Raw genomic sequence first — 57,671 nt, 5'->3', positions numbered from 1 at the left:
TGATCGCATTGCAAAGGAATACCAGGACATAAAGGCAGAACATTATATAGTTGATATTGGAATGGCACGTGTTGCCACAGAACCGGAGAATTTCGATGTTATAGTAACTGAAAATCTATATGGCGACATATTATCAGACATAGTGGCACAAACCTCTGGATCTGTGGGACTCGCTGGAAGTAGCAATATAGGTAATGAATATGCGATGTTTGAAGCGGTTCATGGTTCTGCTCCTGATATTGCAGGAAAAAACATAGCTAATCCTTCTGGTCTTTTAAATGCTGCAGTGCATATGCTAATTTACATAGGTCAAGTGGGTACTGCAAAACTAATCTACGATGCATGGCTGAAGACTTTAGAGGATGGAATACACACTGCCGATTTGTATAAGGAGAAAAGAAGTAAACAGAAAGTTGGTACAAAAGAATTTGCAGAAGCTGTTATAGATAATCTAGGAAAGAAACCTGCAACATTACCTGAGCTTATAATTAGCAGTGGTTCAGATAGTAAAATAAATAAAGTACAAGACAATTACGAACAAGATTACAAAGTTAAAAAGCTAGTGGGTAGTGATATAACGCTTGCTTGGGACAAATCCAGCAATTTTGATCAAATAGTAGGATTAAATAATCTGCAAATGATAGCAATATACTCAAAAGGACTGGCAATTTGGCCAAGAAGCTCAAAATCTTCAAGCGATCAAATAACCTGTAGGTTTATCGCAAATAATGAAAAGAAAACTATTACAAATATTGATGTGAATAACTTGCTAATCAAACTCGAAGAAAATAGCTTTGACGTGGTGAGAATGGATAAGTTGTATTTATATGATGGGAAAGAGGGGTTCTTTTCTTAATTCTTTAAAAGAGGTGTGATAAATGAAATGGATTCAAAAAAAGTAGAATTGATATTTGAAAAGTTTCAACAATCAAATCCTATACCGAAAATAGAGCTAAATTATACCAATCATTTTACGTTATTAGTTGCAATAGTTCTATCAGCGCGGACAACCGATGTCAGTGTTAATAAAATTACAAAGGAGCTATTTAGTATCGCTGATACGCCAGAAAAAATGCTGAGCTTTGGACAAAATGAGCTGAAAAAATGTATAAGCAGTATTGGTTTATATAATTCCAAAGCAAAAAACATAATCGGGCTCAGCAAAATATTGATTGAGCAGTACAATAGCAAAGTGCCTACTGATTTCGATGATTTGGTATCTTTACCAGGGGTTGGGAGAAAGAGCGCTAATGTGTTCTTAAATTCAGGACTTGGTATTCCAACATTGGCAGTTGATACTCATGTTTTTAGAGTAAGCAATAGACTTGGACTTGTGAGAGAAAAAGATGTGTTTAAAACAGAGCAATCTCTTTTAAATGTAGTTCCAAAAGAATACCTGCTTTATGCTCATCACTGGCTAGTTTTGCATGGTAGATATGTTTGCAAAGCGCAAAAGCCTTCGTGTGAAACGTGTATAATTCATGATTTGTGTGAGTTTGAATGCAAAAGGTATAAAGTCTAGCACACTATGATCCCTTTCTTGTCACTCCGATATTCCTTCCTTTTATCATCCGAGTAGCTGACGCTGGGATCCAGGTTGCTCATAAGCAAACTATAGTATTTTCAAAAGCGAATGATAAAGGTATAATATGTTTTTTTAAAGTAGGGAAAGCGATGGTATATAGTGTAGATTTAAGGGAAAAAGCAGTGTCTTTGGTAGAAAAAGGAAAGTCAAAGGTTGAAGTTGCAGAGGTTTTTGAGATAGAAACTATATAGATGGCTAAAAAAGAAAGCTACTGGCCAAGGTCTCAAAGCGGTAAAAAGTACTGGTTTTATTCGGAAAATAGACCCAAAAATACTTGTAGACTATGTTAAAAAACACCCAGATCACACACTAGCAGAAATGAAACAAAACCTTGGCTTTGGAATAAGTGCAATTTGGTATAGGTTAAAACAGCTAAAAATAACCTTAAAAAAAGTCACATTCTATCAAGAGCGCAATCAAGAAGATAGGCAGCAATTTATCGATAAAGTCTCAAAAATAGACCACTGTAGCATTTTATATATAGATGAAGCAGGAGTTGATAATAGACTATACCGAGAATATGCATGAGCTCCAAGAGGAGAAAAAATATATGCTGATGTTCCAGGAAAAAAGTGGGAAAGAGTGAGTATAATAGGTGGATGGATTGAAAAGAAGTTTATTACACCAATGACCTTCACAGGAGGGTGTAATAAAGATGTATTTAATGTATGGTTAGAGCGAACCACAATTGCAGGGAGTGTTAAATAAACTGTGTCAAACCGAAAAAAAAGTAATAAATTGATATAAAAAAATGGAGGTTTGACAATGAGTCAGAAAGTAGTAAACAGAACTACCGGTTTGGTAGATTATAAAGAATTAGAAACAAATATCCTGTCGTCTATACGAGAAGGAAGACCGTTGACAGGGAGAAATGGAGCATTAACACCGTTTATAAAAAAGTTGCTGGAGGTAAGCCTGGAAGGTGAAATAGAAAACCACTTGTCGGCTGAAAGCGAAGAGAATAATCGAAGAAATGGGAGGAATGCAAAGACTTTACGTACAAGCGCAGGGTCATTTGAGCTTTTGACGCCAAGAGATAGGGAAGGAAGTTTCGAACCACAAATAGTCAAAAAAAGGCAAACAAACTTACATCCAGAGCTTGAAACGAAGATTTTGAGCACATTTGCCAGTGGTATGGGCTATAGAGATATAGTGTCACATGTTGAGGAAATTTATGATCACAAAATATCGGCGGCAGAGATATCAAGTATTACTGACAAATTGCTACCAGTAATCAACGAATGGCGTAGTCGCCCGCTGCAGTCTGTATATCCGATAGTTTTCATGGTTTTTTAAAGTCAAAGAGGACGGGCATTGCGTAAGTAAATGCATGTATAACATATTAGGCATAGATCAAAATGGCAAAAAAGAAGTATTAGGTTTTTATTTGGCTGAAAGTGAAGGAGCTAACTTCTGGTTGGGAGTGCTAAATGACCTCAAAGAAAGAGGAGTAGAAGATATCCTTATTGCCTGCGTTGATGGGCTGAAAAGCTTTCCTGCAGCTATAAACAGTGTCTTTCCTAATGCGGAAGTGCAGATGTGTATAGTGCATCAGATACGCAACTCACTGAAGTATGTGGCCAGTAAAGATGCGAAGAGTTTTTTGAGCGATTTAAAGAAGGTATATCAAGCTTCAAGCAAGGAAATTGCCGAGAATTATCTGTTGGAATTGGATGAAAAATGGGGCACAAAGTACCCTATGGTTATAAAATCTTGGCAGAATAATTGGGAAAACTTGTCTGGTTATTTTAAGTATTCTGGTCCAGTTAGGAGGATAATCTACACCACCAATCCCATAGAGGGGCTACATAGGCAAATTAGGAAATTCACTAAGACCAAAGGCTCATTTACCAGCATAAATGCCTTGTATAAGCAGGTATATTGTGCTATAAAGAAGGCAGAGGAAAAGTGGACGATGCCTGTACATGATTGGGCATTAACTATCTCTCAACTTGATGTTTTCTTTCCTGGCAGATTGAAAATTAAGTTGAACTAAAAATGCGGTTTGACACAGTTTATTTAACACTCCCTGCTTAAAGCTTAGTGTATTCTGTTATATCGATTTGGCTGCTTTACAATTGAAGCAATGTGCTGTGAACTACACGCTTCTTTTATATTGCTTCTAGGAGGAGATGATGATGCTTGACCTTGAGGTGTAGTGCTGCTTGCAGGATTCAAGTTTTTATTTTTCTTTTGCTGATGATAGTTCCATGCTTCTTGAACGGTTTGATGTGTAGGTTCTCCATCATTATAGTTTCCTCTCACAGAGTTTGAGTTTATGTCTTTCTTTTGCGGAGGATAATTCGATGCCTCTTCACGAGTCTGGAATATAGGCTCTCCATCATTATAGTTTGAGTTTATATTTTCCTTTTGCAAACCAGCGTTCAATAATTTCGATATCTCTCGCCCTAGCTGATCACCTTTATAATTATTGTTAAGATCTTTGATTTTCTCTTTTTTCTCGATTATTTGAGCTAAGGACTCGACAATAATATCTTTGTTTATTCTTGAAGCATCTATTGGCTTACTTCCTTTGACAGTAATTTCACTACTTCCTTGCTTACTACTTACATTATAGCCCTGCCCTTCAATTTTTGTTGCCACTTCTCTTCTAAATAAATTGCAAATAGCATTTATTACCTCTTGAATACAATCTTTAAAAAAAGCTTTGATTGCTTTAAATTCCTGTGCTAAGGAGATAGTCTCAGTGTATACTTGTTTTTTATTCTCACCATCAGTAACCATACCATCACTTGATTTCCTTTTTTGAGGAAGTGATGGTGATGCACTCTTATGTATAGGCTTTGCTTGCACTTTTAATGCACTCTTAATATCTTCAAAATTTTGGTATAACTTTCCTCTGGCACTATTTTTGATGCCTTAAATCCCTCTATTACTCGATCCGAAGCATCTTTTATTATCTCCTGAACCTTTTGAATATCTATTTGCTTACTCCCTTTGACAACAATTTCTTTTCTGTCCTTATTGCTCACACCATAGCCTTGCTCTTTGAGTGCCCTTATCGCCTCCTCTTTAAACAAGTCTTGAACACTATGTACTTCTTTCCTTAATTTATAACCATTGTTAATAAGAACAGACTTAATTGTCTCCATTTCTTTCTCTAAGGAAACAGTGCTTTTATTAATCTTAGCATATAGCGATTCTTGTTCCCTTGAGTTTTCATAATTTGGTTCTTGTATCAAACTGGTATTGATAAACTTTTGTACCTTTCCTAGATAACCAACATTTTTATCCTCTTTAGGTACTCGCACACCTTCAAATTTGATTTTTTGTATCTCTTCAATACTCAGCCCATTTTTTTCAAGCCATTCCTCTCTTTTACTCATTGATGCAACAAACTCATTAATCTTTTGAATATTTTTTACATCATCATCAACTAGCATGACAGTTTTTGGCAACTCACCATGTTTATCCTTATACTCCACAATTGCCTTACAGATGTGTAAATTTTTTCCAACTTGATTTTTTTGTTCTTTGAGACCTTTTGGAAGCTCATTATCATAATCTCCTGGAAACCCACCAAATACAGAAATACCGCCTGCTTGTTCTTTAGATAAACCCAAATGATTCTCTACAACCCTTCTCACAGCGTCTGAATATCCTGTATACGATGCGATATTAACTTTCACTCCATTTGAAAGTGCAGATTGCAACACAGATTTTAATGTCTCCTTATTTTTTACTCCGCCTGTATTCTTTAGAAAATTTCCTATATCAGTATTGTTCACTGCATATTCTGCACCAGAATTGAAATCACTTTTTTTGAACCCGGAGTGTTTACCGGAGAAAATATTATGCATGTGTCCATTAGTAATAGTGTTATCAAAATCAAATATTAATAGGGTATTATTTCCTTTAGCCATATCTTCACCTCTAATCCTTACAAATCATATGGGTAGAGACTAACATTAATAGATTAATTATTTATTATAACCTTTCTAATTAATAGTGTGATAAATAAAGTAAATATAACAAGAAGTAAAAATCAACGGCATAAAGAAAAGACTTAAAGAGAGGCCAAATCAAAGTGCAATGGTATTTCACTAATCCAATTATTTTTCTCTTGATCTAGCCTATCATCCAATATTGCCTGCCTTATAGATGCCATTAACTTATTCATGAAGAAAACGTTATGAATGGTAACGAGTGTGTAAGCCAGGAGCTCTTTAGCTTTCAGTAAATGGTGTATATAAGCTCTTGAATGCTTTCTGCAGGTAAAACATAAGCAGTCACTTTCAATTGGGTTATTGTCCAGCTCGAATTGTTGATTTCGCAAATTAATATGCTCTTTGCACTTTGAAGAAATAGAATCTCCATTTTTTACTTTAATAAGCGCACCACCATGCCTTGCTAAACGGGTTGGATGCACGCAATCAAACGTATCAATTCCAAGACTAACTCCGCGAAAGATGTCCACAATTCCACCAATACCAAGCAAATGAGTAGGCCTATCTTTTTTCAGATGGTCCATAGTGAAAGAAACTACATCGTACATCTGCTCTTTACTTTGACCAAGTGATCCACCTATTGCTTGACCAAAAAATGGCAAATCGTTAATAAAATTACAACTTTCTCTACGTAAATCTTGATATACTCCGCCTTGACTAATTCCATACAGTGCCTGCTTGCCATTATTGTTTTTTTCAAATTCATTTAAAGAACGTTCAGCCCATTTGTGGCTCATGAGCATTGATTTTGCTGTGTATTCTTTGCTTATGTGAAATGGAGTACATTCATCTAAGACTAAATCTGCACCTAGTTTCTGTTGAATTTGTATAGACTTTTCAGGAGTCAAGCAATAAGTTTTACCATTAATGTAAGAACGAAAAATTGCCCCATCCTCATTAATTTTGATCAGAGTTTTTTGTTTTTTTCTTATTCCTTTTATCTCTTCCGAAACTGATCCGTGCCCTAAGCTAAATATCTGGTATCCACCAGAACCAGTGAGCATTGGTCCACTCCATCCCATCATCTTGTGCAAACCACCAAGTTTTGCTACGGTATCTTCCCCTGGTTGGAGCATTAGGTGATAGGTGTTGGAAAGTATTATCTGAGTACCTGCTTCACTAATTCTCTCGATATCTGCAGCTTTAATTGCAGCTTTTGTTGCACAGAATATAAAAGCTGGTGTTTCTACGCTTCCATTTGGAGTTTTAATTGTTCCAACTTTTGCAGAACCTGATTGCTTGATTATCTTGAATGCAAATTCTTCTTTCATCTATTTGCCTGAAAGTTCTGTTATGATGTTTTCTACTTTCTCAGGAGTAAGATTTTCATAGAAGTCATTATTGATCTGCACAACGGGAGCATTAACGCATGCACCTAGGCATTCAACTTCTTTTAAAGTGAACAAATTATCTTTAGTAGTCTCACCGATATTGATTCCAAGTTTTTTTTTAAAGGTATTTAAAACTTCTTCACTATTGCACAACCAGCAAGGAGTTGTTCTACAAATTTGTATTAGATATTTGCCTACTGGTTTTAAATTATACATGGTGTAAAAATTTGCCACTTCATATACACGAATATGTGGAATATGCAGCATATCAGCAACATAACGCATAGCAGATTCAGAAACCCATCCGCATTGCTCTTGAACCAGGTATAGTAAAGGCATGACAGCACTACCTTCTCTACCTTTGGGATACATCTCTATAAACTTTTCCGCTTTCTTAAGGTTTTCTGATGTAAAACTAAACTGCTCTTTTTTTTCTATCATTCATGAGACTCGTGTAAACTTTACAGATTATACCTGTAGAACCAATGATTGCAATTGTTGGTTTTTTGAGAAATAGCATTTTGCAGTATCATACTACCCATACTGCCCAACTTGTAAATTCTTTTGGCTTGGCCATAGGATCCAGTTAAAAAATCTGATCATGCGCTAACTTCAATTGTTTCATAAGTTTGTTTTAGTAAATCTCAATTATTTTAGCTACAGCTAACTACTTTAAAAAAATGCTTAAGAAATTATAGTATATTATTTATAAATACACTATCTTTGACATTTATTATAAATGTTGTGTATGATAAACTATATTTATTAATATGAGGTTAAACTATGAGTAAACAATTAAATTTATGGATAAAAGAAACTGGTGAAGAGAAATTTAAAAATTTTCTCACATCACTAGATAAAGAAAATCTTCAAAAGCATGCCACAACTATTTACAGAAATTACGAACAAAGTTACAATGAAAAGTATTTCATGTACAACAAAATTGGTTCTGGTGCAGTAGTAATAGGATCTTGTGCTCTCATTCTGCTATCTCGATATTTCGATCTAAGAGAAAAAGTGCAAAAACCACTTGAATACATGGCACTTGCAGCAATTGTTATCTTTGGAGTTGGATTTCTATACTCACTTTATCAAGAACATGAATATAAAGCCTCCAACAAAAAGGGAGAATATGTATCAGATCACGAAAAACATAAGGAGCTTCCTGAGGTTCAAACAATTATAGATGAGCTAAAGGCAGAAGCCCTATTAGGGAGTAAAAAAGAAATTTAGCCAAAACTTAAGATTCCGCTACTTGTTAGCGGAATCTGCATAAGACATAACGAATAAAAATTTACCTTTAAATATAGATTATAGGGTTTTGAGAACTCTACCTTCCTTTCATCTATAAAACTTCTTAGCCATTTTCGAGCCTATACTTACTTTTTAGTATAAAATAAAGACGTTAATTTTTTAATTTTAGTTAAAATTTTCATTGACATTAACACACAGGAGTAATCATAATAGCATTTTATTAATATTTTAAATAAAATTATGTCTATATTAGGAAGATTGCTCGGGATCAACTCAAATACACCGGAAGTTAAAGAAGCGGTAGGTTTTAACCCAGCAAACGTAGGGTTGATTGAAGGAGATGGAGTCGCTTATGGACTTAGCTATCAAGATAATGGTAATGGGAGCAGTAAAGTAAAATTACTTATTAGTCCATTATATCAATCAAAAACATACGAATGGGGTACAAATGTCAGCGTAGTAAATGAATTCAAAGATCAATTGTCTCTCACATTAATAGAAGATTCATCTGAAACAGATAAAGTTGGAGTTATCTTTCCTACAGAAGAAATTAACAAAAAAGAAAAATGCATCAAAGGCTTAACATTCAACACTTACGAAATCAAGCATTCAATTAATGTTCCCTTAGTTGAATACGTAGGAAAAGTAAAATTATACAAGAACATTAATAGAGATAGTCTTGCAAATGAAGACAATAGCTACTTTCAACCAAAAGCAGTAAAAGTTGGTAATGGTAATGTTATTGTAATTGCTCATAACTTAAAGGATCAAACTTTAGTTTCTTGGTATTTACAATCAGACACAAATGGAAAATTTAAGGTTTTGCGTGAAAAAAACGGTCTTATAGAAAGAAAATTATTCAAATTTGATAATCCAGGGCAATTAGTACTAGATGAAAATACGATACTTTATTCGCAAGTGAGAAAAAATAGTATTGAAAATCAAGAAGTAAGAACAAATATTTTTAAGTTCGATATGGCTAAAGTGGTTAAGGATCTAAAAAGTGGCAAGAAAGATGAATGTTTGCTTAGTAAGAGATGTCAGATAGATAATAAAGCACTATCTCTTTCCAGAGAATATGAAATAAGCTTTTTACAGTATGTGAAACGAACTGAAGGCAATGATCTAGTTGCCTTTCTTGCAGAAGACCGGTTGTCTGATAAACAAACGTTACATTTAACAAGTCTTGTTAAGAATGGATCAAAATCGAACTTTACTATTTGCGAATTTGCAGATTCTATAGAGCAATTGTACGTTAAAGACAATGGTCAAGACAGTTTTATTGTAACTGCAATAAGTGAAGAAAACATCGCAATTTTCAATCATCAAAGATTTGAAAAACCTTCTAAGGTAACAATAATACCGGCAAGTAGTATCAAAACTCTCAGTGATTTTGTTGATATCATTAACGGTCGATTGACACCTGATATCATTTCTAGTAGTACCGTGGCTCCTGTAACTATTACAGAAACGGTTGTGACTTCTAAGAAAACGCTGACTGCTGCAATTACTAGCACAACAGAAACCGACACTGTAAAGACTACCAAATTAACAACAGAAGCATCAACTACCGTTGCACCTACTTCTACAATAAGTAAACCTTCAACAGAGTCAACGACTCAAACAAGTACAGTAACAGTGGAGCCAACAACAGAAGCCGTTGCACCTACTTCTACAATGAATAAACCTTCAACGGAGTCAACGACTCAAACAAGTACAGTAACAGTGGAGCCAACAACAGAAGCCGTTACACCTACTTCTACAATGAGTAAACCTTCAACGACTCGAACAAGTACAGTAACAATGGAGCCAACAACAGAAGCCGTTACACCTACTTCTACAATGAATAAACCTTCAACGGAGTCAACGACTCAAACAAGTACAGTAACAGTGAAGCCAACAACAGTAGCAAAAACAACTACTACTTCACAAGTGACCACGGTTGCTACAACGTCAACTAGTGTGCCAATAATAAACTCAGAGAAAACTATACAAACAGTATTTAGTATACCAAGTACTAGAACAAAAGAGTCAACAACTCCTATATTTACCACGACTTTACTTCCTCAACCTACTTCTTCACCACAGCCTACTCAACTTGCTATAGGGTCTAATAGGGCAGGAATGATAGGAGGATCTTTGATTGGAACAATAGGTATTGCTGGAATTATAGGATTTATAGCATATAAATGTATTAAGAAATATCACGGTTATTATAATGCTGCTCATGTGTTAGAATTAGCTGATTTGGAATCGCATTCAAATAGCAGCAATGAAGAAATTTTTTTCACCCATAGCAGAACAAGCAGTGATAATAACATATCTATACAAACTACGTATCAATCTGAAACAATGCTAGACAGTATATCGGTAGAAAGTAGTAGTAGGTCAAGAAGTAGCTCATCGTCTTCAGGCGGTGGACCAAGCTCTTGACTGACTGAAGCGGAGTCTAAAAGTGAAAAAAGCTTATCTTGGGATAGCGATGATGTGCCGGAATATCACCTTTAGCTATTTGTCTGAATGTTTTTAATATGTAGACTGTTAGGAAATTGTCTTTTGCTTTTGTGATTTTCATGTTAAAGTATAATTCCTGGGTGAAATAAGTAGCTGCTGTTGTGTGATAAACATAGCAGAGGAAAGTCCGGGCTCCAAGGAAAAATAGTGACGGGTAACGCCCGCCGGAGGTAACTCCAGTTATAGGGCTACAGAAAATTACCGCCTAAAATATTTTAGGTAAGGGTGAAAAGGTGTGGTAAGAGCACACCATGGCAATGGCAACATTGGTAGTCGAGTAACCAACACTAGGAGCAAGATTAAATAGAAGTAGATTTTATGTTTTTCTCATATCTACTCGGGTAAATCGCATGAGGTAAATGGTAACATTTACTCCAGATAAATAGCTACATAAACAGAACTCGGCTTATATTTCACCTAGGCGTCACATGATACGTGCGATATAAGCCATGCTATATTTAAGTGTAGGCATTTCATGCGTTGTCCTTCACTTGTTCTTCTTGATAGCCATAACTACTTTCGCCTACATTAACATTAGAATATTCTTCATCATCAATATACTCTTTCAGAACATACCCTCTGCCCCAAACGGTTTCTATGTGGCTTTTTCCATCATTTGCACTTTCAAGTTTCTTACGTAATTTGCACATAAAAACATCAACTATCTTGTTATCTGAAGGTTCATCCAAGCCATTGTAAAGATGATTTAAGAACATTTCTTTTGTTAGTACTGTTCCTTTACGCAGTGCTAGCAATTCTATCATAGAATACTCTTTATTAGTAAGGTGAACCGTTTTACCTTTCACCTCAACAATCCTGTGATCAAAATTGATATTTATATTACCAATCTTTATCACCGATTCAGGATGGCCTTTAGTACGACGCACTATGGCCTTAATTCGAGCTAATAACTCGCTTTTATGAAATGGCTTGGTTAAGTAATCATCTGCACCATACCCAAGCCCTTTAGCTTTGTGATTGACAGCGGATATACATGAAAGTATTAAGACAGGAACTTTGATTTTTGCACTTCTTAGTCTTAACAATATATCATATCCGTCAATATCACCAGGCAAGTGTATATCTAAAATAACTAGGTCATAGTAATCTCCGTTTGAGGAAACCATATTATTGTTATAATCTTGTGCAGAAGTAACAACGTCACAGAAGTGTCCATCAGAAGTTAAGGCATTAACCACAGTCTTTGCACTTACTTGATCATCTTCGATTAATAATATACGCATATTTTACACCCCATAAATAATTTATAATTTTAGTAATATATATAACTAAGGAAAGTAATAAATCAAATCTTTATTAACAAATGATCAAAATTACACTTATTAATTAATAATAAATATATTGTTCCAAAGTTATATAAATAGATCTAAAATGTAATAGATATACCATGGTAGTAATAATATTTTTAGTAAATATTGAATTAAAGTTACTATTATTAAAAGAATACTTCGGTTAATAAATATTTAACTATTCTATATGTCTGTGTTATATTTTTAATTTACTTATCCTACTGTTTTAAAGTATAAGTAATACTTTCAGGAATATTGTGTGGCAATATCAATTTTAGGTGCTGGTGCATGGGGTACAGCAATCGCAATTTCACTCAGTAGTAAGAAAGATGTGATTTTGTGGACTCGCAATGAAACTACATTTGAATCAATCAACGGGAAAAGAGAAAGTGACAAGCTACCCGGTTGTCGAATTTCTGATAATGTGTCAGTAAAATTGGCTATTGAAGACACAATTAATGCTTCAGTAACAATCCTCGCTGTTCCCACTCAATCTCTGAGGGAGGTATGTCAGCAATTGCATAATTGTAATCTGAAAAAAGATGTAGCAATAATTTTAGCTTGTAAGGGAATAGAAAAGTCTACATTAAAATTACCTAGTGAAATAGTAAATGAAGTTTTACCTAACAATCCTATTGCTATTTTTTCAGGCCCTAGTTTTGCTGTAGAAGTTGCAAGAAAATTGCCCTATTCAATGGTTCTTGCATGCCGAAATAACATATTGGGTTCAAAGCTAGTATCAGAACTACAGCAAGAAAATGTTAAATTACGCCTTAGTAGCGATGTTATAGGGATACAGGTTTGTGCAGCGTTAAAGAACGTTTTTGCTATAGCGTGTGGGATTGTTCTAGGTAGTAAACTTGGGTTTAATGCTCATGCAGCATTGATTACGAAAAGTGTAAGCGAAATTAAGGCTTTATACTCAGCAAAAGTTGGTAACGGTAATGTGGATATAAATACACTACTTGGACCGGCATGTCTGGGTGACCTAATTATGACATGCACATCCTTGAATTCAAGAAACCTATCTTTTGGGTTTAAAATAGGTAATAGTGACAATGGCTTTAATGTTCAGCAGATTTTGTCAGAAGGCAAGTCAGTGATTGAAGGTTTTAGCACTGCTGAGCCCATATTTAATTTAGCAAGAAAGCTAAAGATAAAAATGCCTATATGTGAAGCGGTCTATAGATTATTGTATGAAAGCGCCTCTATAGAGGATACTATTTCTGTTCTTGTAAATTAGTTTTGTACTTTGGTGTATTGTGAAATTTTTATATAAATTGATATCAACATGGTGGCTGTCTGGCACAGTAAAAAAAATGCCAGGTACCATAGGCAGCTTAGCTTCTTATCCAATTGTTCCTGTGATACTGAGTGACAGAATTTTAGGTGCAGCAATTATTTTTTTTTTATTTTTGATTGGACTATGGTCTATAGGCAATTATATAAAACACTACAAGACTTCATGTGATCCAAAAGAGGTAGTAATTGACGAAGTAGTTGGTCAATTGCTGACAATACTTTTAGTTTCGATATTATTAAGCCAAGAGATGAATTGCTCTTCATTGTTGTTGTGCTTTTTTTCTTTTAGGTTTTTTGATATAATAAAAACGTGGCCTATAAATTTGATCGATAAAAATACCAAAGGTCCTTTAGGTGTTATGCTAGATGACATTATAGCTGCAATTTTAGCCTGTGTTCTTATAGGAGCCTTTTATTGTTTATTGTTGATGTATGCAGGATAAAAAAATTTATTATTCAAGCTTAATTGTTCAAAATTTAAAGGATTATATACTGTACACAGCGAATTTATCTGAGTGGGAAGTACACGATGAATTTGATAACGTTACATTTACAATAAATGGTACTAGGGAGTCATTATTTAATTTTGTGTTCTGTGGAGATCAATGTACCGAGCTTTCTATACAAAAAACTCTAGATTATCTCAGAACAAGAGATATAGAAGCAACATGGGTAATAAATTCACATATGAAAATAAGAGATATTTTAGAAAAGTGTGAAATAAAACACGTTAGCACACCAAAAAAAGCTTTACTTAATATGAAAAATTACTTTTTACCTGCTGATGTTATTCCAAACTTGAGGTTAAATGCTGTAAATGGTAGCGACCTCTTAGAACAGTTAGATTTACACACTTCTAAAATTTTTTATCATGGTGTTGGAATTGTCAGCACATTTTTTCGCGGATTATCAAATTATGATGATAAAAACTCAAGATTAAGATTTTTTCTTGTAACACTAAATAGTGAAATTATTGGGACATGCGGTCTTTATGTTCAAGACAGTGTAGCTGGTTTTTATAGTGATGGAGTTTTACCAATTTACAGGAATCGTGGAATAGGTACCCAAATGGTTTTAGAAAGAATAAAGATAGCTAAACAGCTTGAATGCAAATATATAGTAGCACATTGTATGAAACCTTCTGTAAACCTTTATAAGAGATTGGGCTTTCAGATGTTAGGCAATCTTTACTTATATAACTCTTCAGCATAATTCTGAGCGGTTACAAGTTTTTACATCTGTTTTAGAAGTGCTATGTTTTTTTTGTATGAAGTGGTTTTAATATTGATTCTAATATTATTCTTTCTCTCTTATTCTAAATTAAAAATTAGTAATAAGATTAAGAACTTACAACATCGAAATGTTATCATAAATAATTTAATTGATACTGTGAATGATGGGTTTTATATTTGGGATGCAAAAAAGCGTATAGAAAAGTTCTCTCCCAACTTACTAATTTTGCTTAATACTGTTTTTTACTCATTTAATGAGTTTGTGAATTTTTTTGAGCAATCAGAAAGTTTAATTAAAAATTTTGCTGAGGCAAAGGAAATAAATAAATCTTTTACTCTAGATTTAAAGTCAAAAGACAGTGAGGTTTATTGCATATGTTATGGTAGAAGCATAATAGATGATTCTACCAATGTGATTGGTGTGCTGTTATGGATAAGGAATGTCTCAGACTGTAAAATAAAAGCTCACGGACTTGAGCTAGAAAATAGTAAGCTTACACAAGAAGTGGAGGGCTATAAAAATGTTTTCAACTCTTTACCATTTCCAATACTAAAATATAACAAGAATAGAAAGGTAGAATTTTATAATTTGTTTTATGATAAATATGTAGATGGCTCTAAGAAATTTGCTATTACCAGTAGCGCTCATAGCACAAAACCAGGAAGGCATGTCGTAACTTACAAGAACGAACCTAAGGTTTTCGATTTTGTTAAAATTCCAATACAAGGTTCTGGTAGCATAGTAATGTATGGGAAAGATGTTAGTGATGCAGAGAAATTATATACTGAATTAAACAGTTATTTAGCTACACAGAAAAATTTGCTTGAGAGGTTGCCGGTTGCTATAGTAATATATAGTAAGAATCAAAAGCTAAAATTTTATAATAATGCTTTCATAAAAACCTTTCAATTTGACCCAAAATTTTTGGCATCTTACCCAACTTATCATGAAGTTATGCTTTACCTCTTCGAATCTAAAAAGCTTTTAGAAAAAGAGGATTTTCAAACTATTAGTAACCAAAGACATGAGTTATTCAAAAAATTATTTGCATCGTATGATGATACGATGCATTTCACGAATGGAAAAGCGTTCAGGGTATTAACAATACCCTACGCTTCGGAAGGTTTGCTGTTCTCTTACGAAGAATGCAAAAGATGATACTTAAACTCCTTCTTTCTCTACCATGAGCTGTTTTACTTTCGCTATTGCTCTTGCTGGATTAAGTCCTTTAGGACAAGTTTTTGTGCAATTCATTATTGTATGACAACGATACAACTTGAATGGGTCGTTTAAAACATCAAGTCTTTCACCTGTCTTATTATCACGGCTGTCAGCAATCCATCTGTAGGCTTGTAATAGTATTGCTGGTCCTAAAAATTTATCACTATTCCACCAGTAGCTTGGGCAACCAGTCGAACAGCAAGCACATAATATACAGTCGGACAAGCCATCTAATTTTTTTCTATCTTCAGGAGATTGAGAGTATTCTTTATTTGGTAGGGCAGGCTTATCTGCTTGTAACCAAGGTTTAATTGATTTGTATTGCTCATAAAATTGGCTCAAGTCCGAGACTAGGTCCTTTATCACATACATGTGAGGTAATGGATATATTTTTACATCACCTTTTATATCGTGTATAGATCTAGTACATGCAAGAGTATTGGTTCCGTCAATATTCATGGCACAAGATCCACATATGCCTTCTCTACAAGAACGTCTGAAAGTTAAAGTCGAATCTATTTCATCCTTTATTTTTATTAATGCATCAAGTACCATAGGGCCACAACTATCCATATCAATAAAAAATGTGTCTATTCTAGGGTTTTTCTCGTCATCAGCAGACCAACGGTAAATTTGAAATCTTCTGATGTTTTTTGCTCTAGCAGGAATAGGATAAATTTTGCCCTTTTGATTAATTTTAGAATTCTTTGGCAAAGAAAACTGAACCATATCACTTACCTTTTATTGTTTATAGCTAAAACCCTTTGTAGATAACATATTTTATTATCATCTACTATATTTTTATTAAATTCCTTTTAAATCGCGCACATATTGTAGCCAAGCGAAGCTAAAATTTCTCTTTCTAGATTTTTCATTATAATTTCTTCATCTTTTTTTTGGTGATCATGACCAAGTAAATGCAGTAATCCATGCACTAACATGTGTGCAATGTGAGCAAGAATAGGTATACAATACTCATGCGATTCTCTTTTTATTGTGTCTATTGAAATTGCTATGTCTCCTAAATCGCACTCATTAGACAATTGTTCACACGGAAATGATAGTACGTTAGTTGGCTTATCCATTTCTCTAAATTTTAAATTAAGTTGATGTAGCAAATCATCATCAGCCAGAGCTATTGATATATTTGGTTTATAGTGGTCTATTTTTAATTCTTTTAGAGAAGCATTGATGACACCTAATACAAAATTTTTAGGATTTTCTATAATGCTGCACCATTTCTTGTCAAGAATATTTACTTCTAACATTCACTCATCCTTATTACTTCATTCCATTCAATTTCCGAAACTGGGGCAATTGATAAACGTGGTTGTTTTAATATAGACATATTTTTCAAAAGTGGGTTTTGTTTTATATTATTTAACGTTACTTGGTTATTTAAAGGTTTCAAAAACTTTACATTCACTAATCCGAACTTGGGATCATTAATATGATAATACTCTTTAAATACTTCAACGATTCCAAGTATTGCTTTCTCTTTACCTGTATGATAAAAAAACGCAAGATCGCTTACTTTCATAATTTTCATGTAATTTTGAGCTTGATAATTGCGCACGCCATCCCACTCAACTACCTGCTCCTTTTCCATTTTTTGCCATGAATATTCACTTGGCTCTGACTTGAGTAGCCAAAGTTGCATTATTTTTTTCTTCTTAAATAAGCCGGTATATCATAAACATTGCTGCCCCATTTAGCTCCTTCGCTTACCTGTTCAGTTGGTTTTGTTTCCAGTGTTCTGTCTTGCGTACTTTCACTGTGACTATAGGGCCACTTAAATTTCTCTTTCTCTGAGTCTTCGCTCTGACTTATAGGTGAAGTTTCTGACTTATTATTGCGACCATCAATGCCAGTTGCAAGAACAGAAACTCTAACTCTTCCCTCCATCGCTTGATCAAAAGTAGCACCAAATATTATATTTGCATTTTCATCTACTTCTTCACGCACTCTATTGGCTGCAGCATCAACTTCAAACAGAGTCATATCTCCGCCACCAGTAATGTTAATTAATATTCCTTGCGCACCTTTCATTGATACATTGTCAAGCAATGGATTGGATATTGCAGCTTCCGCAGCACTAATTGCTCTATCTTCTCCTTCTGCCTCTCCGGTGCCGATCATCGCTTTGCCCATCTCGCTCATTACTGTTTCTATATCAGCGAAGTCAAGATTAATAAGCCCTGGCATGACCATCAAGTCAGTTACTCCTCTGATGCCAATATGCAGAACATTATCAGCAAGTTTAAATGCATCAGAAAATGTAGTTTTTTCATTTGCAATTCTAAATAAATTCTGATTTGGAATGACAATAAGTGTATCCACGTATTTTTGCAGTTCTTCAAGTCCAAGCTCTGCAATGCGCATGCGGCGCACACCTTCAAAACCGAACGGTTTAGTTACAACTCCAACAGTCAATATCTTTTTTTCTTTTGGCGCTCTATCCTTAACTGCAGCTCTTGCTTCTCTGGCTGCTTTTGCAATTACCGGTGCTGCACCGGTTCCGGTACCACCGCCCATTCCTGCTGTGATGAAAAGCATATGACTATCTTTTATATGCTCCATAATTTCATCGATTGATTCTTCTGCTGCACCTTTCCCAACATCAGGCAAAGCACCAGCACCAAGACCCTTAGTTAAATTAATGCCAAGCTGAATTTTTTTATCACATAACGACTTTTCTAGTGCTTGAGCGTCGGTATTTGCGACAACAAAATTCACTCCTTGCAAATTAGATTGGATCATGTTATTCACAGCATTTCCACCAGCACCACCCACTCCCACAACGGTAATCCTTGGGTGTAATATAGGTAACTCCGGCAGACTAAGATCAATAGACATTTAAATTACTCAAATTTAGCGAATTCACTTGATAGTAAGTTACCGCTTTTTTAATAATATGCAAATACTTTTCACTTCTATAGGCGTAAACAGTAAACGGGATTTACTTATTCTTAATATTTATACTAATAAGTGCTATTTTATAATTACTAGATTTTTGGATGATATTACTTCAAAAAAATGTTTATAAAAAGGGACAGAGACCTATCCCTTTTTGTTTTGTTGAAGTTATTATACACCTTTTTCTGCTTTGTTCGATGCTTCAACCACAACATCTTTTAATTTTGAGGCAACTTGATATGTTCCATAAAGAACAGCAGCTGCAGCAATTGTCATTATGGCACCTGCAACTATCTGACCAGCAACACCTGTTCCGATAAATCCAGGTAATGAAGCAGCTATTGCTTGATTTGTCCCAACAAAGTAGCTGGCAGTCTTAGCAAGAAACCCAGAAGCTTCTGCTGCACTAATAAAGCCTGCTTTCATATGCATTGCTGTAAAGACAACACTTGCAACTGCAACCGGAAATAATGCTGTTCTTAACTTATTATCCTTAATATACTGACCAAGCCCACCAGCAGCACCTGTAACTCCCCAGTGTCCATTATCAGGGTTTTTATATCCCTCTGAAATAGCGTGAAAAACACTATGTTCTTGTTCGTAATTATATTCTGTTAATGCCATAACTCTACTCCTTAAATAGAATGTTAAAATTTCATTAAGGGCAGTATATAATGAAACAAATTGTCTGTCAAGTAAACTAATTTTTTAATATATCCTTATTCTGTAATTCAGCGCTTCAGCAATGTGTGCTCTTTTTACTTCTTCACTTTTTGCAAGATCTGCAATGGTTCTTGCAACTTTTAATACGCGTGTGTAGCCTCGATTGGAAATGTAATTTTCTTTCAGTACGTATTTTAGCAATTCTAACCCTGCCTGATCTGGTTCAGTAAATTTATTAAATGCTTCACCGCTTACTTCTGCGTTACAACGAACATTCAATTTACTATAACGCTCAGTTTGAACTTTTCTTGCTGCTATCACTCTTTCTCTTATGATTTTAGTACTTTCTCCCTCCACAGAGATTTCAGGAGAGAGTATGCTAACGTTTGGCATTTCAATGCATATGTCTATTCTATCAAGCAATGGTCCTGATATTTTGTTTTTGTAATCTGTGCCACACTTTGGAGCTTTGTTGCACGATCTACTTGCATCTCCCAAGTAACCACATCTGCAGGGGTTCATCGCAGCAATCAGTTGAAAATTTGCAGGGTAGGTTATGTGAGCATTTGCCCTTGCAACGGTAACTTTTCTATCTTCAAGTGGTTGGCGCAGAGAATCAAGCACAAGTCTTGGAAATTCAGGTAGCTCATCAAGGAATAACACGCCATTGTGAGCCATAGTGATTTCTCCAGGTTTTGCATTCTTTCCTCCCCCTATCATTGCTGGCATAGAGCATGAATGATGAGGTTCACGAAAGGGGCGAGTTACTTTGAATATTTCATTACCAGTTTTTGTTATGCTGGAAATAATATTAACATCAATCATCTCCTGTTCGGTCAAATCAGGCAGCAATCCTATAAAGCGCTTAGCAAGCATTGATTTTCCAGTACCAGGAGGGCCAACAAGAAGCATATTATGCCCACCTGCTGCTGCAATTTCAGCTGCTCTTTTTGCAACAACTTGGCCTTTGATATCCTTTATATCGGGAACCAATCTTTTTTCTTTGGGTGCATCACTATAATTAAAAATTACTGGCTGAATTAATTGCTCACCCTTAAAGTGTCTGATAATATCAGTTAATTTCTCTATAGCTAGAATTGAAACATTCTTTACCCATGAAGCCTCTACTCCATTTCCCCTTGGGCAAATCACTCCTTTATTTGCCTTTTTTGCATTAATTGCTGTTGGCAGCACTCCTGAAACTGGAATAACTCTGCCATCAAGAGCCAGTTCACCCATGATTATATAAGACTGAACTTTTTCAACTGGTATCATATTCATTACAACAAGTAGTCCAATAGCGATAGCCAAGTCATAATGACTGCCTTCTTTCAGCAAATCCGCAGGGGAGAGATTAACTGTAATTCTTTTTGGAGGTAGTAGTAGATTGATTGAATTTAACGCTGCTCTGATGCGCTCTTTGGATTCCGCAACAGTTTTATCCGGCAATCCAACAATATTAAAAGCTGGAATACCATTTGCCATATGAATTTGTGCATTGACATTTACTGTGCTAATTCCCTGAAGCGCAACGGTATTTATATTTGCAATCATAATATATTATATAAAATTGTTAATATAATATATTAAAGAAGTGATGAAGTAAAGGCTACAGCAATTAAAGATGGCTTAACTTAGCAAAAAAGTGCATAGTATCCTATCACTTTGCTGATTACAAAATGTTTATAAGGATAATAACTTTTCTTTTGCTATACTCAAGCGCGGTTTTCTGTGGTGATTGTAATTTTAATTTACCATACTGTGGGCTCAGTTGTAATCTGGATCTATCATATAGAAATTTAAGTAATATAAAAAAATTGTTGAATAACGACGATAAGTTTGTTGCGCTTACGTTTGATGATGGGCCTTCCAACAATAGAGTAAACGATATTATTAATGTTCTGGAAAGCTATGAAGCAAAAGCAACGTTTTTTGTGCTTGGTGAACGTATAAATAAAAAAACATATGAGATAGTAAAGAAAATCCATGAAGCAGGTCATGAGTTAGGCAATCACTCTTGGTCGCATAGGAAGTTGACATCACTTTCAAGTGAGGAACAATTGCAAGAATTGGAAAAGACAAATACAGCAATTAAAAATGCAATAAAACAAGATGTAAAATGGTTTCGCCCGCCATATGGATGTCATGACGATAATCTGATTGAAAATACTGATCAATTAAATATGTATTCAATATTATGGACAGTTGATTCGCTAGATTGGCAAGGTGATAAACCAGAAGCTTTAGTTGAAAGAGTTTTAAGTAATGTACATAATGGAGCAGTTATACTGTTTCATGATCACAATAACAGATCAAACACAATTGAAGCTTTACCTCATATTATTAAAATACTAAAAAAATCGGGTTACAAGTTTGTTACCTTAAGTGAGTGGGAGGAAAGGGTTTGTAATACGGTAAAAGCCAGAAGTGTAACAATAAAAGAGGGGGAAAAAGTGCGTTTTGAAGGAATGTTATGTGGACAAAAAACAAAGTCTTTAACCGCAGAGCATTCATATTAGGTGGTATTCAGCTTACCATTTCCGCTATTTTTAGCTATAGGTTATATAATTTACAAATACGAAACAGACAAAAGTACGAAGCACTATCTAATAGTAATAGAATAAGAGTCGCTACTATTATGCCTCAGCGGGGCAAAATTTTAGATAGGAATAGCACTGAACTTGCGGTAAACAAAATTTCGTATGTTGTTCTGTTTGATGGGCAAAAAACTTCTGGTGAGGAGGTCGATTTGCAAACATTATCAGAAGTCGAGTCTAAAATAGCAAGATCGTCAGAAACAAAAGTAACTGCTCTTTATAAACGTTATTACCCGTTTGGTTCAATATGTTCTCATGTAATTGGATATACAAAAAGACAGCAAGGCATAAACGAAGTAGGAATCAGCGGTATTGAATATACATATGATCATATATTGAAAGGCAAGTCAGGAAAATCTGAGCAGGAAATAAATTCTAAAAAACGCGTCATAAAAGAATTATCAAGCATACCACAACAAGACGGACAAGATATACAGCTAACAATTGATATTAATCTGCAAGAGAAAATCGCAAAGGTATTTAAAGATCACCAAGGCTCCGCAGTGGTAATTGATGTAAGTAACGGAGAAATTTTAGCACTATATAATTCACCTTCTTACGATAATAATCTTTTTGCTAGCAGACTATCAAATGAGACTTGGGAAAGCTTGAATACTCCTTCATTACCACTTGTGAATCGTGCATTGTCGTATCAAATTCCACCTGGTTCAATATTTAAAGTAATAGTTGCGCTTGCGGGTTTAAAAGACGGGATAATAATACCAGAAGAGAAATTCTCGTGTAAGGGCTATATGAAAATAGGTGAGCGGAAATTTCGTTGCCTGAAAAGCAAAGTCCATGGGTATGTATCTTTAAATGAGGCAATGGCATTATCATGCAACACTTACTTTTATAACATAGGAAAAAAAATAAGTGTAGACTCTCTGGTGGAAATGGCCAGAAAATTTGGTATTGGCGGTGGGTCGCTGATTGGAACGTTTAAGGAAGAAGCTCCGGGATTGTTGCCCGATAGAGATTGGCGCGCACGAAAACTATATTCGCAGTGGTATTTAGGTGACACTATCAACTTAGTTATAGGACAAGGGTATTTGCTTACAACACCACTGCAGCTTGCAGTTCTTGCAGCGAGGATTGCAACAGGAAAAGAGGTAATTCCCCACATTGAAATGAGTAATACAGTGCAAAATTTCCCTGACATTGATGTAGATTATGAGCATTTTAGCATAATTCGAAAAGCTATGTTTGACGTGGTGAATTCTAACTATAGAAAAGGGCTAAGCAGCATACAAATTGCCGGCAAAACCGGTACACCAGAGATAAACTCTAAGGGTGAAAGTCATAAGTTATTTATCGCTTATGGTCCTTACCATAACCCGCGCTACGCAATCTCTGTGTTTATAGAACACGGCAAAGCCCCGCGCCAAGATGTTGCTATGGCTAATGAGATATTTCAATACATGCTTGAAAAGTAACTATAAATATTATGGCTATTACTTGTCGTGTATTATCTTAATATAAACATTAATTTAGTCATAAACTATTGACGAATGATGATAATCTAGTTATTATTAAATTATCATTAACAAGTGAAGTAAAAAATGCGTACATCAAATCTTGGTCCTTTAATTGCTGTTTTATCATTATCTGCATTTAGTTTCACAGATGGTCAATATCTTCCTTATGTTATTACAGCAATTTCTGGTTCTGGTGCCATTGCAGCAGTTCCTTTAGCAATTTTTGCTGTTTCTACGGTTGTTGCATTGGCTTCAGTGATATATCTTATTAAACGGGCCATTTCTATAGCTGGTAATGAGAAAAAAATAGATCTGAGTGGAAAAGAATTTGATCAGTCTGACCAACAACATACTGAATTTCCAGAACCAACAAAAAAATCTGTGTGTGAAAATGGTACTGATCTGAAGAATAAGTCAAGTACGCCTACTCTTTCACAACATCAGCTAACACTTGGTGTAGCAATTCCTCCATTAACTGGTACTCCACCACCACCTCCTCCTCCTATGCCAACTCCTGAGCAATTGAATCAAGCAAGTGGTGCACCAGCTCCCAAGCTTACGATGCAAACCAAGGATGATGATATGTTCGCAGGGATAAAGAATGTAAAACTAAAGGAAACTGGTGGTCCTAGTATGCCTAAAGCTAATAATGATTTGCTTAAGGCAATAAAAAAAGGAACAAAACTCACGAACAAGAAAGAGTCTGACAAGAGGGAGAAAGAGAGGTTAAATAAACTGGAAGATGTGCAACCAAAAAATCTTATAGATGTTTTGTCCAAAAAGCTTCAGTCTCGATTTAAAGCAAATTATTCGAGTGATAGTGATGACGAAGATGACGATCAAAATCGTACACTTAATAGTGAATGGGAAGATGAACATCAAACACCTCCAAACCACCAATCAGACGATGAAAAAGGAACAAGCACTCCCGAGAGTGGTTATAGATCTGATGATGTGGATCAACAACATCCTAAAATTGCAGCTTTGCCAAGCCACCAACCAAATACAGAAAAGCCACCAATACCTCCTAAGCCTGCTAATTTACAAACAGGACCTCAAGCTCCTCCTGCAACAACAGTGACTGAGGTGAATAGTGAGGTGAAAGATCCATCTACTCTTCCTTTTAAGGATCGCAAGGCACAGTTTGAGGGCAAATGAATTTCTTCCATTTGCCCTCTTCATAAGTAGCTATACAACAAAGCCCACTGGGATCCAGAAAAAAGGATGGTGTCATCCAAGTAGCTGACACTGGTTCCTTTATGACGGCAGTGCCCAGACACTGGTTCACTCTATAATAGTATCATTCCAGTGCCCCTTTCTCCTGTCATCCGAGTAGCTCCTTTCTTGTCATTCCAGTGCTCCTTTTTTTGTCATTCCAGTGCGTGACACTGGAATCCAGCCTTTTCATAATCATCAAAACGTTGTATTTTAACATAAAACGGCTACTTTTATACTCACCAACTTAGCTAGATCCCAATGTCTGGGCACTGGGATGATAAAAAAAGGAGCACTGGAATGACACCTCTCTTGGGCTCTTTTAGCTACAAATATTTAAGAAATTTACCAAATGAAAAAAAAGGCAAAAGAAGCCCCGAGTAGCGAGTTTTGACTCTATATTACTGTAAATGGCGCTGTAATAATGTGCTGACGCTTAGTTTAAGCGCGGTTTGGCTGAATGTAGAAAAAATTTAAAAGACATGCAGCCGCTATAATTTTATGTAATCCGCCAAAAAATACCCTAAGTTTTTTACTGAATTTTGTCATTGAGCCTGCAGGTCAAAAACAAGTTTTGAGTCATAAATACCCTTATTGTCATAATAAGGGGGCTGGAGGAGTTTGTCAAGTGGTTTTTTTGTTTCATCCAATGCGCTGCCAAAAGTTTGTTATGCAAGAATGCATAGTATCCTAGCCATTTCTCACAGATTCATTTAAACTTAATCAAGTAGGAGTATTATTAACGCGAAAAGGGTTCAATTAGAGACTTAAGTGATATGGCGCGTGAGGAAGATATAAACCAATTAGTAGAAAATGGATTTGATATTAACTCAAAAGATGCAAGTGGAATCACTCTCTTGCATAAGTTCACAAAAGAAGGCGATTTAGTTGGAGTAAAATCATTGCTAGAGCACGAAGCTGATTTTAATGTCGTAGACAACGAAAATAGAAACCCACTGCATTACGCCATTATGCATGGACACAAGAAAATTGCTAAACTTTTTGTTAATCAACTGACAATCAATTCCAAGGATAAAAATGGATTCACTCCACTGCACCTTGCTGCACTACAAGATGACACGGAATTAATAGATTTTTTGATAACAAAAGGCGCAAAAATTAATGAAAAAGAGGGCTATACTCCTCTTCATATAGCTTCACTATACGGTTCTAAAAAAAGCGTCCAAATTTTAATTGATAGCGGAGCAAATCTCGAATGTGAAGATAACAATTTTCGCACTCCTTTGTTTTTAACTATCTATCAATGCACTGCACATTATGACAGCAGAGCAGAAATTATAGAATATCTGATAAAGAAAGGTGCAAATATAGAAGCCAAAGATGCAGAAAATAACACTACGCTTTTCCTAGCAGCGTATAACAACAAAATGCAAATAGTTAAACTTATTGCAAAAAGACAGCAAGCAAGTAACGATGAAATTAAACTTAAAGAGTTTTTTTGCACAAAAAACAACCATGGTTTTGATGCATTAGATTGCGCTATTGAGCATAATAATAGAAAAATGGTAACATTTCTTGTATCAAAAGGAATAGATGCAAATGATCAAGATTTTAATGGCAACGCCAGGCTGCATAAAGCTAGCCATAATGGTAACACTAAAACAGTTAAGCTCTTATTGAAGCTTAAGGTAAACATTAATGCTGTTACTAAATGTAACAGAACTCCCTTGCTACTGGCAGTTAAAAAAGGCCATACAAAAATTGTGAAAATGTTATTGGAAGTTAGAGCCAATATGAACATTTGTGAGCAACAAGGTTTTGCACCTCTACATCTTGCTGTTCAAAAGGATTATTTTGATATAGCTCAGCTGTTAACAGAAAAAGGTGCAGACCTTAACATTAAGTGTAATAACGGTCATACCGCAATAGATATATTCATTAGCAAGGCTCATAGCAAAAAAAACATCGAAGAAAATTACAAAAAATTTTGTAGATTTTTGATGCTTTACCTGAAAGAGCTACATAGTAAACACAAAGCCTGTTGTATACTTTCAACCCTAGCTCTAAGCTTAACAATTATAGGCTTACCATTTATTTTTAAGCCTATTATTAAATATAGAGAAAGAAGTAAAATATATAAAAAAACTAAGGCTATGCTGGAAAACTTACTCTACATTTAAGTACAAGAGGGGCGTACAAAAAAACATATATAGCTATACCGCCACGGCGCTAACGAGTAGCGGAATGACGAGTTATAGCTCTTCTCATAATAGTCAGAATAAAAAAGCAGAATCAACAGCTTGACGGAAAGACTTAAAAATAGGGATATTTTTTCTAGCTCTATTCTTTATAGCAAACCAATTATGCTCAATTTCGTTAAAGTCTGGAGAATATGGAGGAAGATAAAGAATTTCAGCACCAACTCCTCTAGCAAGATTATCTATTTTTTTAGATTTATGGAATGTAGCGTTATCAAGAATTACAGTTTGGCCAGACCTTAAAATTGGAGTTAAAAACTGCTCAAACCAAGCCTCGAAAACATCCTTATTGCAGTATCCTTCAAAGGTCAATGGAGCAATGATCTTCCTTTTATTTAGAGCTGCAATCATACTGACACGCTGAGTTTTTTTACCTGATTTTAATGAATGAAACCTCTCTCCTTTTCTGCAATATCCGTATGGGTAGTCTTCTGTATTATCTATTCCAGATTCATCAATATATACAAGATTTTCATGACGTTTTGTTGCTATAACCTTTAAAAATTGAGCTCGCTTTCCTTCATTTCTTTCTTTATATCCGTAGGTCTTTTTTTCTTGTAAATCCAATATTTTTAAGTGCGCGGTGAATCGTTTGTCGACTGATATTACCCCAGAGTTTAGCCATCTCTGACTGAGTTTTGCCACCATGGTTTTTTGCAAATTTGGTAAAAACATTCCAGTCAGTAATTTTATGGTTATATCCTACGCTTCCAGGCTTTTTTGACTGAAAATCTCCCGTTTCCTTACGCCTTTTCTGCCACTCATATAGAGTCGTTTTTCCAATTTTAAATCTCTCTGCAACAGTTGCTCTACTTTCTCCTTCATCCAATGCCTCCATTGCTTTTTTCCTTAAATCGTAACTATACGCTGCTGGCATACAAACCCCACTACCATAAATCCATATCTTAACTTGTTTGGATTATTATGAGAAGAGCTATACTATACCGCCCGCGAACCGTCATACCGTCACGGTATCTCTAGATCCCGCTAACACGTAGCGGGATGACGGTTTTTCAAATCGTCGGTAAATCTAAGTCAGTTTAGCTATAGCCAGTGTAGGTCAAGCTAATATATGACAATTATCTGCTCGATGAAAACGAAATTAAATACATTTTTAATATTTTTATAGAAATCTATTAGTATAGATCTATATGCTGTTCTAATGGCTATTTTTAAATGCTTAATACTCCTCTTCATTATTTCTTGCACACACCTGCCTACTAAGCAACATCTCACTAATATAGGCAACGAAGATCATCATGATATAGGTGAGCACGATTATTCGTTGCAGCAATACAACACCTCTTTGGAGATTAATGAACCGGCAATACCAGAAATTATGCCTTTACCAATAGAGTTTCCCGATCTCACAATCAGTAATCAGCTTATTTCCATTAATGTTAGTGAAGAAGTATCAGTAAAAGATTTGCTGATTGAGATAGGAAAACTTTCTGACGTTAACTTGGATATAGACCCAAAAATATCAGGTAATATTATTTTAAAGCTAAAAGATAAGAATACAAATGAAGTAATTCAGAGTATAGCAAATAGCGCCAAATTGCGTTACTCAACAAGCAATGGTGTAATTAGAATTGAGCAGGACTTGCCATACGCGCAAAATTATTACGCAGACTTCATTAATATTCAACATTCTGCTCAAAGCAGTTTCGTCATTAGTAACAATATTACTAACAGTGATGGAAGTCACACTGATAGGGACTATAACAATGTTATGAAGTCTCAATACAGTAGTGACTTATGGAATTCATTAGAAAAAGGCTTGAATGCAATAATGGATGTTAACGGGGTGGATGATGGCGAATTCCTTTCATCCAACAGAGAAGCTGGTGTTATTATTTTGAATGCTAGAAAAGATATCCATAAAGCTGTTGAAGAATATATTAATAAGGTTAAGAAATTAGCGTCTTCTCAAGTAATGATAGAGGCAAAAATAGTTGAAGTTGTGTTAGATGACAAATATCTTTCTGGTATAAACTTAAATGACTTACGCGATGGAACTAAGTCTATAATAAATCAAGATAACTCCATTATTAACCTAGCAATGAACTTTGGTGCGAGTGATCTAGGAGATTTAGTAAGAAATTTAGACAAATTTGGCACTTCAACTGTAATTTCAAGCCCCAGAGTACATGCTATAAATAATCAGCAAGCGATGATTTCATTTACTAAAAACCATATTTATTTTACTTCCGACATACAAAAAGATACTAGAAATTCTAATCAGACCTTAATTACCAAGATGAATAGTGTTCCAATAGGTGTTGTGCTAATAATCCACCCAAGCATTAACATTGATACTAGTGAAATATTCATGGATATACATCCAACTTTATCAAGAATTAACGGCTACATTAAAGATCCAGATATAGAGTACATCGCACAGCAGAGTAAAATGAAATTAAATAGCGACATTCCAATTGTTGAAATCAGAGAAATGAACTCTATGTTAAAAATTAAGAGCGGTGAAATTATGGTAATCGGCGGGCTTATAGAACATAGGGAAGATAAGCAAAGCTTTAAAGCTACATTACATCAGAAGTCAAAAAGGCTAGCGAATAACATTAGAACAGTAGAAACTGTCATTTTTTTAAAAGCAACAATCGTACCAACATTTGGTTTGTTAGATAGAAAAGATAAGAATTTATATATATATTAAATCACTACTAAAAATTAAATATCAAACCAACTTCAATATTATGAGTGGATATGTCATCTGCAACAGGTATCGGAACGCTAAAGTAACGATAGCCGAGAAAGGTTTTGACTTCTGGGATTATTGAATAGTTAATACCAAGCTTTATTTGATAAGCAAACCAAGGAACATTAAGTGGCATTGAACTTTGGGGTGATCCATTAATTCTTTTTAATCTAAAAACTGTTGGTCCTATACCAAGGCCGATGTATGGAGCAAATTGCGTATCCTGAAAGCTGGGATTATAATATAAGTTTAACAAAAACGCAAATATACTTGCTGATTTATCAAATACCAGAGGAGAATTACTATTTTCAATATTGGCTCTAGAATACATGGCTTCAAAATCAACTCGGCCATTTTCTCCAGCATAGTAACCTAAAGATATGCTGTTAACCCATTGGAAATCAATTTTACCATTAAATTCTTTTATGCTTTTAATTTCATTTGCCACTATATTTTTTATCATAAAACCATAATGACTTTCAACTAAAGTTAGGACTCTCTCCCATATTGCCTTTATACCCTTTACAAATGTTTCTGAATTATCATGGTATATCTTACCACCGTTAGCACTAACATAAAAATCAAGTTTTTTTGATTTTTCTTTTGTAGGCTGCTCATTATCAGCTTGATCTGCAATACGTGACCACATATTTTTCTGATCAGCTACTTGGAGAATAGAAGGTTGTTCAGTAGGACTACTTTCAAGTTCTTGATATTTTAAATCATTTATTAGTATTTTTTTCTCAGTAACCTCTTCAGAATGCATTACATCTTCATTATTGTCCGTTTCTAGTTTTAAGAGTTGTACTTGCTCAATGTGTGTATTACTAATATAAGTAATAAAAAAATAGACACATGGAATGAAAATCAAAAATAAAGTAATAGATATTTTAGTTATCACAAATGAACCCATAATTATCATTTATAGTATAACTACTATATCATATATTTCTTTAATGTACAAAAATTAAGAAAGAATATTTCCAATTAGATAATTATTTTCCACTCCTTTAACATTAACTTTCACAATACTCTTTGCTTGAGCTTTTGATTCAAGCTTTACTAATGCAAAATTTTCTGTTCTACCGACATTATTTTGCTCAACCAGAACACTTTGTTCAGTGCCTATCAAAGATTGATAAAAGCTACTCATCATTTCTCTATTCATTTCTCTTAAATTTTTTACTCGTTCTTTACGCACATTCTCTGGTACTTGTGGCATTCGTGCAGCAGGTGTATTCTTCCGCTCTGAATATGGAAAAGCATGTAGGTAAACTATATTTGTTTTTTTTAGTAAATCAACTGTATCCTGAAACATTTCATCAGTTTCTGTTGGAAATCCAGCAATAATATCAGCGCCAAATGCTATATTAGGCCTCAAGCTCTTCATTTTATGACAAAATTCTATTACTTGTTCTCTGTTGTGACGACGCTTCATTCTCTTTAGTATTAAATTATTACCAGATTGTAGACTCAAATGTAAATGAGGCATAAGTCTTGACTCATTAGCTATTAAATCCATTAATTCGTCGTCAACTTCAGCAACATCGATAGAGGAAAGTCTTAGCCTCTTCAACTCTGGTATATCTTTTAAAACTCTCCTAATCATTGAACCAAGTGATGGCTTGGCAAACAAATCTGTACCAAAGTCAGTAATATCAACACCTGTAAACACTACTTCTTGATATCCATTTTCTACAAAGATCCTAATTTGCTCTATAATACTGTTTATTGGCACAGATTGATTATTCCCTCTTGCCTCAGTAATTGAGCAAAATGTGCAGCTATGATTACAACCATTTTGAATTTCAATAAATGCCCTTGATTTATCTTCAAATCCATTAATTAGAACAGGTTCTGATTTGTTTACTTGGTTATCACTGACTAAGATTTTATCGTCATTTAGTAAGTAATTTTCAGCTTTTAGCTTATCTTGATTACCGAGCACTTTACTTACACCAGGAATGCTACTGTAAACTTCTGGATCCAACTGAACAGCACAACCAACTACGATAATTTCTTTACTTGGGTCGTTTTTATAGATCTTACGTATTTTTTGCTTTACTTGGCGTTCTGCTTCGTTTGTCACTGCACAGCTATGTACCACAACAACATTTTTTCTTTCTGCTTTTTTTAATGCTTCTTTGATTAACTCACTCTCGTAAAAATTTAGACGACAACCAAATGTTATCACTTCATTCATGCTAGTATTTTTTAGACCTTACAATTTAAATTATATCACACATCCAAGCAAAGTCTCTTGCATGACCATTGTTTTGGTAGATAAATGCTATGCAAGCAGCAGACACTGGGATGGCTTTGTTGCATAGCAACGTAAGTTTTTTCCAGAGTAAATAATTTTATGCGACTATTTCAAATTTAGGCATACCAATTACGTTGCAAATATCATTTTATAAACCCGACTGTTTGTCTCAAACCTATTCTGAACAGATGGGTTATTATATGTATCAAAATTACCACTTTGTTGCTGTAAATATTGTTGCCACCCTGCATTTTGGCCCAATTTCATACCAATTTTCTATGGCTTCGTTGATATCATGAAAAATATTTCCTCTTTTTTCTAGAAACTTGTTATATTCGTTTTGGTTACTGACTCTCATTTTTTGTGGCATATTTATCCTTAAATCGTCATTTTATAATGAATTTAGTCAGTAATCACTAGTTTTTCTGAACGCTATGCAACAAAGCCACCCCAGTGTCATGCTACTTGAATGACAAGAAAAAACCCACTGGGATAACAAGATTGAGATAGACTAGAAATTAAACGCTACTCCAGCTTCTGCACCAACAGTGCTGTAAAGAACTTTGAGTTCCCCTTTGCCGTCTTTGTCAGTTTTATCAAAGTTAGCACCATAAGAACCGAAATAGCGAGCTCCAGCGTAAAGTTTGACTTCTGGAGTTACATCGTAACTAACACCAGCTCTTGCTTGACCAGCAAAAGCAAATTTACCATTTTGACTACTCACAGCAGTTGCCAAAGGTGTGCTAATATACGCTGCACCAACACCAAAACCAACATATGGAGTGATAGGCATGTCTTCAATCGCTACATCGTAATAAACGTTAACTAATCCTGAAATTGCTGTTAAGCTTTCTGCAACTGTATCACCTACTACATCTGCATCTTTATTCAACCATGAGTAAAGTCCTTCAACGTCAACCCTGATGTCGTCCATTTTATAACCAAACGCACCACCGCCAGCTATAAAAGATGCTTTTAAGGGACTATTATTGTCTTTGCCTAATTTATGTGCAATACCATCAACTTTTGTGAAAAGAGGTAAAATTTCACCGTTGTATTGCAAACGAACGTAGTAGCTAGTTTCTTCATCACTTATTGGACCAACAGGATCTGAGAAAGCAGAGTTTGATAAACTTAGCAACGTTGCTAAAGCGGCTGCTGAAAAAAACTTTTTATAATGCATAATTGTCCTCGTAAAAAAAAATTAAAATTCCACTTTAGCAGTCTAAGTAACAACTAAAGTTAAGTCAAGTGCTAACTTAATAACACAAAATATTCTACATTTTAACTAATTTTTAGGAGAAGACAAAGATTTTATTAATGAATAAATAGAGTTACACGACTTTTGATTTTTTGGTATAGCTAACATAGGTAAGATTTACTATCGAAAGACCTCGTCATTCCGCTGCTTGTTAGCGGATGAGATACCGTGACGGTATGACGTAGGACTGCTGTCATTCCGCCACGTGTTAGCGGCTGAGATACCGCGAATGAATCGCGGTATGACGGTTCGTGGCAGCAGACGATAACCTCATCATCCCGCTACATGTTAGCGGATGAGATACCGCGAATGAACCGCGGTATGACGTAGGGCTGTGCTAGCTATAGGTGCATTATATGAAGAAGTACTGGCGTTAGAAATATTAAAAAAGAAATACTTACACTAAAAGAAACTTCAGTAGTAAATTCAAAAAGGAAGTTTAAACCCAGGTGGTAAACCCATCATACCTGCAAGATCAGAAGTTGCATTTGCCATATCTTCTTCTGCTTTTTTAACGGCATCATTAAACGCTGCTGTTACTAAATCCTCTACTATATCTTTTTCCTCATTTCTCATAAGTTCTAAGTCTATGTTCACCTTTTTAGCTTTATAGCTACCTATTTTTATGACTTCCACTAATACAGAAACTTTGCCACCACCAGAAATACCTTGAAACTCTTTCCCAACATATTTTTCTTGAGCTTCTGCAAGCTTTTTTTGCATCTCTTGCGCTTGTTTCATTATTTGACTAAAATCCACAACTTACTCCTTATTTTCTATATTAACTACTTTTGCACCTTTAAATGTATCAAGTATATCCTTAACTGCAGGTGCATAATTTAAATTACTCACTTCCCTATTTATATAACCCGTATCAACTGTAATAACCCACTCCTGCTGAGTCACCTGGTTTAAGTAATTTTTTAAATCATTGCAAAAATTACTATCCAACTTAGATACAGCTTTTAATTTTAAATATCCAGGTTCACAATCTATTAATTGTAGATTATTACACAGTTGTTTGTAAAGATAAATTTGGTTACTCCGCCTTAATAGTTGCAAAACTTTGTCAAAATCATAATTTTGTTGCTGTTCATTTCCTATACTATGCGTATTTCCCTGCTGTGCATTCTGCGAAAGAATTTTTTTGACCACTTGTTCCGGAGAAGGCAGATCAGAAAGATAACAGAGGCTAATTAACATCATTTCAGCAGCAACATCGTTGCATGTTGAAGTTTTTATATCTTGAATACCTTTAAGCAACACCTTCCACAATCTCGAAAAAAATATTAAAGACTTCTTTATACTTAAATCTTTTATCCTGTTCTTTTCATACTCTGTAACTGCATTATCAATTTCTTTTGTAATCAAAAAACGGCATACTAACTGAATTGTTTGCAATAGACCTTCAAAAATACTAAGTGGGTTTGCTGTTTTTATCGCCTTGTCAAACACTGATAGAGCTTTCTGTAAATCACCTTCTAATATTGCTCCTAATAGATCGAATATAATATCTTTATCCACTAGGCCAAGTATGTCTATCACATTTTTAGTGGATATTGCACCATCTTTGCTATATAGCACTGCTTGATTCATCAAAAACAAGGCGTTACGCATTGAATTTCCAGAATGTCGTGCAATTAACTCTAATGCCCCCTTTTCAATGGAATAACTCTCTTTTTGTGCAACATCATTTAAACGTTCTACTATTTTAGCTACAGGAATGTTGTGTAAATCAAATCTTTGACAACGTGCAATAATAGTTATTGGTATCTTTTTTATTTCTGTAGTTGCTAAAATGAATTTTACACTAGAGGGTGGCTCTTCTAGGGTTTTAAGTAATGCGTTAAATGCACTGCTGGATAACATGTGTACTTCATCTATAATGTAGACTTTGAATTTAGAGCTTATAGGTGAATAGCAAATATCTCCCAGGATTACTTTAACATCGTCAATGCTAGTGTGACTTGCTGCATCAATTTCAATCACATCTGGATGGCTTGAATTTTTTATTGCTAGACAATTTTCACATGATCCGCAAGGTTCAAAAATTGGCCCCAGGGAACAATTCAAACATAAAGCTATTATCCTTGCAGTGGTGGTTTTACCAACTCCACTACTACCAGAGAGCAGTATAGACTGTGGGATTTTGTTTAAAATAAAAGCATTTTCTAATACACGCACTAATATATCTTGACCTACTAGATCTTTAAAGCTACTAGGACGATGTTTTAATGCTATATTCATAGCCTCTGATAAAACAAATAAGAAATAGGTATGCAACCCAAAAAGGTTCTGATATGGCTGCTTCATTTCTGATCTGACCAAATTACAGAGTTTTTGCCTGCATACCTTATAAAATATTATACTTTTTTTTTTATTTAGCAAGGTATATCCTATATTAGTCTTATAATTTATATGTTAGACCTTTTGCAACATTACTTTGGAGTAAACAACTGTTACCTAAAATACTCTTCTCTTGTCATTCCAACTTGGATCCAGAGAAAAAAGATGTGGATTTCAGTTTCACACACTGGAATAACAACCTATAGGTACTGGGATAACAAAAGAGGAATATTATGATTTTATATCATTTTCCTCTTTGTCCATTTTCACGAAAAGTTAGAACTTTTCTAAAAGAAAAAAAATTAGGCTGCGATCTAGTGTATGAAAATCCGTGGGAAAAACGGAATGAATTTATGGAGATCAATCCAACTGGGCAAGTACCAGTATTAATAGATAATAACTTTGTAATAGCGGATAGTAATGCCATTTGTGAATATATAGAAGAGACTTACAATAGCGACGTCAAATTACTTGGTTCATCCACTATTATTAAGTCTAAAATACGCGCTCTAATCAATTGGTTCGACAACAAATTTTACAATGAAGTTACTAAGTATATTATGAATGAAAAAGTAATTACTAACCGCAGCCCTGACTCTAGATTTCTTCATGCAGCTCAGCATAACCTGCCTTGCCATATGGAATACATCGAACACTTAATTAACAAGAACGTTTGGCTTGCAACTGATAAGTTCACTTTGGCTGATATTGCTTTAGCATCGCATATTTCCGTAATGGATTATGTAAGTAGTTTTCCATGGGAAAAAAGTAAAATTTTAAAAGAATGGTACTCCATTGTTAAATCAAAGCCTTGTTTTCGTGAGATATTATTAGAGAGAGTTTCCGGTTTAACCCCTCCTAAACATTACGCTGACCTTGATTTTTAACTTATGTTAGCTTTAAAGCTACAGTCATTCCTTCATCAGTTGGAATCAATATAGAGAAATATTTCTTTTCATCTGATAATCTATTATTAAACTCCCTCATAGCATGCCATGATTTTTCTGATACTTCTTTTGGAGGCGATTCTAAAAATACTGTATTAAATAATAGAGTGTTATCTGCAACGATTAGCCCATCTTGTTTAATGTATGACTCTGCCCAATCTAAATACTTAGGATAACTACTTTTGTCAGCATCGATGAATATCATGTCAAATGGTGCCTTTGCTGATAATTCATTAATTTTTTCCAGTGCATCACCTTCTATTAGAGTAATTTTATCACTTAGATTAAAAGCACTAAAATTTTTTTTTGCTATTCTTGAGTGTTGAGGATTATTTTCTATTGTATATATATGACCGTCTTTCAGTAGAGCTTTTGCCATGCAAATCGACGAATAACCGTATAACGTGCCAATCTCAACAATACTTTTGATTTTATGGATTTTTATAAATAAACTTAATAGCTTTCCTTCTTCAGGGCCAATCTGAATATGTTGCTTTTTTTCAAGAATACAATATTCTTCTATTTTTTTATATTCTTTTGCAAATAGATTTCTTATATATGATAATTTTATACTAAAATTATTACGCATTACGTTTTATATTATAAATTAGGGAAGCTTAATTCATACACAGTTTATAAATATAATAATATAGTTTAAAATAATAAAAACATTTATTTTAAGTTATTATTTCATAGTATAAAATTTTAAGTGACAAAAATTATTATATATCGTACTATGGTTAACTAGTATAATAAACAATCGATTATTATACTAGAATTAAAGGGATTGTTTATGCGCATTTCTCTTTTTAAAATATAATTTTTATAATCAATTAGAGGGGGTTATATGTCTTATACTATTGCTAGTGAAGTTGAAACGTTAAACAAAAAATCTAACAAGAATGAAGGGGTTATGTTACTACATAATCCAGCTTATCGTGAAAAGTATAAAGAACGTTTTAATGAAGCTCAGAGAAAAGTTATGGATATGGTTCAGTTTTATGATGGGACAATAGTATTAATAGAGAATAAAATCGCTATGTATTACTACACTTGGCACAGTAAAAAAAGAGAGTTTGAGCGTAAAAAACAACAAACAGTAGTGAAAAACAATGACTCAGCATAGAGTCTTTTATATGGTAAGCTACAGTGGTATTACTTCACTATAGCTTTTCCATATAATTTATCTATCACATCAGTAAGATATTTCAGCTCTTTATACCCTTCATGTTTAACTTTATTATGCTCTATATATGACTTACCATCATCGTTAAGCTTGATGAAAAATATTGGAGTGGCTGTGATACCAAGTTTATTGATTGCCAGTGATTTATCATTTACGATTTTATCCATAATTTTCTTATCATTAATGCATTGGTTAAATGCATCTTGCTTTAAGTTGCTTAGTGCAGCAATTCTTTGTAGTAAAGTCAAATCACTTAAATTGTAGTAATTCCACGAATCTATTGAGTTAAAAACAGCTTTGTTAAAATTAAAGTAGTCTTCTTGTTTTTCGTAGCAATGACTTAGCATTGCAGCCTTTAGCCCTCTGTAATCCAAAGGAAAATGACGAAATATATATAACATCTTACCTGTGTCTATATATTTCTCTTTAATTTTAGGAAAAACATTCTTATGAAAAAGAGAGCAGTGATAGCAAGTTAATGAAGCATATTCTATCATTAGAATTGGTGCTTTTGGATCTCCTAATAATTTATCATCAGGTAATAGTGATAGTAACTCCTTTGATGTTATTTCATTAGTTTCTTTTTGAATATGTTGGTTACTGGATTTAACAACTGCATAAGAATTAACACTCATAAGAATTAGTAAAAACAATAGTCTGAAAATCATTACAATACAAACACTTAACTTACTAAAAAAATTACATATTTATATTAATAATGTCAAGATAACTTTTGTTTAGCAAGGCTTTCAGCCCTATCTTTAAATGCAGCAATTATTTTACTCTGTGTATATTTATATACTGAGTTTAATAAAGTGGAAAATGAGTTGGACTTAAACTTAAACTCTATATAAAACTTTACCATAGTTTTATTTTCATCTATGGGAATGAATTGCCATTCATTGTATAGATGTTTAAATATTCCATTTGATGATACAGCTTTTATCCAACCTTCATTTGTTCCACTTGGAGAAAGAAAGGTTACTTCTGATGTGTACTTTCCTTTAATTCCATGAAAAACTGCGAGAAGATCCACAACCATTTGGTTGTCAATTTTTTCTTTTATATAAACGGCTTTGCACCAAGGAACAAAATCAGGATACCTTTCAACATCAATTACAATTTGGAATACTTCATTAGGCGAACATAGGAAGGTACCTTGTTCTCTGCATTGATGAAGCATAAATTTAGTACCAATCAAAAAAGGATCCGTATCTACCGTCAGCCTTAGTAGATTCCTGAGACCTGAAGTTAAGGTGGGAATCGCATATTAGTTTCAACGAAACCAGCAGAGGCAATTCCCTTCTCTAGAAATTATCGCTCGGGAAATTTAACTTAACTCATAACGCATAGCACAGACCCTTACTTGAATTATAGATGATTTACACAGGGCATGTCTATAGGTATATTAAAGTCAGCGATTATTATTTAATCTTTATTAAATTTTGCATTTTAAGTATTATAGTTTATCTTATGAACATTACTAAAGTTTTAATCATTATTGTTTTTATTGCAATTTCTTCAAGAGCTTACACTAGTTGTACAGATCACAAAATTTTTGTGCATACTATGAAGCAACAAGTGGATGGTATATCTACAAAAGGAAATAGAAAAAACCTAGGGCATGTACACGAAAAGCTTCAGGAGGTCATTCAGAATAATGTTAACCTCAAAGGAATATCGCAATTCGTTATAGGAAAACATTGGGCTTTAGTTAAACAAAAAGAAAAAGAAGATTTTTTAAGAGAGTATGAAGTGTATCTTACGCGTTTGTGCGTTAAAATTTTATATAAATACATGCATGATAGTGAAATGATCATAATGAGTACAAAAGCAGTTGACGATGAAACTTGCTTAATTGGTACAAGATTTTCTTACGGTGATGAAGAATTTACAAATATTGATTTTAAAGTTACTAAAAATAACAGTTCTTTCTTGATAAGTGATGTTGTAATGAGTGGAATAAGTATTGCTATTAATCAACGTTCTCAATTTAGTGAAAAAATCGACACGCATGGCATAGCAAGCGTTATAGCTGAATTAAAATGCAATAACAATCCATGATATATATGCCTCATTGGCCTAAACCGCTTGGTAGTAGACCAAAGGATTTTTCTCTTGATCGCATAAAAAGCTTTCTAAATAAATTGGACAATCCTGAGAAAAAAATGCCTCCCGTAATTTATATAGCTGGGACTAACGGGAAAGGCTCAACACTAGCATTTATAAGATATATAATGCAAGCAGCAGGGTATAAGGTCCATGCATACACTTCTCCACATTTGGTGAATTTTAATGAAAGAATAGTTATTGCAGACAGTTATATCGACGATAATGAATTATATAGCTTATTAGAAGAATGCCGTGCCGTGATTGCAGAACAACCTATCACTCTGTTTGAAGCTGCAACTATTGCAGCTTTTTTAGCTTTTTCTCGTCATAAAGCCGATATTACTTTAGTTGAAGTAGGTATGGGCGGAAGACTTGATGCAACAAATGTTATAGATAGTCCGATTTTAACAATAATTACTTCCATTGCCCTTGATCATACAGAATATCTTGGCCCTACTGTAGAAATTATAGCAGGTGAAAAGGCTGGAATAATGAAACCTAATGTTCCTTGCGTAATAGCACCACAAGAAAAGTCTGTGATGAGTACACTAGAATTCCATGCAATAAATAAGAAATCTCCTCTATATAGAGGAGGTCTTGAATGGAATTGCAAAAAAAAGAACAACAAAATGGTTTTCCAATCAGCTATTCAATCAATAGAATTTCCTTTGCCATCTCTGAAGGGTGAACACCAAATAATCAATGCAGGAAACGCCATTGCAGCATGTAGTATTTTAAGTGGAAAATATGGATTTGATATTGGAGAAGAGGATATCACTTCAGGTTTACAGCGTACCTACTGGCCTGCACGACTAGAGCTAATAAAAGAGGGTAATTTAATTTCCCTACTACCGAAAGATTGGCAATTATTTTTAGATGGTGCGCACAATAATGACGGTGCTAGAGTGCTATCTCAGTGGGTAAAAGATAATTTTGCTGAAGGTATCTATATAATTTTTGGTGTTACTCGTAACAGAAATGTGGCAGAGTTCTTAGAGCACTTAAAGCCATATATCAAGCTATAGCTCTTCTCATAATAATCCAAACAAGTTAAGATATGGATTTATGGTAGTGGGGTTTGTATGCCAGCAGCGTATAGTTACGATTTAAGGAAAAAAGCAATGGAGGCATTGGATGAAGGAGAAAGTAGAGCAACTGTTGCAGAGAGATTTAAAATTGGAAAAACGACTCTATATGAGTGGCAGAAAAGGCGTAAGGAAACGGGAGATTTTCAGTCAAAAAAGCCTGGAAGCGTAGGATATAACCATAAAATTACTGACTGGAATGTTTTTACCAAATTTGCAAAAAACCATGGTGGCAAAACTCAGTCAGAGATGGCTAAACTCTGGGGTAATATCAGTCGACAAACGATTCACCGCGCACTTAAAAATATTGGATTTACAAGAAAAAAAGACCTACGGATATAAAGAAAGAAATGAAGGAAAGCGAGCTCAATTTTTAAAGGTTATAGCAACAAAACGTCATGAAAATCTTGTATATATTGATGAATCTGGAATAGATAATACAGAAGACTACCCATACGGATATTGCAGAAAAGGAGAGAGGTTTCATTCATTAAAATCAGGTAAAAAAACTCAGCGTGTCAGTATGATTGCAGCTCTAAATAAAAGGAAGATCATTGCTCCATTGACCTTTGAAGGATACTGCAATAAGGATGTTTTCGAGGCTTGGTTTGAGCAGTTTTTAACTCCAATTTTAAGGTCTGGCCAAACTGTAATTCTTGATAACGCTACATTCCATAAATCTAAAAAAATAGATAATCTTGCTAGAGGAGTTGGTGCTGAAATTCTTTATCTTCCTCCATATTCTCCAGACTTTAACGAAATTGAGCATAATTGGTTTGCTATAAAGAATAGAGCTAGAAAAAATATCCCTATTTTTAAGTCTTTCCGTCAAGCTGTTGATTCTGCTTTTTTATTCTGACTATTATGAGAAGAGCTATACTATGTGCGGTTTGTGTTAAGTCTGAACCTAAAGCAACAAATACAAATTTGATTAGGGAAAAAGCCAATAACATAGGAATAAAAGCAGTTGAATGTGAATCAATTGGCGATGCAATATCAAATCACATATTAAAAGCCTCTATCCAAAACATCAAAACCATACTAATCTGTGGCTCATTGTTCCTAGCTAGAGACTTCGCTATGGAGAATAACTAACTTTGATGATATGTGAGCATTAACTGACCGATGGGGAAATAACTTTGATTGCTCATAGTACTGCTTGGTTGTTCGTCATCAACTTCTACAAGTGGACCATCACCTTTAAATTGCTCCTCAATTGAATTTATAGTCGTCTTTTTGAGAATATAATTACTTGCAGCATTGAAAACAGGTGAAGTAACAATTAAAAGCTTGAATGATAATGAAAGTAATAAGCCGGATAACATCATAGAGTTAGTTATACCAAAGCCGTTGGCAACTAAATCTAATCCCACACCGAAAAACATTAAAGATGTACAGATTATGTTGCTCAAAATAAATGAATTTTTTAGCCACTTTAATTTAGTCCTATCACTCTTTGAAAAATTTTCGCATTCTTGGTCAAAGTAAAACAATAATAAAATATTAGTCTGATTATTAAACTCTTTTCCATTTCTAGTATAAATGCTCTTGATAGCTGAACTCAAAATAAATCCTGCTAACAAGGGAGCAAGAAAACCTACTGCTATTGGTACATTACAAGAAATACCATTAATGATTAAAAATGCAATTGATGTGAAGAATACTAAAAGACTTCCTAAGAGATGTGAATAAGAAGAATATTTTGAATAAGCAGTTACATTATTGTTAATTGACTGCTGCTTATTATAGAGTTTATTTCTGTGCTTATCATCTAAGTATTTTTGCAATTCTTCATAACTGCGACTCCACAACTTACCGCGTAATTCTTTTATTAAATTATTTCTTTTATTGAGACCTTTCTCCAACGGCTCTATTATAAATTCTTCAAAAAATGGCTTATTTAATGCAATAACCTTAAATTTCTCCTCCGCTTCTTTATTGTTTGGGTTTTTATCTGGGTGATATTTTAACGATAATTTACGATATTGTTCACTAAACTTTTTATTAATATTCTCAATGCCAGAATTTACCACATCCTTCTTCTGAATACCAAACATTAAAAACAACCGCTTAAAAGCGTGATACTCATTTTCATTCAAAATCTTTCTAGCCATATTACACCTACAAATTAACTAACTATTAATGTTCTATAATATACATATTTCCAAACTATGTCAATTATTTCATAAATATCTCTGGTAAAAATTATTTCTGTTATGACTAGCATGATAAGTGTATGAAGCGACTAAAATTGTCATTACAGCGCTTAGTGTACGACAGTGCTCCAACATTTAGGGTTGCAGTTTACTTGTAAGCAAGCAAACTGAGTTGGTGAGTATAAAAGTATAGCTTCTACGTCATAACGCCGCGGTATCTCTAGATCCCGCTAACAAGTAGCGGGATGACGAGATGCCACCGCGAACCGTCATACCGCGATTCATTCGCGGTATCTCTTAGCCGCTAACAAGCAGCGGAATGACGAATTTGTCGTCATGCTGCCGCGAACCGTCATACCGCCGCGGTATCTCAGCCGCTAACAAGTAGCGGGATGACGGTTGTCGTTTAGCTATAAATATTTAAGAAATTTACCAAACGAAAAAAAGGCAAAGAAATCCCGTGGTAATTAGTGTTCACTCCCTAATCCTGCAAATTGGCGTACTATACTGTCTTAAACGACTTATAAGCGCGTTTCAGCTTATATAGGCAAAAACCTAGAAATGTTGTGAAGACATAGGATGCACATAGTGCAAAAAATTAAAAATAAGACGCCAACTACGTTGTTTTTTTGCTGTTTAATCTGCACAGATGAAGATAACTGAATACCTTCAGTACCATGATAAGAGGGCTGGCGGAGTTTGTCAAGGAATTTTTTCGTTTCTATGTTGTCAGCTACTTGGATTTGCCACCTGTTAATTACAACGTTCGTACAGATGTATGCTTGACATAGGATCCAGAAAATTTAGTTATATATAGGAAAATCTGATTTGACTACACCAACTCACGTTCAGCAAAAAAGAAAGCTATCTCCTTACGAGCATTTTCTAGACTATCCGAGCCGTGAACTCTATTTTCACTAATGTCATCAGCAAAATCACCCCTGATTGTACCTTTATCTGCCTGCTTTGGATCGGTAGCTCCCATGATTTGTCTGTATTTACTTACTGCATTTTCACCAACTAAAACTTGAACTATCACAGGACCAGAAGTCATAAACTCTACCAATTCCCCAAAAAAAGACCTATCTTTATGAATTTCATAAAACAGCTCTGCTTGTTTTTTTGTCAGTAACATCATTTTTTGTGCTATAATTTTGAGCCCAGAGCTTTCAATGTATGAATTTATCTTGCCTGTAATATTATTTTTTACTGCATCAGGTTTTAATATCGAAAGTGTTCTCTCAATTGCCATATTATCTCCTTATATAAAATAGTATATTTATAGATTTATTTTATTGTAAATTTTGATTTGATAAAAGCAGTTTTTTATTTATAGTTAAGAATAAACCATCAAGGGAGTATTGTATGCATACTTGTTGTAAAAAAACTAATGAAAAACCTGAATCTACTACCAAACAACTGGTTGAAACTGAATCTACTGCTAAAAAATTGGTCAATAACTTGAAATCGTCAATTTTTTGTGGAGCAAAAGGGTTTTTAACTTTTAATTTGGCTTTTTTAAGTTATTTAGAATATGGTATGTGTGACCATATTCTACAAAAGCAAGGAAAAAGTAATAATCAATACACGGAGCTAAAAAAAGGCGCTGCCTTTGCAATGAAAAGAAACACTATTCCATTTCTTGAAATGGCTATCATAGTGCCATTTGTTTGTTTTGCGCTGCCAGCTATGGTAGGTAGTATAAGTCTTATGCAGTGTGCGCTTATATGTGCTGCATTGATGGTTACAACATGCTTTTTTGTAAGAACTTTTCACGTGCGTGAGTGGTCACTAGAAAAATGGACCAAACATAGTACACAAGAAATAGATGGGCAATTTAAGAAAGATACTATAAAATTTCCTATCTTTGATCAAAATAGAAAGCATATTGAGTATAATTCGCCTAACTCAGGGCGACCACTGGATGAAACAAGTAGCACCTCTCTTTTCGTTAAAGTTTTACTTTTTCCCCTCAAGGTTCTTCTGAATGTCCTGCAAAGTTGTATAATGCTATCTTTAGCTGCTGTTGAACTTCTTGAAACGGTACCAAGTCTTTTTGTCGATACATTTTTCGATTGGAACTTCACATCCACCAAGAGTAACCTGAAGAGATCAGGCCACTTATTGTATGCCAGTGTAAGAAATTTAGTGCCTATAACTAAATTTGATGAGTGTGTAGCTAATTTTATAGGCACCCCAGAAGTAACTTGTTGTAGTAGTGCGTAGGTGAAAAAGGCAGTTATCTTATTTAATCTTGGCGGGCCTGATTCACTAAATGCGGTCCGTCCTTTTTTATTCAACCTTTTTTATGACAGGAGAATAATCAATCTACCGAATCCCTTTCGGTTTCTTTTAGCAAAGTTTATATCTGCGAAACGAGAAAATACTGCACGAAAAATATACGAGGAAATCGGAGGTAAATCGCCAATTCTGGAGAATACAAAAATGCAAGCTAATGCTTTAGAACTAAAATTAAATGAAGATAGAAACCATGTACACAAGGTATTCATTTGCATGCGCTATTGGCATCCATTTGCTGACGAAGTTGTTAAAAGTGTAAAACAGTTTGATCCTGATGAAGTAATTTTGCTGCCACTATACCCTCAATATTCAACTACCACAACTTTGTCATCCATCGAAAATTGGCAAAAAAATGCTAAAAAGCATGGCCTAAAATGCAATACAAAAATAATTCATCATTATTATGACAATGAAAACTTTATTGAGGCTCATACTAACTTGATAGCCAAGTACTACAAATTAGCCAGCAGGATTGGTAAGCCAAGAGTCCTATTTTCAGCTCATAGCTTGCCCCTTAGCGTTATTAAAAAAGGCGACCCTTACGCTTCACAGGTAGAAAGAAGCGTAGAGTTAATAGTAGAAAAGTTAGCTATCAATAACTTAGATTGGTCAATATGTTATCAGAGTAAGATTGGTCCTGTAAAATGGCTAGAGCCAAGCACTGAAAGTGAGCTATCACGTACAAAAGCTGATGGTGTACCTGTAGTTTTATCACCTATATCTTTTGTTTCTGAGCATTCAGAAACTCTAGTTGAACTTGATATAGAATATAAAGCAATTATCAAGGATGGATATTATTTTCGCGTACCAACTCTCAGTATTGATTCCTTGTTTATAAAATGCTTAGCCGATTTATGCATAAATCACCCTTAAAGTCCTGATTTATAGGGCTTTTCTTCAAGGCTTTTATGTGATAGAATAAAAGGGAGTTATTATTTTGTTAACTATTTCATGCCAAACAAGCTAAAAAAGAAATCTAACATACTCGCACAAAAGGTGCATGATATTTATGATCATGATTTCAGGAAGGTAATCTGCATCACAACAGGTTTAACAGCCCTATTGTGTAAGATTTCACTGCAATTTTGCTGCGAGTTCATTGACAATAATAGATCCAATATCTTTCTTATACGGAATGTTGCTCGACTAGTAAAGTTTCCGACATCTATTCTATATATTGCCCATTCTGCATTTACTCTACAGGATCTAATTAAGGATTACAAAAACCCTGAGAGTAAAAAAGAGCTGGCAAAAGTTGTGGGTAAATCGGCTAATCTTGCAAGCAGCATCATAGAAGCATTGATGATGTTGAAAGTCATCCATTTTTTTACTAGGGGTAATGGAGACGTAATAAGTCACATTCACTTAACATCAACGATCCTATTTCTGTTTATTTCAGAACCTATAAGCTACTATTATTCATGGAGAAAATACCTAGATAATAAGGATCCTGAAAAGTCTGCTAAGTGTAAGAAGGACCTTATTATCAGCACATTAACTTTGTCATTAGGTTTGTTAAACTTCATATTAAAAAGAATGGAGACTGCAACCATACCAATAAACTTAGGTAATGGTATAATCTATAATTTCAACTTAAGCGTAACAGTTAGCATAATATATAGTGCAGTATTTCTGGCAGTTCAGCTTGACAAATTGTTTCAACAACCTGTCAATGATGATCCTTCCACTGAACTTGATAATGCTGGCCATAACCATATTCAGCCCGGTAATGATGATAATGATCTGCCCGATGGCAACGCTGTGGGAATGTAAGGGTTAGAGGTGAAAAGATTTTATTTCTACTGCCAACGCTAGTACTGCTAATTTGCCAACAATACTCCAAAGTGACAGAATTTTACCTTCCACAACCTGGCTAACATCATGAAACTCACAGTCAGTGGCATTCAAGCTAGAATATACATCTTTCCTGCTATTACATCGGTATAAGTAACATGTTGGAGTATCTCCTATATAGTATATCAGCGGTTCTGCAGAACTGCTTTTAAATATGTCAATGGTTGGTACACCTTCTTGTATAATAACGCTATTGATTGCTATTCCTTCTTTTATCTTTTTCATTTTATGACGCTTTTTTTTATTGAGATTTAATATTTCCTCTCCACTTGTTGCTGTTATAATGCCCATCCCATATGTGCCATTGCTTGCTTTGATAAAAACGTAAGGTTGTGTTTTTATTTCATATTCCTCATACTTTTTTTGCACTAGAGATAATATTTGGTCAACTTTAGTCGCTACTGCTCCTAGTGATGAATCATCATTAAAGTCAACTCCATTACAGCTTTCTGTAAGCACAGAAATAAGCCATGGGTCCATTTTAAATTCGCTACAAAATTCGGACGCTAATTCTTGATAGATTTCAAAATACTTAAATTTCTGTCTGCTATGCCAACCGTATAGTGGGCTTGGTACTATATCTTGCTTTACGTCTTTTAGCGTGTCTGGAATGTGGCTCGTCATATCACGATTCAGTATAATAACATCAGGCACAAATCCTGAAGTTGTCTTTAGCAGAGAGTTTTCTTTCATGATAGTTTCATATGGTTCTATTAAATTATATGTTTCGTTGTGAAAGAGGCCAATTCTAGTTTCAAAACCTGCGAGCTGCAGTACTTTCTCTATAACAAATACGTTTTCTATATACATTTTATTTCGTGTGTAATTCTCCGGTATTATAAGAGTCTTTTTATATTGTTTTGTTTCAAAATAACTTTTTATTAGTTTTGCTGCTGTTGCTCTTGATGTCTCACTTAGATTGTTGAACCCTGCAGGAAATAAATTAGCGTCCACTGGGGCAATTTTGTAGCTGGAGTTTCTAAGATCTATAGAGCTATAAAATGGCAATGTAAGGCCGTTAAATTTTGCCTCAAACCAATTATTTATACTTTTTTCCAAATCTGGGTAAATTATGTTTTGCATCTACACTTTAAATGTTATAAGGAAGGTATTATATTATAAGCTATAATTAAACATATTTAGCAAATTTGACTAAAGATTAAAGTATAATGAGATTCTTATTTAAAGTAATAGAAAAATGATTCAACACGATAACAATAAAATGTATGGAACCACTATACTGTCAATTAGAAAAGATAAAAGCGTAGTAGTAATAGGTGATGGACAGGTTTCACTGGGCCACACTGTTATAAAATCCGGAGCAAAAAAAGTTAGGCGTCTTTCTGGTGATTCTGTAATTGCCGGTTTTGCTGGAGCAACAGCCGATGCATTTACTCTCTTTGAAAGACTAGAATCTAAACTTGACAAGCACCCAGGGCAATTAATGAAAGCATGTGTTGAACTTGCAAAAGACTGGAGAATGGATAAATATCTAAGAAAATTAGAGGCTATGATGATTGTTGCAGATAAATCTATTTCATTAGTAATTACGGGAACAGGTGATGTTCTTGAACCTGAAGATGGAATCGCAGCTATTGGCTCTGGGGGAAATTTTGCTCTATCTGCAGCAAGAGCTTTAATTGACATTAAAGGAATATCAATAGAAGAGATTGCAAAAAAGGCTATGAAGATAGCTGGCGATATATGTGTTTATACAAATCATAATGTAGTTATTGAAAAGATAGAGGAGTGATATGTCTTCCAAGCAAAAAACTTTGTGCACTAATTTTTCCAATCAGCCTATAACCCTTTCAGAAGGGCGGCCTTGTAGTAGTGACACCTATGATGAAAAAAATGACCTCTATAAAGATACTAAGAGTGGTTTTGATTCAAATGACAGCGATATTCAAGTTAATGACAGTACTCAAGTTTTGTTAGATGACCTGCCACCACAGAAGATAGTTAAAGAATTAGATAGATTCATAATCGGACAGGATGATGCAAAGCGTGCTGTTGCTATTGCGCTCAGAAATCGTTGGCGTCGCAATCAGGTTCCATTTCCATTGCGTGATGAAATCATACCTAAGAATATATTGATGATCGGTCATACAGGGGTTGGTAAAACTGAAATAGCTCGCCGCTTAGCAAAACTTGCCGGTGCACCGTTCATAAAAATTGAGGCAACGAAGTTTACTGAAATAGGATACGTTGGACGTGAAGTTGATTCGATAATACGCGATTTAGTTGATGCAGCAATAGTTTTAGTTAAAGAGAAAGCCCGTAAAGCCTTAGCTAACAAGGCTTTAATTTTAGCTGAGAAAACAATAGTAAACTCTATGGTAGGCGAAAATGCAACCGAAGAGAGTAAAAAAATTTTTAGAGAAAGGTTGAGGAATAAAGAGTTTGAGGACGGAGAAGTTTCTATTAACGTCAGAGAGAGCAAGAGTATGTTACCTACTTTCGATATACCAGGCATGCCAGGTGGGCAAGTTGGTGTGATGAATGTAACAGAAATAGTGGGCAAGATGTTTAACGGGAGCAAAAAAACAAAAACTATTACGGTGAAGGTAAAAGAAGCGCGTGAAATATTAATTAATGAAGAAAGTGAAAGGCTAATCGATGAAGATAAGATAATCAAAGAAGCCATTGATCTTGTTAGTAATGACGGTATAGTATTTTTGGATGAAATAGACAAAATTGCAGCGCGTACAGAAGTAAAAGGTGAAGTAAACAGAGAAGGAGTGCAACGCGATCTGTTACCACTACTTGAAGGAACAACTGTTACAACTAAGTATGGCCATGTAAAAACAGACTATATATTATTTATTGCATCTGGTGCTTTTCATCAGTCTAAACCATCTGACCTCTTACCGGAATTACAGGGCAGATTACCGATCAGGGTAGAACTTAAGGCACTTACTCAAGAGGATTTAATAAGAATATTAAAGGAACCAGAATCTAGTTTGTTAAAGCAGTACATAGCTTTAATGAAAACAGAAAATGTGATGCTTGAGTTCACTGATGATGGTATAAAAACCATAGCTGAAATAGCGTTTACAGTTAATAGGCAAGTGGAAAATATAGGCGCAAGAAGGCTTCACACTATCATGGAGAAGCTTTTAGATGAAATAAGTTTCATTGCTTCTGAGAAAAATAGCGAAAAATTCATTATAGACAGCAAGTATGTAAAAGATAAACTTGAGTCAATTTCGAAGCAGCTTGATTTATCTAAGTTTATACTTTAGGAAAAACAAAAAGCCTACTTTAAGTAGTATAGAGAGTGTTCAGAAGGTCAGCCAGTAAGCCTAAAATTTCAGCTATATTCTTTAGGCTGTTTTTCAACAGTAGAATGGTGTGCTGCGACCTCTTGCTTAATATCTAAGCTTAAGTCAATTATTGAGATATTTTCTTCATCATAATCTATGTCTTTTATTAACATATCGTCAGTAATAGTCAAAAGTTCAGGCGGAGAAAGAATAGTTCTTTTATTACCAGCTCTCATTCCCACAACTCCAAGCTCTATAGCAAGTGGTATTTTTTTATCGCCAACCCTAAATTGCACTGTTTGATCTTTGACTATATATTTCCCATTATGCTCCTTTACGCTATATTTAACTGATATCTCATCACCGCACCTTACTTGTTTTCCAGTCTTGTTAATTAAGTCATTAAAAACCATCAGATTATTCACTGAGTCGGGATATTTATCCTTTACTTCGATCAGTTTGACGTAATAAGAATTAAAATTCATTTTGTTATCATTGGCAATAGTAACTACACGCTCTCCGCCTTCTTTCATACCTATCACCCCTAAACCCACTTCTTTTAGGTCATCTTGACCTATTTTCAAAGTAACATCAGAAACTTTGCTAGGGAGTGTTGCTGAGTTATTATTAGAAATTTTATATATTTGCAATAGGACTTCCATGCCACAGAAAGCCTTGCTGCCACTGCCTTCAGTAATTTCATAAAAATTTATCGAATCTTCTTCCTTTTGCTGCGTCATTTCTTCTAAATATTCTGTTAGCCCATGCTTTTCAATATAGCGGTCGAGTGCTGATTCAAGTATTGGCTTCACTAGATAATGTGCTATTGTCTGTATCAAACCACCATGCGTGGCACTTATCTCATAAAGCTTGTCCTTTTTTCCCGGTTTACCTTTGTTTATATAGACAATAGTAAACATAAAAGCAGAGGTTAAAGTGAGAATCATTACTATGGAAATAAGCATTTGTAATATAATTTTTCTAACCATCTTTCTTTACTTGATTCAATAAATCATATAAATAATTAGTATCCCCTGAAAGCGCACTCAAATTATCCAAGCCTTGTTTAAAGAGGGCGTCTATATAGTCCTCTACTTCACTTTTACCAAGTACAGACATTAGATTATTTGTTTTATCTTGTTCGTAATCTTCAATATCATCCTTAGCTTGAAAGATAAGCCCTAGGTTTATCCCGTAGTTATATAACGCTTTACGTTGCTTATCTGTAGCATTCCCTATTATAGCACCTATTTCACATGAAGCTGCAAATAGTTTTGCGGTTTTCATCAAATGAATTTCTTTTATTTTGTTAAAATCTGCACCAATATCTAAAATCTGTCCTCCTACCATTCCCCTAATTCCTATTGCCTGAGAAAGAACTTTCATGATTTCACAGCATTTCTCATTTAACGAAGATAATACCTCAAAAGCCAGAGTAAGTAGTGCATCTCCGGCAAGCACTGCTGTTGCTTCATCAAATTTTTTATGGCAGCTTAGCTGGCTTCTGCGAGTATCACTGTTGTCCATGCACGGTAAATCATCGTGAATTAGAGAGTAAGCATGAACAAATTCAATTGCTGCAGCAACTGATATTACTTTTTTAGCTTCCGCGTTAAACACTCGCGATGAAGCTACGACTAAAAAGGAGCGTATATGTTTTGCAGGAGCAAGGAGTATATAACGCATAGCTGATATAAGCTTATTCTCGCTATTTTCTGGTAAAAGTTTATTTACTTCTACAATAAGCAAATTTTTTGTTGTTTCGTCTAGCATTTTTGAATTGTTAATTGTTTAGCACGTAACGCTAGCCAGCTAGGGCAGTAGAAAACTTTGCTGTAGTTTACCAGTTATAAAAGATATTGCAAACATAAAAATTTTTTATAACATCAAAGAATAGGTTATTTTTTTGGTAAGAAATGTGAATAGCGAACTAGCAAAGAGCACTAGAGAAGACATAGAAGAGAAAGTGAAAAAGATTATACTAGAGCAAATTAGTAAGGATGTAGAGAAATTCAACAGCTCTTCAAAGCTTTCGGAGCATGGTGCAGACAGTTTAGATGCAGTTGAAATCATCATGGCAGCAGAAGAAGAGTTCGGAATAGAAATTCCAGATGAAGACGCACAAAAAATGGAAACTATGGAGCAAATAGTTGAGTACATTAATAGTAAAAAAGGCTAATAGTTAGTGTTAAATGAGCAGAAGAGTAGTAGTCACTGGTGTTGGTTTAATCACTCCACTAGCGGCAGATGTTGACAACACTTGGTCAAGGCTGATAAAAGGCGAGTCTGGCATAAAAGCAATCAATACAGATAGATTTGACTCTTCTGATCTTGCTTGCAAGGTTGCAGGGCAGGTGCCTGTGCAATCCGATAACATTGAGAATTACTTTAATCCTGTAGGTTATATTTTTGAAAAAGATCTAAAAAGAACGGATCGTTTTATTCATTACGGCATTGCAGCAGCGATTCAAGCTGTGGAAGATTCATCTTTAGAAGATTCAAAAGTAGATAGAGAACGTGTTGGCGTAACTATTGGCTCTGGTATAGGTGGTCTTCCGTCAATTCAGGAAAATGTTATTACCATGCAGGAAAAAGGGCCCAGACGTGTCAGTCCATTTTTTGTCCCTGCAAGTCTAATAAATTTGATATCTGGCCATATTTCTATTAAATACGAATTTACAGGTCCAAACGATTCAGCAGTAACCGCATGTGCAACAGGTGCGCATGCAATCATAAATTCAGCAAGAACTATAAAACTTGGTGAAGCGGATATTATGATTGCAGGTGGAGCAGAAAGTGCACTGTGTAGAGTTGGAATTGCAGGTTTTGCGTCTATGAAGGCATTATCAACTAAATTCAATGATAAACCGGAAGAAGCTTCAAGGCCATGGGATGCAGAACGCGATGGTTTTGTTATGGGTGAAGGAGCAGGTATATTGGTGCTGGAGGAATACGAACATGCAAAAAAAAGGGGGGCAAAAATACATGCAGAACTGGTTGGGTACGGACTCACAGGAGATGCGCACCACATTACAGCACCACATCCAGAAGGAAGAGGCGCATTTAAGGCAATGCAGCTTGCCTTAAAAAGTGCGCAAATTAATCCAAATCAAGTAGGATATATCAATGCACATGGAACTTCAACGCCACTTGGAGATAAAATTGAAGTAATAGCAATGAAACAGTTATTTGGTGACTACGTTTATAAAATACCTGTTTCTTCAACTAAATCTTCTATAGGACATTTACTTGGTGCTGCAGGGAGCGTTGAAGCAATATTCAGTATTCTTGCGTTAAATAATGGAATTATTCCGCCAACCTTAAATTTACATAAACCTTCAGAAGGATGTGATTTAAATTTTGTACCGTTTAAAGCTCAGGAGCATAAAATTCAATATGCACTTTCTAATTCGTTTGGTTTTGGTGGCACTAATGCATCGCTCATCTTTGGACAAGTGTAATCAATTTTGCTGCTAAATAGCTAAAATGTACGAACATTATGATCTGTGATAGCTATATTATCTGTAATTTGCCTTTTACTGTCGATTTACTATACTTATTTGGTAAGATCTAGCTTAATTAAATGCACAAAATATTAGTAAGTAGTAACCATAAACCTCTGGTCGGAAAAATCAAGATTAATGGCTCAAAAAATGCTGTTTTACCAATAATGGCAGCAAGTCTATTGAGTAGCTTCTCGGTAATTTTGCATAATGTACCTGATTTAATTGATGTGCATCTAATGTCTAAGCTGCTTGAGAGTCTTGGAGCGAAAGTGAATTTTACACGCAATAAAGATTATAAAGCAAATCATACTTTGGAAATTGATTGCAGTAATATCAACAATCACGTAATGTCACACGAAACTGCAAGTAAGCTGCGAGCATCTCTTTTAATGCTAGGTCCAATTCTCAGTAGATTTGGTAAAATCACAACAGTCTTTCCTGGTGGATGCAATATCGGAAAGCGTCCCGTTGATATGCATATCAAAGCATTAGAAGAAATGGGAGCTAAAATTGAAGTTGAAGGCTGTAATATAATTGCAACAGTGAAAGGAAAGCTACAAGGAAAAGAAGTTATACTTGAGAAAATAAGCGTTGGTGCAACAGAAAATGTAATAATGGCAGCAACACTTGCAGAAGGAGTGACAATAATAAACAATGCTGCAACGGAGCCGGAAGTTCTTGATTTAATAGAGTTCCTAAAGAAAATGGGTGCTAATATTGAGATTAGTGATACAAGGATCACAATAACAGGAGTTGAAGAATTAAATGGATGTGTTCATAAAATAATACCAGATCGCATAGAAGCAGGCACCTATGCACTAGCTGCTATAATAACCGGTGGTAAGTTGGAGTTAGAAGGAATAAGTCTATCTGATATAAGATGTATTGTGAATGAATTGAAGGCTATAGGGGCTAATGTTGAACTATATAATGAGGGGGTTATGATTTCCAGAAAAAATTGCTCTATTAGGTCTGCTAACATTGCAACAGATCCATACCCCAACTTTCCCAGTGATATGCAACCACAACTGATGTCTGCAATGTGCATCGCTGATGGGATATCAGTAATTGAAGAGAACATTTTTGAAAACAGATTTGCACATGCAGATGAATTGAGAAAGTTAGGCGCTAATATCAGCATCGAGAAAAGCAAAGCTACTATAAGTGGAATAAAAAGCTTATCTGGAGCTAATCTGTGTGCCACTGACTTAAGGTCAACAGCAGCTTTGGTACTTGCTTCTTTGGTAGCTGGTGGAGAAACTACAATAAATAATTCGCATCATTTATGGAGAGGATATGAAGCAATGCACGAAAAACTCAATTCATGTGGAGCTGATATTTCCATTTCATCTTGAGGATATTTTATGAATGAAGCAACTAAACGAACTACAGTAAAAGAAATAGATGAAATCTTATATGAAGAACATAAGGTATTAGACCATGGATTTATTCGAGTAGTGGATTATATGGGCTCTGATAGCGCTATAGTTCAAGCTGCTCGTGTTTCTTATGGCAAGGGAACAAAACAGATAAGTCAGGATGAAGCACTTATAAAGTATTTAATGAGACATCATCATACAACTCCATTTGAAATGTGTGAAATTAAGTTTCACGTGAAACTTCCAATTTTTGTTGCAAGGCAATGGATAAGGCATAGAACTGCAAATGTGAATGAATATTCGGCAAGATATTCAATACTTGACAATGAATTTTATATACCAAAACCAGAACAGATTGCAAAACAATCTGATAATAATAAACAAGGTAGCGGTGAAGCTTTTGATCCGGATACCTCAAAGGAAATAATAGATTCTCTAACAAACGACTCTAATTTAGTATATTCTCATTATGAAAAATTTATTGAGCAGGGGCTTGCAAGAGAAATTGCCCGAACTAATCTAACGCTTAATTACTACACGCAATTTTATTGGAAAATAGATCTGCATAACCTCCTTCATTTTTTGAAGCTTAGAGCTGATAAGCATGCCCAATATGAAATCAGAGTTTATGCAGAAGTTATGCTGGATATAATAAAAAAATGGGTCCCATTGGCCTACAATGCCTTTGTTGAATATTGCCTAGAATCAGCTTGTATTTCAAGAACTGGTCTAGAAATAATTCGCAAATTAATTAAAGGGGAAAACGTTACTAGAGAAGAAAGTAATATTGGTAAAAGAGAATGGGACGAGCTGATGTCTATACTTGATAAACAATCTTAAAGATAAAGGCATACGTGTCAATCTCCTCTGTCAGTTAACTCTCGTTCACCAAATTGAATCTTGCTTTTTACATCACATTAACTCATCACTTCTATAGAACATCTCATTAAAATCATCCAAAGTTCCAAAATCTTTATTTTGAACAAATAGATGACCATCTGTTATGTATGCCTTAGGCAGGGTAAATGGTTTATCATAATGCTGCGATGCTGGCCTAACAATTTCATTATATAAAACCATTACTTGCTCGTAGTTATATCCATCACCAGCATGATATTTACCACGTACGGTATCATAAAAATTCTTTATATCATCATATGTCACTTGCAGCTCCACCTCATACTTTCCCACCTCAAGAGGACTTCCTGTCCTTATTTTTAAGAGATGTTGTGCATTTGCAATACTGTTAGAATCTTCTGCTTCACTATCAGAATTTTTATCCATATTTTCTATCACACTTGCCATAACAGTTTCTTGTTCGTCTTCTATTGGTTTTGCTTGTTTTTCAATTTTATTATTGCTACTGTCAGTTTCCACAGTGACTTTTCTTGTTTCCATATCTTTTTGAGCTTTCTCATTACTTTGCTTGCGTATTTCATCTCCATGCAATTTCTCCTGCAGAGCTTTTTCCATGTCAGCATAACCGTCACGATTGCTTTGCAAAGCTGGTTGATCTTCAACATATAGCTCTTCTCATAATAGTCAGAATAAAAAAGCAGAATCAACAGCTTGACGGAAAGACTTAAAAATAGGGATATTTTTTCTAGCTCTATTCTTTATAGCAAACCAATTATGCTCAATTTCGTTAAAGTCTGGAGAATATGGAGGAAGATAAAGAATTTCAGCACCAACTCCTCTAGCAAGATTATCTATTTTTTTAGATTTATGGAATGTAGCGTTATCAAGAATTACAGTTTGGCCAGACCTTAAAATTGGAGTTAAAAACTGCTCAAACCAAGCCTCGAAAACATCCTTATTGCAGTATCCTTCAAAGGTCAATGGAGCAATGATCTTCCTTTTATTTAGAGCTGCAATCATACTGACACGCTGAGTTTTTTTACCTGATTTTAATGAATGAAACCTCTCTCCTTTTCTGCAATATCCGTATGGGTAGTCTTCTGTATTATCTATTCCAGATTCATCAATATATACAAGATTTTCATGACGTTTTGTTGCTATAACCTTTAAAAATTGAGCTCGCTTTCCTTCATTTCTTTCTTTATATCCGTAGGTCTTTTTTTCTTGTAAATCCAATATTTTTAAGTGCGCGGTGAATCGTTTGTCGACTGATATTACCCCAGAGTTTAGCCATCTCTGACTGAGTTTTGCCACCATGGTTTTTTGCAAATTTGGTAAAAACATTCCAGTCAGTAATTTTATGGTTATATCCTACGCTTCCAGGCTTTTTTGACTGAAAATCTCCCGTTTCCTTACGCCTTTTCTGCCACTCATATAGAGTCGTTTTTCCAATTTTAAATCTCTCTGCAACAGTTGCTCTACTTTCTCCTTCATCCAATGCCTCCATTGCTTTTTTCCTTAAATCGTAACTATACGCTGCTGGCATACAAACCCCACTACCATAAATCCATATCTTAACTTGTTTGGATTATTATGAGAAGAGCTATAACTGCTGCTATCATCTGCTTG

56 protein-coding genes, 3 other RNA genes and 5 pseudogenes (2 of these 64 only partly in view) are annotated in these 57,671 nt (G+C 34.7%); 33 read left to right on the top strand and 31 right to left on the bottom strand.

All coding sequences use genetic code 11. From position 1 onward, the window contains the following. The 6 genes and pseudogenes from icd to ACFZP3_RS05910 form a co-directional block, all read left to right on the top strand. Positions 1–856, top strand: partial view of an isocitrate dehydrogenase gene (icd, locus tag ACFZP3_RS05935; protein WP_253309322.1) — the 3' portion only. The gene continues 563 nt to the left of window position 1, outside the view; only the last 856 of its 1,419 coding nucleotides appear in the window; its start codon lies beyond the left edge, outside the window; it ends in the stop codon at positions 854–856. A 27-nt stretch (positions 857–883) separates the two neighbouring features. Continuing rightward, positions 884–1,522 carry an endonuclease III gene (gene nth / locus ACFZP3_RS05930; protein ID WP_253309321.1) on the top strand — a complete coding sequence of 213 codons (639 nt, stop codon included), beginning with the start codon at positions 884–886 and terminating at the stop codon, positions 1,520–1,522. Positions 1,523–1,674: 152 nt separating this feature from the next. Continuing rightward, positions 1,675–1,776, top strand: a complete 102-nt coding sequence (locus tag ACFZP3_RS05925) for an IS630 transposase-related protein (protein ID WP_253309320.1) — start codon at positions 1,675–1,677, stop codon at positions 1,774–1,776. Positions 1,777–1,828: 52 nt separating this feature from the next. Next, positions 1,829–2,113, top strand: a pseudogene (locus tag ACFZP3_RS05920) (IS630 transposase-related protein); the annotation flags it as partial. Between the two features lie 54 nt (positions 2,114–2,167). Beyond that, positions 2,168–2,293, top strand: a complete 126-nt coding sequence (locus tag ACFZP3_RS05915) for a hypothetical protein (protein ID WP_264687987.1) — start codon at positions 2,168–2,170, stop codon at positions 2,291–2,293. A gap of 57 nt (positions 2,294–2,350) precedes the next feature. Next, a pseudogene (locus ACFZP3_RS05910) lies at positions 2,351–3,581 on the top strand (IS256-like element ISWpi15 family transposase). A gap of 44 nt (positions 3,582–3,625) precedes the next feature. On the opposite strand, the gene ACFZP3_RS05905 reads toward ACFZP3_RS05910, so the two are convergent. The 4 genes from ACFZP3_RS05905 to nuoE form a co-directional block, all read right to left on the bottom strand. Further along, positions 3,626–4,399, bottom strand: coding sequence for a hypothetical protein (locus ACFZP3_RS05905; RefSeq protein WP_386087034.1), 774 nt, complete (start codon positions 4,397–4,399; stop codon positions 3,626–3,628). Positions 4,400–4,401: 2 nt separating this feature from the next. Further along, positions 4,402–5,469: a hypothetical protein gene (locus ACFZP3_RS05900; protein ID WP_386087033.1), complete on the bottom strand. Its 1,068-nt coding sequence runs from the start codon at positions 5,467–5,469 to the stop codon at positions 4,402–4,404. A 143-nt stretch (positions 5,470–5,612) separates the two neighbouring features. After that, positions 5,613–6,824, bottom strand: a complete 1,212-nt coding sequence (gene tgt / locus ACFZP3_RS05895) for a tRNA guanosine(34) transglycosylase Tgt (protein ID WP_386087032.1) — start codon at positions 6,822–6,824, stop codon at positions 5,613–5,615. Beyond that, on the bottom strand, positions 6,825–7,325 hold the full coding sequence (gene nuoE, locus ACFZP3_RS05890; RefSeq protein ID WP_253309317.1) for an NADH-quinone oxidoreductase subunit NuoE: 501 nt from the start codon (positions 7,323–7,325) through the stop codon (positions 6,825–6,827). Positions 7,326–7,667: 342 nt separating this feature from the next. Between nuoE and ACFZP3_RS05885 the strand changes: the two genes are divergently transcribed. The 3 genes from ACFZP3_RS05885 (at position 7,668) to rnpB (ending at position 11,077) form a co-directional block, all read left to right on the top strand. Then, a complete protein-coding gene (locus ACFZP3_RS05885) occupies positions 7,668–8,117 on the top strand; it encodes a hypothetical protein (RefSeq protein WP_265016635.1) in 450 nt (149 codons plus the stop codon). 261 nt (positions 8,118–8,378) lie between these two features. Beyond that, positions 8,379–10,571, top strand: coding sequence for a hypothetical protein (locus ACFZP3_RS05880; protein ID WP_386087031.1), 2,193 nt, complete (start codon positions 8,379–8,381; stop codon positions 10,569–10,571). A gap of 157 nt (positions 10,572–10,728) precedes the next feature. Further along, positions 10,729–11,077, top strand: an RNA gene (gene rnpB, locus ACFZP3_RS05875) — RNase P RNA component class A. 48 nt (positions 11,078–11,125) lie between these two features. Here the strand turns inward: rnpB and ACFZP3_RS05870 are convergent. Then, a complete protein-coding gene (locus ACFZP3_RS05870) occupies positions 11,126–11,896 on the bottom strand; it encodes a response regulator transcription factor (protein ID WP_386087030.1) in 771 nt (256 codons plus the stop codon). Positions 11,897–12,221: 325 nt separating this feature from the next. Between ACFZP3_RS05870 and ACFZP3_RS05865 the strand changes: the two genes are divergently transcribed. From ACFZP3_RS05865 to ACFZP3_RS05850, 4 genes are read left to right on the top strand one after another with little or no spacing between them, the layout of a single operon-like run. Further along, entirely contained in the window at positions 12,222–13,205 is a 984-nt protein-coding gene (locus tag ACFZP3_RS05865; RefSeq protein ID WP_253309313.1) for an NAD(P)H-dependent glycerol-3-phosphate dehydrogenase, read from the top strand. Between the two features lie 19 nt (positions 13,206–13,224). After that, positions 13,225–13,707: a phosphatidylglycerophosphatase A gene (locus ACFZP3_RS05860; RefSeq protein ID WP_265016633.1), complete on the top strand. Its 483-nt coding sequence runs from the start codon at positions 13,225–13,227 to the stop codon at positions 13,705–13,707. Next, positions 13,697–14,476 (top strand): GNAT family N-acetyltransferase, encoded by a 780-nt coding sequence (locus ACFZP3_RS05855; protein ID WP_253309312.1) that lies wholly within the window; start codon positions 13,697–13,699, stop codon positions 14,474–14,476. Before ACFZP3_RS05860 ends, ACFZP3_RS05855 begins: the two co-directional genes overlap by 11 nt. A gap of 42 nt (positions 14,477–14,518) precedes the next feature. Then, the gene (locus tag ACFZP3_RS05850; RefSeq protein ID WP_386087029.1) at positions 14,519–15,655 is read left to right on the top strand and encodes a hypothetical protein; all 1,137 of its coding nucleotides are present in this window, start codon (positions 14,519–14,521) and stop codon (positions 15,653–15,655) included. A gap of 3 nt (positions 15,656–15,658) precedes the next feature. Here the strand turns inward: ACFZP3_RS05850 and ACFZP3_RS05845 are convergent, their stop codons facing one another. The 6 genes from ACFZP3_RS05845 to ACFZP3_RS05820 all read right to left on the bottom strand — a co-directional run bounded on the left by ACFZP3_RS05845 (position 15,659) and on the right by ACFZP3_RS05820 (position 20,851). Further along, positions 15,659–16,447 carry a succinate dehydrogenase iron-sulfur subunit gene (locus ACFZP3_RS05845; RefSeq protein ID WP_253309311.1) on the bottom strand — a complete coding sequence of 263 codons (789 nt, stop codon included), beginning with the start codon at positions 16,445–16,447 and terminating at the stop codon, positions 15,659–15,661. 86 nt (positions 16,448–16,533) lie between these two features. Next, a complete protein-coding gene (gene ybeY / locus ACFZP3_RS05840; RefSeq protein ID WP_253309310.1) occupies positions 16,534–16,986 on the bottom strand; it encodes an rRNA maturation RNase YbeY in 453 nt (150 codons plus the stop codon). Then, complete coding sequence (locus ACFZP3_RS05835) at positions 16,980–17,378, bottom strand: EVE domain-containing protein (RefSeq protein ID WP_253309309.1); 399 nt, start codon at positions 17,376–17,378, stop codon at positions 16,980–16,982. The genes ybeY and ACFZP3_RS05835 overlap by 7 nt, the downstream gene beginning before the upstream one ends. Next, positions 17,378–18,574: a cell division protein FtsZ gene (gene ftsZ, locus ACFZP3_RS05830; RefSeq protein ID WP_386087028.1), complete on the bottom strand. Its 1,197-nt coding sequence runs from the start codon at positions 18,572–18,574 to the stop codon at positions 17,378–17,380. Before ftsZ ends, ACFZP3_RS05835 begins: the two co-directional genes overlap by 1 nt. Positions 18,575–18,805: 231 nt before the next feature. Continuing rightward, on the bottom strand, positions 18,806–19,258 hold the full coding sequence (locus tag ACFZP3_RS05825; protein ID WP_386087027.1) for a hypothetical protein: 453 nt from the start codon (positions 19,256–19,258) through the stop codon (positions 18,806–18,808). A gap of 84 nt (positions 19,259–19,342) precedes the next feature. Beyond that, positions 19,343–20,851 carry a YifB family Mg chelatase-like AAA ATPase gene (locus tag ACFZP3_RS05820; RefSeq protein WP_386087026.1) on the bottom strand — a complete coding sequence of 503 codons (1,509 nt, stop codon included), beginning with the start codon at positions 20,849–20,851 and terminating at the stop codon, positions 19,343–19,345. A 125-nt stretch (positions 20,852–20,976) separates the two neighbouring features. Between ACFZP3_RS05820 and ACFZP3_RS05815 the strand changes: the two genes are divergently transcribed. The 4 genes from ACFZP3_RS05815 (at position 20,977) to ACFZP3_RS05800 (ending at position 26,725) form a co-directional block, all read left to right on the top strand. Beyond that, positions 20,977–21,816 (top strand): polysaccharide deacetylase family protein, encoded by an 840-nt coding sequence (locus tag ACFZP3_RS05815; protein WP_265016630.1) that lies wholly within the window; start codon positions 20,977–20,979, stop codon positions 21,814–21,816. Beyond that, positions 21,771–23,327 (top strand): penicillin-binding transpeptidase domain-containing protein, encoded by a 1,557-nt coding sequence (locus ACFZP3_RS05810; protein ID WP_264687761.1) that lies wholly within the window; start codon positions 21,771–21,773, stop codon positions 23,325–23,327. The genes ACFZP3_RS05815 and ACFZP3_RS05810 overlap by 46 nt, the downstream gene beginning before the upstream one ends. Before the next feature lie 126 nt (positions 23,328–23,453). Further along, positions 23,454–24,527, top strand: a complete 1,074-nt coding sequence (locus ACFZP3_RS05805; RefSeq protein ID WP_386087025.1) for a hypothetical protein — start codon at positions 23,454–23,456, stop codon at positions 24,525–24,527. Positions 24,528–25,360: 833 nt separating this feature from the next. Further along, complete coding sequence (locus ACFZP3_RS05800) at positions 25,361–26,725, top strand: ankyrin repeat domain-containing protein (protein ID WP_386087024.1); 1,365 nt, start codon at positions 25,361–25,363, stop codon at positions 26,723–26,725. Positions 26,726–26,818: 93 nt separating this feature from the next. Here ACFZP3_RS05800 and ACFZP3_RS05795 read toward each other — a convergent pair. Then, a protein-coding gene (locus tag ACFZP3_RS05795) for an IS630 family transposase (protein WP_386086489.1) occupies positions 26,819–27,680 on the bottom strand; the annotation gives its coding sequence in 2 pieces (ribosomal slippage) (positions 26,819–27,356 and positions 27,355–27,680; 864 coding nt in all). Between the two features lie 285 nt (positions 27,681–27,965). Here ACFZP3_RS05795 and ACFZP3_RS05790 point away from each other — a divergent pair. Next, positions 27,966–29,480 (top strand): secretion system protein, encoded by a 1,515-nt coding sequence (locus ACFZP3_RS05790; protein WP_386087023.1) that lies wholly within the window; start codon positions 27,966–27,968, stop codon positions 29,478–29,480. 7 nt (positions 29,481–29,487) lie between these two features. Here ACFZP3_RS05790 and ACFZP3_RS05785 read toward each other — a convergent pair whose 3' ends face one another. The 7 genes from ACFZP3_RS05785 to ffs all read right to left on the bottom strand — a co-directional run bounded on the left by ACFZP3_RS05785 (position 29,488) and on the right by ffs (position 35,403). Beyond that, entirely contained in the window at positions 29,488–30,423 is a 936-nt protein-coding gene (locus ACFZP3_RS05785) for a P44/Msp2 family outer membrane protein (protein ID WP_386087022.1), read from the bottom strand. Positions 30,424–30,489: 66 nt separating this feature from the next. After that, the gene (mtaB, locus tag ACFZP3_RS05780) at positions 30,490–31,725 is read right to left on the bottom strand and encodes a tRNA (N(6)-L-threonylcarbamoyladenosine(37)-C(2))-methylthiotransferase MtaB (protein WP_253309241.1); all 1,236 of its coding nucleotides are present in this window, start codon (positions 31,723–31,725) and stop codon (positions 30,490–30,492) included. A 271-nt stretch (positions 31,726–31,996) separates the two neighbouring features. Beyond that, the gene (locus ACFZP3_RS05775) at positions 31,997–32,155 is read right to left on the bottom strand and encodes a hypothetical protein (protein WP_253309240.1); all 159 of its coding nucleotides are present in this window, start codon (positions 32,153–32,155) and stop codon (positions 31,997–31,999) included. Between the two features lie 141 nt (positions 32,156–32,296). Next, positions 32,297–32,968 carry a P44/Msp2 family outer membrane protein gene (locus ACFZP3_RS05770; protein ID WP_386087021.1) on the bottom strand — a complete coding sequence of 224 codons (672 nt, stop codon included), beginning with the start codon at positions 32,966–32,968 and terminating at the stop codon, positions 32,297–32,299. A gap of 504 nt (positions 32,969–33,472) precedes the next feature. Continuing rightward, positions 33,473–33,787: a YbaB/EbfC family nucleoid-associated protein gene (locus ACFZP3_RS05765; RefSeq protein ID WP_064125278.1), complete on the bottom strand. Its 315-nt coding sequence runs from the start codon at positions 33,785–33,787 to the stop codon at positions 33,473–33,475. A gap of 21 nt (positions 33,788–33,808) precedes the next feature. Next, positions 33,809–35,293, bottom strand: coding sequence for a DNA polymerase III subunit gamma/tau (gene dnaX / locus ACFZP3_RS05760; protein ID WP_386087020.1), 1,485 nt, complete (start codon positions 35,291–35,293; stop codon positions 33,809–33,811). Between the two features lie 20 nt (positions 35,294–35,313). After that, an RNA gene (gene ffs / locus ACFZP3_RS05755) (signal recognition particle sRNA small type) lies at positions 35,314–35,403 on the bottom strand. A 222-nt stretch (positions 35,404–35,625) separates the two neighbouring features. On the opposite strand from ffs, the gene ACFZP3_RS05750 reads away from it, so the two are divergent. Next, complete coding sequence (locus tag ACFZP3_RS05750) at positions 35,626–36,279, top strand: glutathione S-transferase family protein (RefSeq protein WP_064125276.1); 654 nt, start codon at positions 35,626–35,628, stop codon at positions 36,277–36,279. 1 nt (position 36,280) lies between these two features. Here ACFZP3_RS05750 and ACFZP3_RS05745 read toward each other — a convergent pair whose 3' ends face one another. Further along, positions 36,281–36,928, bottom strand: coding sequence for an O-methyltransferase (locus ACFZP3_RS05745; protein ID WP_253309236.1), 648 nt, complete (start codon positions 36,926–36,928; stop codon positions 36,281–36,283). Positions 36,929–37,186: 258 nt separating this feature from the next. On the opposite strand from ACFZP3_RS05745, the gene ACFZP3_RS05740 reads away from it, so the two are divergent. After that, entirely contained in the window at positions 37,187–37,465 is a 279-nt protein-coding gene (locus tag ACFZP3_RS05740; RefSeq protein ID WP_253309235.1) for a DUF2671 domain-containing protein, read from the top strand. Positions 37,466–37,494: 29 nt separating this feature from the next. Here the strand turns inward: ACFZP3_RS05740 and ACFZP3_RS05735 are convergent, their stop codons facing one another. The 3 genes from ACFZP3_RS05735 to ssrS form a co-directional block, all read right to left on the bottom strand. After that, positions 37,495–38,193, bottom strand: coding sequence for a DsbA family protein (locus ACFZP3_RS05735; RefSeq protein ID WP_253309234.1), 699 nt, complete (start codon positions 38,191–38,193; stop codon positions 37,495–37,497). Between the two features lie 53 nt (positions 38,194–38,246). Next, positions 38,247–38,726: a type II toxin-antitoxin system RatA family toxin gene (locus ACFZP3_RS05730; protein ID WP_341822895.1), complete on the bottom strand. Its 480-nt coding sequence runs from the start codon at positions 38,724–38,726 to the stop codon at positions 38,247–38,249. A gap of 1 nt (position 38,727) precedes the next feature. Continuing rightward, positions 38,728–38,889, bottom strand: a non-coding RNA gene (ssrS, locus tag ACFZP3_RS05725) — 6S RNA. A 109-nt stretch (positions 38,890–38,998) separates the two neighbouring features. On the opposite strand from ssrS, the gene ACFZP3_RS05720 reads away from it, so the two are divergent. From ACFZP3_RS05720 to ACFZP3_RS05705, 4 genes and pseudogenes are all read left to right on the top strand, one after another. Next, complete coding sequence (locus ACFZP3_RS05720) at positions 38,999–39,589, top strand: phospholipid-binding protein MlaC (protein WP_253309232.1); 591 nt, start codon at positions 38,999–39,001, stop codon at positions 39,587–39,589. After that, a pseudogene (locus tag ACFZP3_RS05715) lies at positions 39,586–40,659 on the top strand (bifunctional folylpolyglutamate synthase/dihydrofolate synthase); the annotation flags it as partial. The gene ACFZP3_RS05720 and the pseudogene ACFZP3_RS05715, both read left to right, overlap by 4 nt. A gap of 60 nt (positions 40,660–40,719) precedes the next feature. Then, positions 40,720–41,581, top strand: a protein-coding gene (locus tag ACFZP3_RS05710; RefSeq protein WP_386086489.1) for an IS630 family transposase whose coding sequence is annotated in 2 segments (ribosomal slippage) — positions 40,720–41,045 and positions 41,044–41,581 — 864 coding nt in all. Because the reading frame shifts where the segments join, the coding sequence is not laid out codon by codon here. 17 nt (positions 41,582–41,598) lie between these two features. Then, positions 41,599–41,817, top strand: a pseudogene (locus ACFZP3_RS05705) (bifunctional folylpolyglutamate synthase/dihydrofolate synthase); the annotation flags it as partial. Positions 41,818–42,629: 812 nt separating this feature from the next. Here ACFZP3_RS05705 and ACFZP3_RS05700 read toward each other — a convergent pair. Both ACFZP3_RS05700 and ndk read right to left on the bottom strand, forming a co-directional pair. After that, positions 42,630–42,779: pseudogene (locus tag ACFZP3_RS05700) on the bottom strand (DnaJ domain-containing protein); the annotation flags it as partial. A gap of 931 nt (positions 42,780–43,710) precedes the next feature. Continuing rightward, positions 43,711–44,130 (bottom strand): nucleoside-diphosphate kinase, encoded by a 420-nt coding sequence (ndk, locus tag ACFZP3_RS05695; RefSeq protein ID WP_253309229.1) that lies wholly within the window; start codon positions 44,128–44,130, stop codon positions 43,711–43,713. A 113-nt stretch (positions 44,131–44,243) separates the two neighbouring features. Here ndk and ACFZP3_RS05690 point away from each other — a divergent pair, with 113 nt between their 5' ends. From ACFZP3_RS05690 to ACFZP3_RS05680, 3 genes are all read left to right on the top strand, one after another. After that, positions 44,244–45,104 (top strand): hypothetical protein, encoded by an 861-nt coding sequence (locus ACFZP3_RS05690; RefSeq protein WP_264687749.1) that lies wholly within the window; start codon positions 44,244–44,246, stop codon positions 45,102–45,104. Next, positions 45,105–46,052 (top strand): ferrochelatase, encoded by a 948-nt coding sequence (gene hemH, locus ACFZP3_RS05685; RefSeq protein ID WP_253309227.1) that lies wholly within the window; start codon positions 45,105–45,107, stop codon positions 46,050–46,052. It begins immediately after the preceding gene. A gap of 78 nt (positions 46,053–46,130) precedes the next feature. Beyond that, positions 46,131–46,952 (top strand): hypothetical protein, encoded by an 822-nt coding sequence (locus ACFZP3_RS05680; protein WP_386087019.1) that lies wholly within the window; start codon positions 46,131–46,133, stop codon positions 46,950–46,952. A 3-nt stretch (positions 46,953–46,955) separates the two neighbouring features. Here the strand turns inward: ACFZP3_RS05680 and gshA are convergent, their stop codons facing one another. After that, positions 46,956–48,116: a glutamate--cysteine ligase gene (gene gshA, locus ACFZP3_RS05675; RefSeq protein ID WP_386087018.1), complete on the bottom strand. Its 1,161-nt coding sequence runs from the start codon at positions 48,114–48,116 to the stop codon at positions 46,956–46,958. A 115-nt stretch (positions 48,117–48,231) separates the two neighbouring features. On the opposite strand from gshA, the gene hslV reads away from it, so the two are divergent. Together hslV and hslU are read left to right on the top strand one after the other, a co-directional pair. Next, positions 48,232–48,786, top strand: coding sequence for an ATP-dependent protease subunit HslV (gene hslV, locus ACFZP3_RS05670; protein ID WP_386087017.1), 555 nt, complete (start codon positions 48,232–48,234; stop codon positions 48,784–48,786). Between the two features lies 1 nt (position 48,787). Then, positions 48,788–50,278 (top strand): ATP-dependent protease ATPase subunit HslU, encoded by a 1,491-nt coding sequence (gene hslU, locus ACFZP3_RS05665; RefSeq protein WP_386087016.1) that lies wholly within the window; start codon positions 48,788–48,790, stop codon positions 50,276–50,278. A gap of 68 nt (positions 50,279–50,346) precedes the next feature. On the opposite strand, the gene ACFZP3_RS05660 is transcribed toward hslU, so the two are convergent. Beyond that, the gene (locus ACFZP3_RS05660) at positions 50,347–51,288 is read right to left on the bottom strand and encodes an FKBP-type peptidyl-prolyl cis-trans isomerase (protein ID WP_386087015.1); all 942 of its coding nucleotides are present in this window, start codon (positions 51,286–51,288) and stop codon (positions 50,347–50,349) included. Further along, positions 51,281–52,072, bottom strand: coding sequence for a polyprenyl synthetase family protein (locus tag ACFZP3_RS05655; protein WP_253309222.1), 792 nt, complete (start codon positions 52,070–52,072; stop codon positions 51,281–51,283). Before ACFZP3_RS05655 ends, ACFZP3_RS05660 begins: the two co-directional genes overlap by 8 nt. A 181-nt stretch (positions 52,073–52,253) precedes the next feature. Here ACFZP3_RS05655 and acpP point away from each other — a divergent pair, with 181 nt between their 5' ends. The 4 genes from acpP (at position 52,254) to thyX (ending at position 56,024) form a co-directional block, all read left to right on the top strand. After that, positions 52,254–52,478 carry an acyl carrier protein gene (gene acpP, locus ACFZP3_RS05650; RefSeq protein WP_386087122.1) on the top strand — a complete coding sequence of 75 codons (225 nt, stop codon included), beginning with the start codon at positions 52,254–52,256 and terminating at the stop codon, positions 52,476–52,478. Between the two features lie 13 nt (positions 52,479–52,491). Next, positions 52,492–53,760 carry a beta-ketoacyl-ACP synthase II gene (fabF, locus tag ACFZP3_RS05645; protein WP_253309221.1) on the top strand — a complete coding sequence of 423 codons (1,269 nt, stop codon included), beginning with the start codon at positions 52,492–52,494 and terminating at the stop codon, positions 53,758–53,760. Between the two features lie 122 nt (positions 53,761–53,882). Beyond that, on the top strand, positions 53,883–55,160 hold the full coding sequence (murA, locus tag ACFZP3_RS05640) for a UDP-N-acetylglucosamine 1-carboxyvinyltransferase (RefSeq protein ID WP_264687745.1): 1,278 nt from the start codon (positions 53,883–53,885) through the stop codon (positions 55,158–55,160). 9 nt (positions 55,161–55,169) lie between these two features. Further along, complete coding sequence (thyX, locus tag ACFZP3_RS05635; protein WP_265017404.1) at positions 55,170–56,024, top strand: FAD-dependent thymidylate synthase; 855 nt, start codon at positions 55,170–55,172, stop codon at positions 56,022–56,024. A gap of 72 nt (positions 56,025–56,096) precedes the next feature. Here thyX and ACFZP3_RS05630 read toward each other — a convergent pair whose 3' ends face one another. The 3 genes from ACFZP3_RS05630 to ACFZP3_RS05620 form a co-directional block, all read right to left on the bottom strand. Further along, complete coding sequence (locus tag ACFZP3_RS05630) at positions 56,097–56,687, bottom strand: hypothetical protein (protein ID WP_386087014.1); 591 nt, start codon at positions 56,685–56,687, stop codon at positions 56,097–56,099. Positions 56,688–56,726: 39 nt separating this feature from the next. Then, positions 56,727–57,588, bottom strand: a protein-coding gene (locus ACFZP3_RS05625; RefSeq protein WP_386086489.1) for an IS630 family transposase whose coding sequence is annotated in 2 segments (ribosomal slippage) — positions 56,727–57,264 and positions 57,263–57,588 — 864 coding nt in all. Because the reading frame shifts where the segments join, the coding sequence is not laid out codon by codon here. Further along, positions 57,561–57,671 carry the 3' end of an ankyrin repeat domain-containing protein gene (locus ACFZP3_RS05620; protein WP_386087013.1) on the bottom strand. It continues 2,214 nt past the right edge of the window, so 111 of the gene's 2,325 nt are visible here — the last part of the coding sequence; its start codon lies off the right edge, out of view; the stop codon is at positions 57,561–57,563. Before ACFZP3_RS05620 ends, ACFZP3_RS05625 begins: the two co-directional genes overlap by 28 nt.

This window comes from Wolbachia endosymbiont (group A) of Norellia spinipes, assembly GCF_964273535.1.
This window is presented reverse-complemented; position numbering and strand designations above follow the sequence as displayed.

Coding starts and splice junctions, on each gene's coding strand:
- nth (WP_253309321.1), top strand. CDS start 884: ATGGATTCAAAAAAAGTAGAATTGATATTTGAAAAGTTTCAACAATCA.
- ACFZP3_RS05925 (WP_253309320.1), top strand. CDS start 1,675: ATGGTATATAGTGTAGATTTAAGGGAAAAAGCAGTGTCTTTGGTAGAA.
- ACFZP3_RS05900 (WP_386087033.1), bottom strand. CDS start 5,469: ATGGCTAAAGGAAATAATACCCTATTAATATTTGATTTTGATAACACT.
- tgt (WP_386087032.1), bottom strand. CDS start 6,824: ATGAAAGAAGAATTTGCATTCAAGATAATCAAGCAATCAGGTTCTGCA.
- nuoE (WP_253309317.1), bottom strand. CDS start 7,325: ATGATAGAAAAAAAAGAGCAGTTTAGTTTTACATCAGAAAACCTTAAG.
- ACFZP3_RS05885 (WP_265016635.1), top strand. CDS start 7,668: ATGAGTAAACAATTAAATTTATGGATAAAAGAAACTGGTGAAGAGAAA.
- ACFZP3_RS05880 (WP_386087031.1), top strand. CDS start 8,379: ATGTCTATATTAGGAAGATTGCTCGGGATCAACTCAAATACACCGGAA.
- ACFZP3_RS05870 (WP_386087030.1), bottom strand. CDS start 11,896: ATGCGTATATTATTAATCGAAGATGATCAAGTAAGTGCAAAGACTGTG.
- ACFZP3_RS05855 (WP_253309312.1), top strand. CDS start 13,697: ATGCAGGATAAAAAAATTTATTATTCAAGCTTAATTGTTCAAAATTTA.
- ACFZP3_RS05850 (WP_386087029.1), top strand. CDS start 14,519: ATGTTTTTTTTGTATGAAGTGGTTTTAATATTGATTCTAATATTATTC.
- ACFZP3_RS05845 (WP_253309311.1), bottom strand. CDS start 16,447: ATGGTTCAGTTTTCTTTGCCAAAGAATTCTAAAATTAATCAAAAGGGC.
- ybeY (WP_253309310.1), bottom strand. CDS start 16,986: ATGTTAGAAGTAAATATTCTTGACAAGAAATGGTGCAGCATTATAGAA.
- ACFZP3_RS05835 (WP_253309309.1), bottom strand. CDS start 17,378: ATGCAACTTTGGCTACTCAAGTCAGAGCCAAGTGAATATTCATGGCAA.
- ftsZ (WP_386087028.1), bottom strand. CDS start 18,574: ATGTCTATTGATCTTAGTCTGCCGGAGTTACCTATATTACACCCAAGG.
- ACFZP3_RS05825 (WP_386087027.1), bottom strand. CDS start 19,258: ATGGCATTAACAGAATATAATTACGAACAAGAACATAGTGTTTTTCAC.
- ACFZP3_RS05820 (WP_386087026.1), bottom strand. CDS start 20,851: ATGATTGCAAATATAAATACCGTTGCGCTTCAGGGAATTAGCACAGTA.
- ACFZP3_RS05815 (WP_265016630.1), top strand. CDS start 20,977: ATGTTTATAAGGATAATAACTTTTCTTTTGCTATACTCAAGCGCGGTT.
- ACFZP3_RS05810 (WP_264687761.1), top strand. CDS start 21,771: ATGTGGACAAAAAACAAAGTCTTTAACCGCAGAGCATTCATATTAGGT.
- ACFZP3_RS05805 (WP_386087025.1), top strand. CDS start 23,454: ATGCGTACATCAAATCTTGGTCCTTTAATTGCTGTTTTATCATTATCT.
- ACFZP3_RS05800 (WP_386087024.1), top strand. CDS start 25,361: ATGGCGCGTGAGGAAGATATAAACCAATTAGTAGAAAATGGATTTGAT.
- ACFZP3_RS05790 (WP_386087023.1), top strand. CDS start 27,966: ATGGCTATTTTTAAATGCTTAATACTCCTCTTCATTATTTCTTGCACA.
- mtaB (WP_253309241.1), bottom strand. CDS start 31,725: ATGAATGAAGTGATAACATTTGGTTGTCGTCTAAATTTTTACGAGAGT.
- ACFZP3_RS05775 (WP_253309240.1), bottom strand. CDS start 32,155: ATGCCACAAAAAATGAGAGTCAGTAACCAAAACGAATATAACAAGTTT.
- ACFZP3_RS05770 (WP_386087021.1), bottom strand. CDS start 32,968: ATGCATTATAAAAAGTTTTTTTCAGCAGCCGCTTTAGCAACGTTGCTA.
- ACFZP3_RS05765 (WP_064125278.1), bottom strand. CDS start 33,787: ATGAAACAAGCGCAAGAGATGCAAAAAAAGCTTGCAGAAGCTCAAGAA.
- dnaX (WP_386087020.1), bottom strand. CDS start 35,293: ATGAATATAGCATTAAAACATCGTCCTAGTAGCTTTAAAGATCTAGTA.
- ACFZP3_RS05750 (WP_064125276.1), top strand. CDS start 35,626: ATGATTTTATATCATTTTCCTCTTTGTCCATTTTCACGAAAAGTTAGA.
- ACFZP3_RS05745 (WP_253309236.1), bottom strand. CDS start 36,928: ATGCGTAATAATTTTAGTATAAAATTATCATATATAAGAAATCTATTT.
- ACFZP3_RS05740 (WP_253309235.1), top strand. CDS start 37,187: ATGTCTTATACTATTGCTAGTGAAGTTGAAACGTTAAACAAAAAATCT.
- ACFZP3_RS05735 (WP_253309234.1), bottom strand. CDS start 38,193: ATGATTTTCAGACTATTGTTTTTACTAATTCTTATGAGTGTTAATTCT.
- ACFZP3_RS05720 (WP_253309232.1), top strand. CDS start 38,999: ATGAACATTACTAAAGTTTTAATCATTATTGTTTTTATTGCAATTTCT.
- ndk (WP_253309229.1), bottom strand. CDS start 44,130: ATGGCAATTGAGAGAACACTTTCGATATTAAAACCTGATGCAGTAAAA.
- ACFZP3_RS05690 (WP_264687749.1), top strand. CDS start 44,244: ATGCATACTTGTTGTAAAAAAACTAATGAAAAACCTGAATCTACTACC.
- ACFZP3_RS05680 (WP_386087019.1), top strand. CDS start 46,131: ATGCCAAACAAGCTAAAAAAGAAATCTAACATACTCGCACAAAAGGTG.
- gshA (WP_386087018.1), bottom strand. CDS start 48,116: ATGCAAAACATAATTTACCCAGATTTGGAAAAAAGTATAAATAATTGG.
- hslV (WP_386087017.1), top strand. CDS start 48,232: ATGATTCAACACGATAACAATAAAATGTATGGAACCACTATACTGTCA.
- hslU (WP_386087016.1), top strand. CDS start 48,788: ATGTCTTCCAAGCAAAAAACTTTGTGCACTAATTTTTCCAATCAGCCT.
- ACFZP3_RS05660 (WP_386087015.1), bottom strand. CDS start 51,288: ATGGTTAGAAAAATTATATTACAAATGCTTATTTCCATAGTAATGATT.
- ACFZP3_RS05655 (WP_253309222.1), bottom strand. CDS start 52,072: ATGCTAGACGAAACAACAAAAAATTTGCTTATTGTAGAAGTAAATAAA.
- fabF (WP_253309221.1), top strand. CDS start 52,492: ATGAGCAGAAGAGTAGTAGTCACTGGTGTTGGTTTAATCACTCCACTA.
- murA (WP_264687745.1), top strand. CDS start 53,883: ATGCACAAAATATTAGTAAGTAGTAACCATAAACCTCTGGTCGGAAAA.
- thyX (WP_265017404.1), top strand. CDS start 55,170: ATGAATGAAGCAACTAAACGAACTACAGTAAAAGAAATAGATGAAATC.